The organism is Colwellia psychrerythraea (assembly GCF_000764185.1).
GTDB lineage: Bacteria > Pseudomonadota > Gammaproteobacteria > Enterobacterales > Alteromonadaceae > Colwellia > Colwellia psychrerythraea_B.
Window position 1 is genome coordinate 57,672 of sequence record NZ_JQEC01000071.1, and the last position, 57,671, is coordinate 115,342.

Genomic DNA, 57,671 nt, shown 5'->3' on the forward strand with positions numbered 1-57,671 from the left:
TTGCCAAAGCGTCTTTACCCGTGCCAGCTATACCTTGCAATATAATCGCATGAGCCAAGGTGTTTTGCTGATATTGTCGGCTTAATTGTACCTGCTTTTCGCGGCAAATCGGTAACATGTTAACTCTCTAATCCAAGTCTGTTTTCGTGATAAATTCGATCACAGCTTGTTCTATATCTTGATGCACTTGTAACATTGCTTGCGCAGCATCAACTGTCACAATAGATGTATCTTGTGCGGCTAACTCACGGTATTTATTATGAACACGAATAAAAAACTCCATCTGCTCTAATTCAATACGATCGAGATCACCTCGTGCTTTAGCACGAGATAGACCAATATGTGGGTCTATATCTAAATAGAGAGTGATATCAGGACGAAAGCCTTTTAAAGTAATATCAGCAATGGTATTCATAATCTTTTCATCAAAGCCTCGACCGCCGCCTTGATAGGCACGAGAACTTAAATCATGGCGATCACCAATTACCCACTTCCCTGCGGCTAATGCTGGCAATATTTTGTTGGCAAGCAATTGACTACGGCTAGCATACATAAGTAACAATTCTGTTTCTACCGTCAGTTTTTCTTGGTGATCAACCGACTTAACCATGTCACGTAAGGATTCAGCCAAAGGCGTGCCACCTGGCTCTCTGGTATTAACATAGTCAATACCTTGTTTATTTAGAGTATTTTCTATTACTGCGATAGCCGAGGATTTACCAGCACCTTCCATGCCTTCAATGACAATAAATTTTCCTGTAGACATATTCTTGCTTTTACCTTGGTCAGTTATATTTTAAATTGAATTAATTGTGTAATTTACCAAAACGAACAGTCTTGTTAATTTTGTTCTGTTCTTTTTTGTCTTTGTTTCTTTAAGTAATCCCTAACAGCGCGATTGTGCTCAGCTAAATTTTTACTAAATACATGCTTGCCGTAAGCATTACTAACGAAATAGAAATAATCACTTGTTGCTGGGTGTAAAGTAGCTTTAATCGCTGACAGACCTGACAATGCAATCGGTGTTGGTGGCAAACCATTTATTCTATAGGTGTTATAAGCGGTTTTTTCTCGTTTATGTGCGCGAGTAATGTCACCTTTATAACGATCCCCCAAACCATAAATGATCGTCGGATCTGTTTGTAAACGCATTTTCTTTCGCAATCGATTAACAAAAACCGATGATATTAACGGTTGCTCTGCCACATAACTGGTTTCTTTTTCTATTATCGAGGCCATAATCAAGGCTTGATAAGGCGTTTTATAGGGTAAGTTATCCGCTCTTTGTTGCCATAATTCATTTAATTGTGCCTGCATATTTGTGTAGGCGCGTTTTAATAATGTTAAATCTAAAGTATCTGCGGTGAAGGCATAAGTATCTGGAAATAACCAACCTTCTGGGTTTATTGAATCAATCCCCAGCTCTGTTGCTATTTCAGTAACCGTTTTATCTTGAACACTTTGTTTAATTTGCGGGTGTTCTGCCAGAATAACTAAGGCATCTTTAAAGCGAGTTCCTTCAATAAAAGTAACTGAAAACTGATACTCTTTACCCTCAACAAGCTGGACTAATAATTGCCCTAAATTTGTGCCTTTAGCGACTAGATAGGTACCCGCTTTAATATTAGCTTTTTGTGGAAATAATCGACCATAATTTCTCAGCCAAAAGCGCGTAGTTATCCACTGTTTTTGTTCTAATTGCTTAGCAAAAGAACTGATAGAGCTGCCTGAAGACACTTTTAAAAAGTTATCTTGGACAATGGCTAGCGGTGTAGTCAGAGCTTTATCAAATTGGTAAGCTAAAGTCGCCGCTACGCTAAGCAATGCTAACAAAATAAGAAGAATTAGTTTTTTGAGCACACCCTGTCCTTTTTAAAAATATATGTGATGGATACCTAGAGATAGATCGGTTAGATAAAGCCTTTCATTTGCTTTTGCATTCGCTGCACATCATCAATTGTTAGTATGCGATTATTGTACGTTTTTACGGGGATAATGCCCATCAAAGAATTACAGATAAACATTGCTTGTGCTTGTTTAAGCTCAGCTAACTTAGTGTTGCAGATATTAATTTGTGGGTATTTGGCTAAAATAGCCTGCCTAATAATACCATTGACTCCAGAAATTGATAAATCCGGGGTGTATAATTGTCCATCTAACCAGTAAAATAAATTAGCACTGATTGCCTCTATGACATTACCTTGGCAATTAGTTACTACTAGGTCATCTTCAATACGGTCATCAAGCTCAGCCTTTAATAACACTTGTTCGAGTCTATTGAGGTGCTTTAATCCCGCGAGCATTGGGCTAGTCGATAGCTGTTGTTTACTATCCCCTAAACTAATGCCATTTTGTGCTAGTTCTTCATAATGGCTGGGGAAATCTGACACTATGATAATGACATTAGTGGCATTTTCACTTAATCCTACTCTTGAGTAACCTCTGCCACCACTACCTGCAGTAATCATCACTTTTAAGACCGCAAGCGGATAAGTTGCAGCAACCGCTTGCAATTGTGTAGTTAAGTTTGCCATTGGTGGCGCTGTAAACTTTAATTGCTGACAACCTAACGTTAATCTTTCAATATGTTTATCGAGTAATATTACTTGGCCATTAACAACCTTTGCCGTGGTAAATAGTCCATCACCGTAAGCTAAACCGCGTTCGGTTACCGCTATTTCTGTTTGTTGTTGACCATTTATCGAGCAATATTTCATTGGTTGTCACTATATTAATAATTAATATGACATAAAAAAGCCTGAAGACTTCCTCAAAGTTGAGGCTAGTATTCAGGCTTACTTATTCTTTTTCAAGTAATTTATATTACTTTTATGTCGCTACATTATACTTTCTTAAATATTAAGGAGCCGTTAGTACCGCCAAAACCAAAGGAGTTACAAAGCACATACTCAAGTTCAACATCACGCGCTGCACCGGCAATATAATCTAAATCACAACCCACATCTGGGTTATCTAGGTTTATCGTCGGCGGGACTTGGTTATTCATTAATGCTTGAATACTAAAAATGGCTTCAACTGAACCTGCCGCACCTAATAAATGTCCGGTCATAGATTTAGTAGAGCCCATCATAACGTTCTTTGCTTCCGCGCCAAAGATAGTTTTAACAGCATTCGTTTCAGCTATATCGCCCGCAGGTGTAGAAGTACCATGAGCATTGATATAGCCAATTTTGCTGATATCAATTTTTGCATCATTAATAGCATTTTGCATAGCTCGCGCTGCTCCATCACCATTTTCAGGTGGTGATGTCATGTGATAAGCATCACCGCTCATACCAAAACCCACCAGCTCAGCATAAATTTTTGCGCCACGTGCTTTAGCATGTTCATATTCTTCGACAACAATAACACCCGCGCCATCACCAAGAACAAAACCATCTCGGTCTTTATCCCAAGGACGCGATGCAGCCTCTGGATCATCGTTACGACGCGATAAAGCGCGAGCTGCACCAAAACCGCCCATACCCAGGGTAGTAGATGCTTTCTCAGCACCACCTGCAACCATTGCATCGGCATCTCCATAAGCAATCATACGCGCTGCATGGCCAATATTATGAACACCACTAGTACATGCAGTGGTGATAGCAATATTTGGACCTTGCAGACCAAACATAATAGAGATGTGACCTGCAATCATATTAATGATGGTAGATGGTACAAAAAATGGCGATAATTTACGTGGATTACCATCAGCTTTTAACAACTTATTATGGTTTTGTTCAATTAATCCTAGACCGCCAATACCAGAGCCTACAGCAACACCAATACGAGGAGCATTTTGCTCCGTTACTTCCAGACCTGAATCTTTAAAAGCTTGCACACCAGCAGCAACACCATATTGAATAAAAAGATCCATTTTCTTGGCTTCTTTTCGTTCCATATAGTTTTGAGCATCGAAATCTTTTATTAAACCAGCAAACTTAGTTGGATAATCTGTGGCATCAAAATGGTCAATATTAGCTATACCACTTTTACCAAGTAGTAAATTTTGCCAAGTTTCTTCTGCGGTGTTGGCTAAAGGGCTAAGCATACCCATACCAGTAACTACTACACGTCTCATAACAGAGCGGCCTCCGAAAATTAATTTTATTACCCAAATTAAGGCTTAAATTACCCTTAAATTAAGTATTATCGTCATATTAAAGATAAAAAAAAAGCGGTCACTTACAATTAAGTATACCGCTTTTATTATTTTACTAAGCCCGATCAAATCGAACTTATTAACAATTACTGGTTAGCAGTAACGTAATCGATTGCTGCTTGAACTGTAGTGATCTTTTCAGCTTCTTCGTCAGGAATTTCAGTATCAAATTCTTCTTCTAACGCCATAACTAATTCTACAGTGTCTAATGAGTCAGCACCTAAATCATCAACGAATGATGAATCAATTTTTACTTCTGCTTCACTAACACCTAGTTGTTCAACTGTGATTTTTTTTACGCGTTCTTCGATATTACTCATTTTTTTTCCTTTACTGAAAGTGCATTTTTTCAAATTGTGTGTAGTGTATTCGTCAACAGCTCGCCATGCAAGCTTCTAATTCACTTTTTTATCTGGTCTAACCTGTTGAACTATTGAAAAATATTATTAAAAAACAATGTAGGCCATAATAAATGTGGCTTACACCATGTACATACCACCATTGACATGTATTGTTTCACCCGTCACATAAGCTGCTGCATCTGAGGCTAAAAACGCCACTGTGCTGGCTATTTCTTCAGGTTTACCTAAACGATTTGCAGGAACTTGAGCGAAAATACCCTCTTTTTGCTCATCAGTTAACGTTTGTGTCATATCAGTATCAATAAAGCCTGGTGAAACAGTATTTACTGTAATACCGCGAGAAGCAACTTCACGTGCCAACGCTTTTGTAAAGCCTAATAGGCCTGCTTTAGCAGCTGCATAGTTTACTTGCCCAGCATTACCCATAGTACCTACAACAGAGCCTATATTTATGATTCGACCAGTGCGTTTTTTCATCATAGGACGAATTGCCGCTTTACTGACTTTAAATACAGAAGTTAAGTTAGTATCAATAATATCCGACCATTCTTCGTCTTTCATTCGCATGAATAAATTATCACGAGTGATGCCAGCATTATTCACTAAAATATCAATGCTACCATGTGCTTCTTTAATAGCAGCAAACATTGCCTTGATTGATTCATCATTTGTTACATTTAATACTAAACCCATGCCACTGCCATTATCTGCAGTTAAATATTCAGCGATGTTATTTGCGCCATTTTCTGATGTCGCTGTGCCAATAACCGTTGCACCAAGTGCTTGTAATTGTACTGCTATAGCTTTACCTATACCGCGACTTGCGCCAGTAACTAAAGCGACTTTACCTTCTAATGAAAACATATGTATACCTACTATTTTTTGTTTTATAACGCTAACTGGCAGAACAAGTTAACGAGTTATGTGCATTAATAATATTTTGCTAATACCTGACACTTATTGCATCAATATTTAGCAACGATTTAAAATTAACTGTTTTGTTATTTAACTATTAATAAGATCTTTTACTTGTTGCAAAGTATCGTTACTGTTGAAGCTAACACTTTTTAGTGATTTGTTAATGCGTTTATTTAAGCCTTGTAATACTTTACCCGGACCTACTTCAACGACTTTATCGATACCTTCACTGGCAAGTTGACTGATAGTCTCGCTCCAACGTACAGGTGAATATAATTGCTTAACCAGCGCGGCTTTGATTGCTTCGCTTGTTATTTCTTTAGCAACATCAACATTATTTACCACATTTATGACCGGCACGTTAAAGGTAACTTTATCTAGCTCAACAGCTAACTTAGTAGCCGCATCATTCATTAAAGCACAATGTGATGGTACACTTACCGGTAAAGGTAAAACACGTTTAGCACCCGCTTCTTTACACAATATCCCAGCACGCTCAACTGCTTCTTTATGACCAGCGATGACTACTTGCCCTGGAGAATTAAAATTAACAGCTGATACAACTTGTGCTTCTTTTGCCATTTCACAGGCATTAATAATTTCATCATCAGCAAGACCAATAACCGCTGCCATTGCGCCAGTACCTGCTGGAACACAGGCTTGCATGAATTCACCACGTTTTTCAACAAGTACTACGGCTTCACTAAGAGAAAAAACACCCGCACAAACCAGTGCTGAATATTCACCTAAACTATGGCCAGCCATAACGTCAGGAGTTACATCCGACTCAGCTTGCCAAACGCGCCATAAAGCAACACTGGCGGTTAATAATGCTGGCTGGGTAAAATTGGTTTGATTAAGCTTTTCGGCTGGGCCTTGCGCAACCAATTGCCATAAATCATAACCTAATGCCTTAGAGGCTTCTTCAAAAGTCGCTTGTACTAAAGTATTTTCGGTAAAATCACTGAGCATGGCAACAGTTTGTGAGCCCTGTCCAGGAAAAACGAATGCTAATTTGTTTTGCATATTGATACTCTTATTTAAGTTCTTTTCAGTGAATCTGATTATTTGTTGTTTTATTTAAAATGAAAAGCGATGTAGTGGAATATATTTGTTCTTTTGATTAAGAATCGTTATCGAGCAGAAAAACCATGTTCTAAAGAGCTTTTTATTTTTTCAGGCACTTGCCTTTCCACTTCTTTGACTGCTTCCATAATAGCGGCAAAAAAAGCTCCTGTATTGGCATTACCATGGCTTTTAACCACTATACCGCGTAATCCTATCAAACTTGCGCCATTGTACTGGTCGGGGTTCATAGTTTTAAATAGTTTTTTAAAGCTAGGCTTTAACAGGGAGCCGAACAATTTAGCTAATAAGCTTGCACTAAAGGCTGTTTTTGATTTTTGATAAACTAAGCGGGCCACACCCTCACAAGTTTTTAAAGTGACATTGCCAACAAAACCGTCACAGACGATAACATCTGCTTTATTAGAAAAAATGTCATTACCTTCAATAAAGCCAACGTAATTGATATCTTTATTGTCAGTTAATTCCAATGCCGCCAACTTTATATGGTCGCTGCCCTTGATGGCTTCTTCACCCATATTGAGTAAGGCTATTCGTGGTTTACTAATGCCATCTACTTGCTCGGCCATTACCGAGCCCATTACACCAAATTGATATAATACATGGGAGTCACAAAAGACATTAGCGCCCAAATCAAGCATAAAGACATGTTTGTCTTTATCATGGGTAGGCAATGATGAAATAAGTGCTGGGCGCTCTACCCCTGGTAAGTTCTTTAAGACAAAATGTGCCATGGAAAATAGTGCACCAGTATTGCCAGCACTGACGCAAGCTTGTGCCTGCCCATCATGAACAAGATCAAGTGCTTTACGCATTGATGAGTCTTTTTTGGTACGCAAAGCTACAATAGGTTTATCTGTCATTAAGACAACTTGTGAAGTCGCAAAAAGGCTTAATTGTTTATGATTAGCAAATTTTTCTTTGGAGATTTTAAGACGAGCAAGAGTTTCTGTAATGATGATTTCATCACCACATAAAATGAGGTGCAATTTAGGCTGATGTTTTATTGCCATTATTGCTGAAGAAATAGTTATAAAGGGGCCTTGATCGCCCCCCATAACATCTAACGCTATGGTTAGATTAGTATTTAAGCTCAAGCTAGTTAGCCCAAACTATTTTACTATAACGAAGTAATCGCTTAAACAGCGATTACTTTAACGCCTTTGTAAAAGCCATCAGCAGTTACATGGTGACGACGATGCGTTTCACCTGATACTGGATCTACTGATAAGTTTTCTGGTGTAACTGCATCATGTGAACGGCGCATGCCACGTCTTGAACGAGACTTTTTGCTTTTTTGAACTGCCATGAGTTTCTCCTAAATCGGTTATTAGTTAAAGGGCTATATGCTTATTAACTACTTGAATTGTTTTAATATATCAAATGGATTTGGCTTCTCAAGCTCTTCTGGCAATTCACCCCAAACTGAATCAGCATCTGCTGGACAGTCTTGAATTTTATGCCGTGGAATTAATGGAATCATGAGCATGAACTCTTCCTCTATTAATTCGCGTAAGTTTACTTCACCATTTTCATCTAATTCTACTACGTCATAATATGACGGAATTTTTTCAGCGGCTTCCTCATTTTTGGCCGGACTAAAAGTAAACTCTACTTTTAGTAAATGGTCAAAATTTTCGTTACACCGCTGACAAGTTAATGCAACTAACGCCGAGCTCGTACCTGACATTACTGTCAAACCACGTTCATCAACATCAAACTTAACACTAACTTTGACTTCATCGCTTCGGCTTTCGCATTCAGCAAGTAATCGAGTCATATCTGACAATTTAAACACACCTTCACACACAAGTCTTCTTTGTGCACTACGGGATGGGCTAATTGTTATTGGAAGTTTAAGATTCTGCATAAGGCGCGCATATTATAGTCCCTATAAGCAAGTGTCAAAAGAAAATTGCACTATTTCGTTTAAAAGCTCAAGATAGCCCCAATAATAGCAATAATTACATAATAATTGTTTATTTAAAAAACGTTTGTTCGCTAAATAAGCAATGTCATTATCATTACAGACTCACCCATTTATCACCCTTTAAAAGGCTAAATATGAAACCCTTAGTACTCGGCTCTACTTCCCCTTATCGTAAATCCATTTTAGAAAAGCTGCAATTACCTTTTAACTGTGCAAAACCTAATATCGATGAAAGTGCGTTACCTGGAGAACTTCCGCAAAATTTAGTGCAACGCCTCGCTATTGAAAAAGCAAAAGCGGTTAAAGCAGAATATCCAAGTGCTCTCATTATTGGCTCTGATCAAGTTGCCGTATGTGAAGGAGAAATTTTAGGTAAACCTCATAATTTTGATAACGGCGTTAGCCAATTAACTAAATTCAGTGGTAAAAGTATTACCTTTTATACTGGCCTTTGTGTTTATGACAGTGAAAATGATAAAGCTGCCTCATTAGTTGAACCTTTCACTGTGCACTTTAATGCTTTAAGCCAAGAGGAAATAGCAAACTACCTTAATGCAGAGCAGCCATATAATTGTGCAGGTAGTTTCAAAAGTGAAGGATTAGGTATATGTTTATTTAGCAAACTTGAAGGAGATGATCCAAATACCTTAATAGGTTTACCTTTAATTAAGCTTGTTGGCTTATTAAAGCAACAGGGGATCGATGTATTAGCTGAGCAAAAAAACACACCATAGTGTATGTCCAGTGCTGAGAAGCGTTAGACAATAATAAGAAAAAGGCAGTATCGTTAATGGTACTGCCTTTTTTTCTATTTCAAGTGTTATTTCAAGTGCCATTGAAAACGATAAGGAGTTAGCTTTCTCACCGTTACAGCTAACGCACTTAATCCCTTATCAGTGATCTTTGAACATATAGCCTTTAAAATAGGCTATATCCTTAACTTCTTTGACCTTGTGATGGCGCCCTGCACCCAAAAAAGAAAAAGAACTATCCTACCTAACAACTATGAAATGTAGAAAACCCTATAAACTTTGGTGCTCAAGTGCGCTTGCTCTAGCTCACATCCTAAACTGGTAATAATAACTGTTGTAACTCACTGAGTGAATCAACAATAGCTTTAGGCTGATAGTTATTTAATATCGCTCTATCATGAACGCCTAATGTAATACCTATACTATCAACACCTGCAGCTTGAGCCATTTCCAAATCATGTTGACTATCGCCAATCATAACAGCTTGCTCAGCTCGCACATTTAGCTCAGCTAATAAGCTTAATAACATTTGAGGATCTGGTTTAGAAAGTGTTTCATCAGCGCAGCGTGATGCATGAAAGAAGTGTTCCGTATGCGTAGCACCAAAAACACGCTGTAAACCTTGTCGACCTTTACCGGTTGCAACAGCGAGTAACCTATCATCACCTTTAAGTGCCTTTAATAATTCTAGCGCATTATCAAATAAAGGTGTTGGTGTATTATCACCTTCTATATATTGATATTTATATTGGTCAAGCATCGCGTTTATTTCATCTTCTACGCAATGAGGAAATAAAATCCTAAGTGCTTTAGGTAAACTTAAGCCAATTATATCTTTTACTTGTATCACTGTCGGAATATCTAACTGACAAACGTGAGCTGCTGCTTGCATTGATGAGACTATTTTGCCGATAGAGTCCATCAAGGTACCATCCCAATCAAAAATAACTAATTTGTATTCAGGGATAAGCATTATTCCTTTACCAACTTAGAGAGTAATCGTTCTAAACTTGACTCAAGTGGCGCTTCAATTTTCAATCGTTGTTCAGTTTTAGGGTGAGTAAACTCAATACTAGCGGCATGTAAGAACAACCTTTTCAGACCTTTGCTTTTCATCTGTTCATCAAACTCTTCATGGCCATATTTTGCATCCATAGCAATGCAATGGCCACTCGTTTGACAATGAACACGTATTTGATGTGTTCTTCCTGTGACAGGGAAAGCTCTTACTAAGGTTGCGCCACGGTATCGTTCTAATACTCTAAAACGAGTTTCAGACTCTTTACCTTGTTGGTTATCAACAACGACAACACGTTCGCCTGACTTTAAATCATTTTTCTTTAATGCTTCAGTAACACGAGTCAATTTAGTTGGCCAATGCCCCTTAACTAATGCGTGATAAAATTTCTGTACATTTTTATCACGAAATTGTTCATGCAAATTTCGCAAGGCTGAACGTTTTTTAGCAACAAGTAAGCAGCCTGAAGTGTCTCGATCTAATCGATGAACTAATTCTAACATGCGCGCTTCTGGTCTTAATGCACGAAGTGCCTCTATTAGACCAAAACTTAAACCGCTACCGCCATGCACAGCCATACCCGAAGGTTTATTGATAACAATCAATCTATCATCTTCAAACAGTATTTGCTTTTCTAAATTAGCAACAATAGTTAACCCGGTAGAAACTGCATCTTTTTGTTCAGAAACTCTGATGGGAGCAATGCGTAATTCATCATTAATGGCTAACTTATAAACTGGTTTAATTCGTTTTTTATTAACCCTGATTTCACCTTTACGCATAAGGCGATAAAGATGGCTTTTAGGAACACCTTTAAGGGTTCTTAATAGAAAATTGTCGATTCGTTGCCCTGCATCTTCACTATCTATAGTGATATAGCGCACTTTAGGTCTTTCCACTTCTTCTGCACTGTTAATATGCGCAGTATTTTCAACAGGTTTTTTTTCATGCTGGGTATTTCTTACAACAGGTTTACTTGCTTGCTGCGTCTTTTGTGCAGCAGGCTTATTTGAATGCTTTATCTTCTTTACAACAGGTTTATTGGCATGCTGAGTCTTTTTTTCAACTGAGCGGTGTTGAGTCTTTGCTTTGTTTTTATGCACGTGATTGGCTTTTTGGCTATTAATTTCTTTCATAACGGCAGTTTAACACATTTTATTTAGCGAATAATGCAATTAACTTCCTTTATTATTAGCTAATAAACAAAGATAGTGGGATAATAAAAGGGTTATTAGTTGATATTTAACGCTAACACCGTATTAAACAGCCATATGAAAAAACTAACATTAGGCTAATCAACGTAACAATTTAACCCTAGAAGCTTTAAAGAGAGACGTAAGAGGCAAACTGCGGCCACATTAGTATGCGACATTTTATTTTGTTAACTGTACCTTTTTAGGCGTTAACATCATAAAAATAAGACATGCTGATAGTACGGCCTATTGCATTAATTGACACAGGTAGTTATCACTTTGATGGCTACTCGCTATAGATTGTCAAAAAAGCATAAACAGTTTTAACAATTTGATTTATGAAATGTTATTAGCCCAGCACCATAAAGCAATTTTATAAAATAATACCAAAGCGATATTAAGCTGGTATTTTGCACAGCACACACGCTGAGCACATAAAGAAATGAATTAGCATTGCCTAGCTTGATTAAGGCAGTGATATTGAGAAACAATCAGAATTTATAACAGCTTAACCTGGTTTTATGACAGGTTAACCGTGACAACCGTGAGGCTGACAAACTGCTGTTACCAGAAAAACAGATTGCTTTGTGTCCTAAGCAAATGGTGTGTTGTGACTAAAAATGAGTCCGACAAACTATGAAACGTATGTTAATTAACGCTACCCAATCAGAAGAATTGCGCGTAGCACTAGTAGATGGCCAAAAACTTTACGATTTAGATATTGAAAGCCCTGGTCACGAGCAAAAAAAATCTAATATTTATAAAGCAAAAATCACCCGTATCGAGCCTTCTTTAGAAGCAGCTTTTGTTGATTATGGCGCTGATCGCCATGGTTTCTTACCAATGAAAGAAATTGCGCGTGAATACTTCCCTAAAGGTTATACCTTCCAAGGCCGACCGAACATTAAAGAAGTTTTGCGTGAAGGCCAAGAAGTTATCGTTCAAATAGATAAAGAAGAACGTGGCCAAAAAGGTGCTGCACTGACTACATTTATCAGTCTCGCCGGTAGTTATCTCGTTTTAATGCCAAATAATCCTCGAGCAGGTGGTATATCACGACGTATCGAAGGTGATGAACGTACTGAACTAAAAACGTCTTTAAGTAAGTTAGAATTGCCAAAAGGCATGGGGTTAATAGTAAGAACCGCTGGCGTAGGTAAAGATTACGACGAACTTGAATGGGATTTAAATGTACTTTTACATCACTGGCAAGCAATTAGTGATGCAGCAAAAACCCGCCCAGCGCCCTTCTTAATCCACCAAGAAACAAATCTTATTTTACGTGCGATTCGTGACTATTTACGTCGTGATATTGGTGAAGTATTAATTGATCGCCCTAAAACTTTCGAAAGTGTTAAAAAACACATTGAAGTGGTACGCCCTGATTTCTTAAACAAAATAAAACTTTACACCAGTGATGTGCCTTTATTCACGCATTACCAAATTGAAACGCAAATCGAAACAGCATTTCAACGTGAAGTACGTCTACCTTCTGGCGGCTCAATTGTTATTGATCCTACCGAAGCTATGACCTCGATTGATATCAACTCTGCGCGTGCAACTAAAGGTAGTGACATTGAAGAAACTGCTTTTAATACTAACTTAGAAGCTGCAGAAGAAATTGCTCGTCAATTACGTTTACGTGATTTAGGTGGTTTGGTCGTTATTGATTTTATCGATATGACGCCAGTACGCCATCAACGTGAAGTTGAAAACAGAATGCGTGATTCAGTTCATCAAGATAGAGCTCGTATTCAACTAGGTAAAATCTCTCGCTTTGGCTTATTAGAAATGTCTCGCCAACGCTTACGTCCTTCTATTGGTGAAACAAGCCAGGGTGTATGTCCTCGCTGTAGCGGCACAGGTCATGTACGCGGCGTTGAGTCTTTAGCTTTATCAGTATTACGTTTAATGGAAGAAGAAGCCATTAAAGACAATACCTTGCACGTTCAAGCGCAAGTACCAGTACCTGTGGCCACCTACTTATTAAATGAGAAACGCCGTTCAGTTATGCATGTTGAAAAACATCATAACGTTAGAGTCTTAATCATTCCTAATCCTCATATGGATACGCCGCAATACGAAGTATTACGTGTGAAGAATGATGAAACTGTCGTTGAAGCGAGTTATGAACTCCCCGTAAAACAAGCTGAACTTGAAGAAGCTAAGATGCCTAAGTTTGATAAAGCGGCAACGAAGCGCGATGAACCATTGATTCAAGGCATGACATCTCCTACAAGGGCACCTAAATCTAAAAGTGCGCCGGTAAAAGCTGAAACTACTGTAACTAAACAAACTAAGCAAATTAAGCAAATTAAGCAAACTAAGCCTACCGGCTTATTTTCTTGGTTGAAGAGCCTTTTTGTGACGACAGAAGTCGTTGAAGAAGTAAAAGAGACAGACACAACTCAAAAACCTAGACGTTCACAGGGAAGACGCGACAGTCAACAAGGTAATCGTCGTAATAACCGAGGTGGTAACCGTAACCGTAATGAACGTACTGATCGCAATGGTGAGGGTTCAGCTAGCAAGCAAAATGAAACAAGAAATGCTCGCCCTAGCCGTGAAGTGGAACAAAACAAAACGAAGAGGCAGCCACGTAAAAATGACAATCAGGCTAACGAAAAAGTCGTAAGAGAAGAAAAGGTCGCTGAACGTCGTCAACGTAGAACTAATCGGAAGAACGTACGTATAAAACCTACAGATAAAGCTGTTGTAAGTGCCGAAGTTGTAACAGAAATTAAAGCTATTAATAATGAAAGCCTTAATAGTTCAGCTGTAACTAATGACACGAATAATGAAGATAGACCACGGAATAGACGTTCACCTAGACATTTAAGAGCAAATGGACAACGTCGTCGTCGCAATAATACTGAAGCTTCACCAGAAAATCAGCCATTAGCCGCTGAACAAGTAACGGCTAATGAATCAGTAGAAGCACGTTATCCAGCTACAGTTGAAGTTGAAGCTGTAACAGTTGAGACAGCAGAGCAACAGCAAGTTAATACCTCATCAAATGACGTAGTAACTGAACGTATAACTACTGAAGAAGTTGTTATTGAAAATGTAGCTGTTGAAGAAGTCCTTGTGCCAGAGGTAAAAGTAACAGCTGTTGAAGAAGTTCTTGTGCCAGAGATAAAAGTAGCAGCAGTTGAAGAAGTTCTTGTGCCAGAGGTAAAAGTAGCAGCAGTTGAAGAAGTTCTTGTGCCAGAGGTAAAAGTAACAGCAATTGAAGTATCTGTTGATGAGCAAGTAGAGACTACAACAGACATGCCTATCGTTGAAGAAGTGTCTATAGACGATAATGCTAAGCCTGTAACAGAAGTTCAACAAGAGCTACCTTTAGAGCAAAAAGAAGAACCGGCTCTTGTGCAAGAGCTAGTTGAAACAAAGGCACAAGTTGTTGACGATACTATCGAAGTTAAAACGGAATCAGAAGTAAAAAGTCCATCACCTGAAACTACTGAACCAAAAGCCGCGGAAGATATTATCGTTGAAATTTCTGATAGCAATACTAAAGCCCCAGTAGAAAAAACTAAGCCACAAGCTAAGAAAACAGTTCCAACAGCTAAGAAGTCGGCTCCTAAAGATAAAAAACTGGCTAGGCAAGTTAAGAAAGCCAACCGTCTTTCGGGCCGCGCAACAGCGCCTATGACAAAAACGCAAACCATCACTACTATTAATGAGATACCAACAAGCTCTATGGCAGATAGTGACAGGGTAGCCCATCAGTCATCAGGTAGAACTGCTATAACTGCTGATGTAGTAAATCGTAGTGGTGCGCTGGCAACTAAACCGTAACAATACGCGTACCGTACCACCTTAAAGCCAGTTATCATTATTATAACTGGCTTTTTTATGTCTTTTAATTAGCTTTTAACTGATATCATCATTATAAAAACCTTACAAGTACTAATAATGTACTCGTTCTTTAGTAGTTAATAATACCAACGTTGTTATTCAAAAATCACATAAATATTACGAAGTATGTACAAGGTTTCTAGTAAAGATTATACAAGACTATAACTTAGCATTAACAAAGGACTTGACTGTTAGCTTTGGCTAACGTTAAATGGTGTAAGCTAAAAGGCCAACTGTTAATAAATTTGATATGTCGTTACTGTTATTTATTAATAGTAAGGTGACAGATAAAAAAGAGAGTAATAATTATTATGAAAAAATGGTTTTTTTCTGACAATGGTGAAGTAACAGGGCCTTTAGGGCTAAAAGAGTCAAATAAATTAATTGCAAAAAATCCTGACTTATATGCATGGCATCCCTCTTATACCCATTGGGTACCGGTTAGTTGCATCGATGAATTTGAAATATCTATTACCCCGCCGCCGCCACCAATTGAAATACCAAGTGGCCTTATAGATGATTTAATTGGCGAAGAAAAAGAATTACTTACCACATTGGATCGTATCGACAAAACAATTAAGATCACTTCAGACTCTTTATATGAAATAGACACCGAGTTAGATAATTATGGCCAAACTGCTCATAACTTAACAGAAGAAGTTAGAGTGGTAGTCAAGACAATTGAAGAGCAATATGCTTCGCTACAAAAGAACCTAGCTAACGTAATTAAAACTGATTACTAATAACTTTTACTGTTTAAATATCAGCTAAGTTGTACATCGTATTAATTATAGAACCGAAGTTAACAGATAAGAGTACTTACAATGAAAAAATGGTTTTTTTCAAATAATGGTGAAGTAACTGCCCCATTAGATTTAGACGCAGCAAAAGATTATTTAGCCAGCAACCCTAATGTTTATGGTTGGCACCCATCATTTAATCAATGGAAGCCTGTCAATTGTATCAGTGAGTTTGTCGATGTACTGCCCCCAACAGTGCAGGCACCATTAATTCCAAAAGAAATTTCTGATAAATTTTTAGCTAAGAAGCAACGTTTAGAGACAAAATTAACCTCTATTGACGATAGTATTAACCATAGTCAGTCATCTCTTGTTAAGTTCGAACAGCAAATAGTTGATTATAAAGACCTAACTAAAAACTTAAATGAAGATGTTCAAGGTGCTATCGATAACATTGAGAGAAAATATAAAAGTTTAAGTCGTAAGTTATCTCAAGTTAAAGATGCTGTACATATTGCAGAAAAAGAAATGTCTGAAGTAGTTGACGATTTTGATCATAGAATGAGCTCAAATGACATTTTCATGCCTTCATGTAACCAAAGTACAGCAATGCCATACGACACTGAAAATAGAGCATCTGCAGAGAGTGCTCAAGGTAGTAAAGCAAAGCTAGCTCAAGCAAAGTTAGCAACACCCCATAGACGTATTGAGCCTGAAGAAACAAAAGTTGAAGATGCTCCCGCTGCCGTAAAAACAGAGAAAAAAGAAGTTGGAAAAGCTGAAAAGCCTGCTTCTCAATCACTTTTATATGATACACACGAAGCCAATCACTCACCTAAAGATAGCTTCAATGGCATGAAAAACATGATGAAATCTGTATTTAAAGGTGACTCTAAAGTAGAGAAAACAGAGAAAGTTCAGAAAGTAGAAAAAGCTCAGAAAGCAGATAAAGTTGAAGTTAAAAAATCTAAAGATGAGCCACTATCAATGGCTGAACGTTTAAAAATGGCACAAAACAATCAATAAGCCGGCTAATATTTGAAATAATTAGTTCGAAGCTAAGGTTTAAAAAAAGCCAGTCATTATTTATAATGACTGGCTTTTTTAATGCTTAAAATTGTAAATGATGACCAAGGCTTTACATTAACAGTTTATTTATCTCACATGTGTTAGCGCTTGCCGAGCTAATTTAGTAATTTCAGACCAATTTTTATTATCAACAATATGACTTGATACCAACCATGAGCCACCACAACAAACAACATTAGGTAAAGCTAAATAGTCTCGAACATTATTTAAATTAATACCGCCAGTTGGACAAAAGCGAATACCGGGGAAAGGCCCGCCAATAGATTTAATCGCATTAACACCACCAGAGGCTTCTGCTGGAAAAAATTTCAAATGATCATAACCATAATCCGCGCCATCCATAAGCTCTGAGATGGATGAGATTCCAGGAATTAAAGCGATATTACCTTCATTACCTGCTTGTAACAAATCTTTGGTTAAACCTGGACTGATAGCAAACTTAGCGCCGGCATCATATGACTGTTGTAACTGCTGACGATTGGTCACTGTACCTGAGCCAATAATTGCTTCAGGCAGTTCTTTGGCAATGATACTAATCACATCAAGTGCCGCAGGTGTACGTAAAGTTACTTCTAATACTTTTACATCAGCAGCTAATAGCGCTTCAGCAATAGGAATTGCTTCTTCAACCTTGTTAATTACCAGTACAGGAACAATAGGTCCCATGTTGAAAAGGTCCTTTGGCATGATTTTCCAATTTTTTGATACTGTCATAATTCCTCTTTATTTTCTTGGCGGTAGTTAACCAAAAGGCTAAATAAACGCTGAATTTTATATATTATTAATTTTGATAAGTAGTTAAATATTCGACTGCTTAAGCGTTTGCTGTTCTTCACTCTTATTGCTAGTGATTATGAGTCGAACAACGAACACGCACCCGTTTCAGCTGAACTCAAGTTACGGCGCATAAAGCCAAATAACTCACGCCCCATACCTTCATGGTGGCCATTAACTTGAAATATAGCAGCCTTGCGATTGGCTAATTCCTGCTCATCAACAAGCAATGTTAACTCACCAGTTTCACCATTGAGATTAATCATGTCACCTGCTTGAACCTTAGCAATCAAGCCTCCATCAAGTGCCTCAGGGCATAAATGAATGGCTGCAGGTACCTTACCTGATGCGCCAGACATACGTCCGTCAGTAAGCAGGGCAACTTTAAAACCTTTGTCTTGCAGCACACCTAACAATGGCGTTAATTTATGTAGTTCAGGCATACCACGCGCTTTAGGCCCTTGGAATCTTACTACGGCAACAAAATCTTTTTCGAGTTCACCTGCGTCAAATGCCGTCTGTAATTCATGTTGATCTTCAAAAACAACTGCAGGAGCGTTAATAGCAAAGCTGCCCTCTCTAAGTGATGAAGTTTTAATAACAGAAACACCTAAATTACCTTTCATCACGCGTAAACCACCATGAGAACTGAATGGCTTAGCAACGGTTGCAATAATTGCATCATCAAGTGACTTTTCAACGCAATCAACCCACTTAAGCTCTCCATTATCTAGCACAGGCTTCTTAGTGTATCGAGTTAAACCGCGACCACAGATGGTTTCTACATCCTCAAAGACCAATCCGCCTTCAATAAGTTCACGGAACAGTAACGCCATACCACCAGCTTCTTGGAATTGATTGATGTCAGCATGACCATTAGGATAAATGCGTGTTAATAAAGGAACGCTTTCAGAAAGGTCATTAAAATCTTGGAAGTTAATAATAATGCCCGCCGCTTTAGCAAAAGCAATAATATGCATGACTAAGTTCGTTGAGCCCCCCGTAGCTAATAAGGCAACAATTGCGTTAACAATTGAACGTTCATCGACCATTTTCCCAATCGGCATATAGTTACCCGATTGCTGGGTTAAACGCGTCGCCTGACGAGCAGCAGCCTTTGTTAATTCTTCACGAAGTTGTGTATTAGGTGCAATAAACGATGCACCGGGTAAATGTAAACCCATCACTTCAACAACTAGCTGGTTAGAGTTTGCTGTGCCGAAGAAAGTACAAGTACCGGCAGAATGATAGGATGCAGATTCAGCCTCAAGTAACGCTACCTCATCTACTTCACCCTTGGCATGCTGTTGACGCACACGGGCTTTTTCTTTGTTTGGCAGACCTGAAGGCATCGGCCCCGCAGGAACAAATACTGTAGGTAAATGACCAAATGTCATACTTGCGATCAGTAAACCCGGGACAATTTTGTCACAGATACCTAACATTAATGCACCATCAAACATATTGTGAGATAAACCTACAGCCGTTGACATGGCGATTACATCACGACTCATCAGACTAAGATCCATACCTGGTTGACCTTGCGTAACACCATCACACATGGCAGGAACACCTGCAGCAACTTGTGCCACGCCACCGGAATCTTTAACTGCAGCTTTGATAATATCTGGGTATGCTTGGTACGGTTGATGGGCACTAAGCATATCGTTGTAAGAGGTGACAATAGCGATATCTGAGTGTTGAATGCCGCGTAACGATGCTTTATCTTCTTTGCCACAGGCAGCGAAACCGTGAGCTAAGTTACCACATGATAATCCTGCACGATGTACTGTGTCTGATTTTGCCACATCAATTTTCGCTAAATATTCAGCACGCGTTTTAGCACTACGTTTTATAATTCTGTCGGTTATATCTACTATTTGCTGTTTCATTTACTCTCTCAACTTATATACTTTTACTTTTAATATAATTTTATTTAATACTTAAACTTATACCAATTTCATTGAATTATTGCTCAATCGAGTGCCTTGCCCTGATTTATTTTCCTATGCACAACAAGATCACGAACTTAATGTTATTGGTATTATTTTACAAGTGAGTTATGGAGCCCAAAAAATTTGAGTGTTTAAGCTAGGGTGTTGTAAAAATGCTCTGATCGGCATTTCAAGCAAATCATCACCATTTAACGCTTGTGTTAATACCGTCTTCTTTCCTTCTCCACATGAATGAAGGAAAATGTTTTTGCTGGTGATTAAGCTAGCAAAAGTAAAGCTGATACGTTGATGCGGCGCTGTTTTAGGTTGAACTTTCAGCAGTGCTGCATCGTTTGTCTCATTAAGAGCCACATTAATTTCGTCGCTACACGGGAATAGTGATGCAGTATGTCCGTCTTCTCCCATACCTAAAATCAACACATCAAGCGGCAATAAAGTTGCTTTAGCAGCAATATTTAAATCGTTGAGCGTCTCATCACTAAACTCTTCACCTTGTTTTAAATGGAAAAAATTCGCTGCTGCAGCATTATTTTGTAGTAAATTTTCATGTACTAAACGGGTATTGCTGTCTTGACTATCAATTGCCACCCAACGTTCATCTGCTAAAGTGATGGTCACTTTTGACCAGTCAATATCACTTTGTGATAACACCTTAAAAAATCCTTTCGGTGTAGAACCACCTGATACGGCGATACTTGCTTTACCTTTACGTTTAATTGCTTGTGCAAGTATTTCACTCACTGATTGTGCCAAAGAGACATCTAAATCATTACGTGTTGAGAATTCTGTTAACTGGTGCATTATTCAACCCACTGGCGATCATCACGCGCGATTAGAGAAATAGAAGATACTGGCCCCCAAGAACCTGCAGCATAAGGCTTAGGTGTTTCATTAGTGGTTTTCCAAGACTCAATGATGCTGTCAGCCCAAATCCAAGCGGCTTCCACCTCATCACGACTTACAAACAATGATTGATTACCATTTAACACTTCTAGCATTAAGCGCTCATAAGCATCAACTACACGTTCGTCGCCATAGGTATCAGAGAAACTTAAATCTAATTTGTTTTCCTGAATATTCATCTGTGAAGCAATACCAGGGATCTTATTCATCATTTGTAACTCAACCCCTTCATCCGGTTGCAAACGAATAGTTAATTTATTGGCGGGTAAATCACTGTAACTGTCTTTAAAAATATTATGAGGTTGTTGTTTAAAGTGCACCACTATTTCACTGTGTTTCTTAGGCATACGTTTACCGGTGCGAAGGTAGAATGGTACGCCTTTCCAGCGCCAGTTATCTATTTCGGCCTTTATCGCAACAAATGTTTCGGTATTACTGTTGGTATTAGCCCCTTCTTCATTTAAGTAACCAGGTACAGGTGCGCCCTCTAAAAAACCATCACTGTATTGTCCACGAACAACTTTATCTTTAATGTTGTCTCGATTAATTGCTTTTAAGGCTTTAACAACTTTAAGTTTCTCCGCGCGAACACTTTCTGCACTTAAGTCCGCAGGTGGCTCCATGGCCAATAGCGACAAGATTTGCAATAAGTGATTTTGCACCATATCGCGCAATTGCCCAGCTTCGTCATAAAAGCCCCAACGTCCTTCAATACCGACACTTTCCGCTACGGTAATTTGCACATGATCAATACTGTTACGATCCCAGTTATTAGTAAATAATGAATTGGCAAAGCGAAGTACTAATAGGTTTAATACGGTTTCTTTACCTAAATAGTGATCGATACGGTAGGTTTGATTTTCTTTAAAATAATCAGAAACTTGATTATTAATGGCAATGGAAGATTCTAGGGAGTGCCCAATGGGCTTTTCCATAACAACACGATCAGCATCGTTAATTAAACTGGCGTGAGCTAAGCCCTGGCAGATATCACCATAGATAGCAGGTGGTGTTGAAAAGTAATAAACTCGAGTATCATTACCGTTGGCAAGTGCATCACCTAAGTGATTAAATGAACTACTGTCTTTAAAGTCTAATTGTTGATAAACCAAACGATTAATGAAACGTGCTAGTACTTGTTCATCTATTTTTTCTTTAACAAAGTCATTTAAATTTTCGACAACAATATTTTTGAATTCTTCAAGACTATGATCTTGTCTTGCGGCACCTACTATACGACTATATTTATTGATTAAACCACAGACTTCCAATTGATAAAGTGCGGGTAATAGCTTACGTCGTGATAAGTCACCTAAGGCGCCAAAAATGACGATTTCACTCGCTGCTTGACCATTTAACTTACTCATAGCATTTCTCTTATATAAAATTTATTGCTTTAATTTTACTTAAACCTTCACTCAAGCCTAGGCGCTAGTGAACTTACCGTAAAACAATTAGTTGTAACTAAACTACATATACAGCTAATTTAGCGCTTGTTTAACTGACAGTAAAGAACTTTTTGTAATTTTACTACATAAATAACTATCTCAAAGAATAATTGGCTTATATACTAGATGAGAAAGGTAATAATAACGATATTACTGCTATTGAGGTAAGTACTGTGCAGTTTAAAGAGTAAATATCCTGCAAACTTTACCAGTTTTGACTTAATACCATCTTTTATTATGAAATAAAATTTCATTTTTTCTGTTCCTTAGGCAGAAAATAAATTACAGTATAGATAAAATAGCCTCTAAATTGATGCAGGCTATCATTGAAATATCGTTTAAAACTTACTTTGAAAGTGAGATTAACAAGCTTTATAAATGAAGATAAACAAGATCTAGGATCAATCCATAATGAACATATTAGAAAAGATCACTAACGAACTAGACATGCTCAGTAAATCTGAACGTAAAGTAGCAGAAGTCATTTTAGCGTCACCAAGCACCGTTATACACTCTAGTATTGCAGCACTTGCCAAACAAGCTAATATCAGTGAGCCTACCGTTAATCGGTTTTGTCGTCGTTTAGACACTAAAGGTTACCCTGACTTTAAATTACATCTAGCGCAAAGCTTAGCCAATGGTACGCCTTACGTTAACCGTCATGTCGATGAAAATGATAGCGCGGAAGAATATACCGACAAGATTTTTGAATCTACCATGGCCAGCCTTGAATTAGCCCGTAAAAGCTTAGACGCAAATGATGTCAATCGTTCGGTTGATCTATTAACCCAAGCTAACAAAATTTCATTTTTTGGTTTAGGTGCTTCGGCCATTGTTGCCCATGATGCGCAAAATAAGTTTTTCCGCTTTAATGTGCCTGTGGTTTATTTTGATGACATATTAATGCAACGTATGAGTGCTATAAATAGTCGCCAGGGTGATGTGGTTATTGTGATTTCGCACACTGGTCGGACAAAATCACTTGTTGAAGTGGCCAGTTTAGCAAAAGAAAACGACGCCACTGTTATTGGTATTACCACTAAAGGTACACCACTGGCTAAGGAATGTAGCATAGTGCTTACTGTTGATGTCTGTGAAGATACTGACCTTTATATGCCGATGTCATCACGTATCGCTCAACTCGCCCTAATTGATGTTTTAGCCACCGGCTTTACTTTACGTCGTGGTAGCAAATTTAGAGACAACTTGAAAAAAGTAAAAGATAGCTTAAGAAGTTCGCGCTTTGAAAGAAAAGATTAACAAGAAAAGACCAAATATATAGTCGCTGATATTTGAAACTATCTTTCAACCATCAGTACTACCATCGATAAACCTATTTAAACGTAATCAAAAACGTAAGAGGATTAACATGCCTAGAAGAACAAAAATTGTTGCTACCTTAGGTCCTGCAACTGACGATAGAGAAGTTTTAAAAAATGTATTAGCTGCCGGTGTAAACGTGGTTAGACTTAATTTTTCTCATGGTATTCCGCAAGATCACATTGATAGGGCAAACAATGTCAGAGAAATAGCAAAAGAACTTGGCATTTATGTTGGTATATTGGGTGATTTACAAGGGCCTAAAATCCGTGTTTCTACCTTTAAAAGTGGCCCGATTAAATTGGCCATTGGTGATAAATTTGAATTAAATGCCAACCTAGAAAAAGGTCAAGGCTGCCAAGAAAAAGTAGGTATTGATTATAAAAAATTAGTACAAGATGTTAATACCGGTGACATATTATTACTAGACGATGGTCGCGTACAATTAAAAGTGTTATCAACCTCTGAGTCTTCAGTGTTCACAATAGTCACTGTTGGCGGTCCATTATCAAATAATAAGGGCATTAACCGCCAAGGTGGTGGTTTAACAGCACCTGCGTTAACACTCAAAGATAAAGAAGATATTAAGCTTGCTGCCAAAATTGATGTCGACTTCTTAGCGGTATCATTTCCTCGTGATGCAGCAGATATGCGCGAAGCTCGTTTACTTGCCCAAGAAGCTGGCTGTGATGCTCGTTTAGTCTCAAAAATTGAACGTGCGGAAGCGGTAAATGATGACGCTATTCTTGATGGAATAATTTTAGCCTCCGATGTCGTTATGGTCGCTCGTGGTGACTTAGGTGTTGAAATTGGTGATGCTGCATTAGTCGGTAAACAAAAACATATTATTGCTCGCTCTCGCCAGCTTAACCGCGTAGTGATCACGGCAACGCAAATGATGGAAACTATGATTGAGCAGCCTATGCCAACGCGTGCTGAGGTAATGGATGTAGCAAACGCTGTATTAGATGGTACAGATGCGGTGATGTTATCGGCAGAGACTGCTGCAGGTAAATACCCTGTAGAAACCGTGACAGCTATGGCCAATGTTTGTCTAGGTGCTGAACAACATCGCTCAGTAAATTCGTCTAGTCACAGAATTGAACTGACTTTTAGTGAAGTATCGGAAACCATCGCCCTATCAGCTATGTATGCCGCCAACCACTTAAACGGCGTTAAAGCGATTATAGCACTGACAGAGTCCGGTCAGACCAGTAAAATAATGTCTCGCATTACCTCGGGCTTGCCTATTTTCTCTTTGTCTCGCCATAGTAAAACATTGAACAAAACAGCAATTTATCGTGGTGTTTATCCCATTGAATTCGATTCAACTGATGTGAACAATGACAATTTATCTAATGAGATATTAAAAGCGGTAAGTGGCAATATTGATTTAGTTATTGGTGATAAATTGATTTTAACTTACGGTGATATCATGGAAACTGTTGGTGCTTCAAACACCTTAAAAGTGTTAACAGTCACTAAAAAGCACCTTAACTAATAAGTAATAGTTATGACTCAAAAAGGCCCTATGTTATCGACATAGGGCCTTTTTATTTTCAATGTCTTTGTCGAAAATGCATCTGCATTTTTATTATTCCGAACTATTAACTATTAACAGCTTGTTTGACTTTATCTTTATAACTACGACTCACTTTCAATTCTTTGCCATTTTTCAATACTAAAAAATACTCACCATTAACTTGGCTACAAAATTTATCAATAACATTTTTATTAACTATGGTAGATCTATGATTACGAATGAACTGCTTTGGATCTAAACAGGCCTCGAGTTCTTTCATAGTTTTTCTAAGAATGTAAGTATTTTCTTTAATTATATTTTGCTTGTTTTCCAAGGTATGCACACACATATAATCACCAGCAGCGTCAATCCAAAGAATATCTTTTACTGGTACTCGGCTAACTTCGCCAGCATCCTTTATCGCCAATACATCAGAATAGCTTGATAAGGATAATTCTTGATTATTTTCTAACTCTGTTAAAATTTTCTGATAATCGTTGCCCGTAACATCGCTCACTAAGCGTACTAATTTAGACTTATGAGCGGTGTCAGCACTACTTTTAAAGTAATGTTGTATTTTATCAATTGTTTGTGCGAGCCTTTCTTCATCGGCGGGCTTTAATAAATAATCAAGTGCGTGTACTTCAAACGCCTTTAATGCGTATTGATCAAATGCGGTAACAAAGACAACCACCGGCATAGCTAAGCCCTGTTCAATAATACTCTCTAGTACTTGAAAGCCATTAAGGCCTGGCATTTGAATATCAAGAAACATTAAGTCAACTTGGTAAGCCCGTACTGCTTCAAGTGCTTCTCTGCCATTAGAGCATTGCTCAATAACGTCAATGTCATCATGTGCTTTTAAACGTATTGCCAAACCTTTACGAGCGAGCGGCTCATCATCAACGATAATGGTTGATAGCGACATAAAACTTCCTAATTAATGGGTCCACCTAAACTATCTCAGCGCTTCAGAAAAAACTAGATAATGCTTGCTTATTATAGTTAGCTTAACTGAAATGGCATTCGAATATTTACTTTAACACCAGTAGGTTGATTATGGGAAACAACTAATGAAAATCTTTCATGATATAAGGCTTGTAAACGTTCACGCGTATTGACTAAACCGACCCCGCTTTCACGGTGCAAATTTCCGTTTATGATATCAGCGCCCGGGCCATTATCAGCAACTTCAATTAATAAGTCGTCGGCAAAGCGATAAACTGAAATGGTAATACTACCACCCTGCTCCTGCACGGCTATTGCATGTTTTATCGCATTTTCAGCTAAGGGTTGTAAAATCATGCTAGGGACTAATGCTTGTTGACAGTCATCGTTTATTTGAAAATCCAGCTGTAACCTATCCTCAAAACGAACCTTTTCAATTGCTAAATACAACTGTAATGCTTGTATTTCAGTTTGCAGAGTCACCTTCTTCAGAGGGTCTTTATCTAAAGAATAACGTAAAAATTCGCTGAGTTTAGTTACCATAGAATTAGCGGTTTTGTTTTCTTCGACCAAAATCAAGGTTGAAATAGCATTAAGTGTATTAAACAAAAAGTGTGGATTGAGTTGATAACGCAACATCTTTAATTGAGCTTGATGTGCCACGGCATTCGCTTTAAGTACATTTTGCTTTGCAATCTGTAACATTTGATAGTATTTACTACCAAAATAAAGACCACTCCAACTTAAAATAATGTAAAAGGAGCCTAAGGTCGATTGGGTATACATATACCAAAATTTAGGTTCATAGCCGTGCTTATAGATTTCCCAATAGTTGATATTTTTAACTATTTGCCACAATACACCAGTAAAGTAGGAAGAAAGTATCACAACTAAGGCGATTTTGATGGGAGGAAAGTTCCATGCTTTACGATAGATATAACGTAGCGGTACAGTAAACAACCAACCGGCATAAGCGTTCAGAAAAATGATTACCACAAAAATATCACGCAAATCATGCTGCAATGAGCCGAGGTAATGCACAAAAGCAAAACCAAACCAACCCGCAGTATGCGCTAGCCAAAATAAGCGGTTTCTATTTTCTAGTAATTCTTTCCAATTCACAAAATTAACCATTTAAAGGGTACTAAGTCAAAGTATGCGCTAATAATTAGATGATTTCATTGCCTTTGACCTTAGTATTCCGACGACTTATCGCATACTCACCATGATATGTAGCGATATATTGTGAATTTTTAAACACAAAGCATAGGACCTAACGGCTGGCCACCTAATAGATGCATGTGAATATGGTAAACCTCTTGACCACCATCACTGTTGCAATTAATGATTAATCGGTAACCATTTTCATCAATACCTTCTTCTTTAGCTAACTTCTTAGCAACTGTAATCATACGCCCTAACGTTAATTCATCTTCATTGGTGACATCATTAATAGTGGCAATAAGTTTATTCGGCACGATTAAAATATGACTATCAACTCTTGGACTTATATCTCGAAAAGCTGTAACTAGTTCATCTTGGTACAGCAATGGTGTTGGGATTTCTTGTCGAATAATTTTAGAAAATATAGTTTCTTCACTCATAGTGATAGCTCTAAATACGTTATTAGTTAATGAGCCTTTAGTTTACCGTCAAAAAAATATAAATCACCCCTTTACTACAATTTATTGACCTTAATCAACATCCTAGTTATTACAACTGTGACATGCTTAGTAGATCGAAGATGTAAATGCATCAGTCAAAAAATAACATAGGCAAAACTATGGATATAGATTTTAGCGAAATAAACTATTTACAAGATCCAACGTGGCGAGATTTACATGCGGATTATGAACAATTCCTGCTATCTATGACTGGCCCAACCGTGATCGATGTTACAGGAGAAAACCAAGATAAGTGCCGTGTATTTACCACCTTACTCCATGGTAATGAACCTTCCGGTTTAATCGCTCTGCATCGCTATTTAACTGAAATAGTCCCACAAAAAAAACCAGCGACAAACTTACGTTTTATTATCTGCTCAATTGAAGCTGCGACTTCTCGCCCGCTCTTTAGTAAACGATTTATTGATGGTGGCATGGATATTAATCGGTGTTTTGGTAAAAATTGTTATTTTGAATACCTTGATGCGCAAAAAGGTTACTGCCAACGCGCTTCTTTAATCGAGCAAGCAATAAGTGAAGTAAAACCAGAAATGGTGATCGACCTTCACAATTCGTCAAGCTCAGGGCCAACTTTCGCAATAAGCTCTGTTGTGACCACAGAAACATTGTCATTAGCTTCTCTTTTTTGCCAAACGTTAATTTTATCTGACTTAAAAATAGGTTCTATAATGGAGCAAGACTTCAAATGCCCATTTATTACCATTGAATGTGGTGGCTGTCAGGATGAACAAGCTCATGAAATTGCTTTTTCTGGCATAAGCCAAGTAGCAAGCTGTGAGAGTATTGGCTATATCCACCAAGAAAAACCAGTAGAAGTTATTTATCGCCCGTTGAGGTTACAACTTAAACCCGATATTAAACTTTCATACGCCCAACATGACGAAGGATATAGCGGCGTTACCCTTAAAGATAATATTGAATGTTTTAATTTTGGTAGCGCTCTCCAAGATGAAATGCTGGGCTGGATTGATGGTAATGGCCTAAACAGCTTACAACTTATCGATAAAGTCGGCACTGATGTGTTGAATGAGTATTTTTATGCTCGTGAAAATCAGTTAGTTTGCCGACATAACTTACGTTTATTTAAAGCCACTACCAATAAAAATACAGCAATAAATGACTGTTTGTTTTATGTCGTTAAATTAGCTTCAACCAACAACGCTTAAAATATATCACTGAAAACAGATAAACATGTAAAAAAGCTAGTGCGAATGGTATCGACCTAGCTTTTAATCACTTAAGTTAATCAATCTAAGTGAAGTGTTTTTAAGTCATTGCTGCGTTAGTGAGCACGTGGTTAAACTCGATAAAGCCTTGCTCTAAGTCACTGATCAGATCATCAACATCCTCTAAACCTATATGCAATCGTATTAATGGAAACTCACAATCAAAGGTTGTTGCACTACGAATAGCATTTACATTAGTAATACCTAAAATTAAACTTTCAAACCCCCCCCATGAATAACCCATCTTAAAGTGATGCAAGCCATCTAGAAATGCAGTTAATGCCGCTTTATTACCGCAATTTAGCACAAAAGAAAACAAACCATTTGAGCCTTCAAAGTCACGTTGAAAAAATTCATGACCCGGACAGGACTCAAACGCTGGGTGCAGTATTTTAGCCACCTCTGGACGCTGCTGTAACCATTGCGCTACTTTCATAGCACTTTGTTGGTGCTGCTTTAATCTAACACCAAGTGTGCGAACACCGCGCAAAGCAAGGTATAAATCATCTGGAGATGTACATTGCCCCATCAAATAACTGTAATCACGAAGTTGTGGCCAATGCTTTTCAACAGCGGTTGCTGTTCCTAACATGACGTCAGAGTGACCTACGATATATTTGGTTGCCGCTTGTACGCTAACATCTACGCCATAATCAAATGGTTTAAAGTTAATACCTGCGCCCCAAGTATTATCAAGCATAACAATACAATCGTGTTTATGGGCAACAGCGCTGATGGCTGGCACATCTTGTACTTCCATGGTAATTGATCCAGGGGACTCTAAGAAAATAAGACTGGTATTATCTTGAATCAGCGCTTCAATATCAGCGCCAAGCATAGGGTCATAATAGGTAGTACTTACTCCCATTTTAGCTAATATTTTATCACAGTAATCTCGCGTTGGCTCATATGCACTATCTACCATTAAGATATGATCGCCTTGTTTAACAAAAGCTAAGATAGCATTGGTAATTGCTGCTGTACCTGATGGGTATAATGCACAACCTACTCCGCCTTCTAATTCAGTCATAGCGTCACTGAAAGCAAACGATGTATTAGTACCACGGCGACCATAAACCATGGTTTGCTTATGTCGGTTGGCAACGGCGTTATTCATTTCAGCTACAGTATTAAATACCACAGTCGAAGCGCGTGTTACTGGCGGATTTACCACACCATTAGTCCATTTAGCACTACGTCCGGCATTAATTATTTTAGTATCTTGTTTCATATATTTATCATCATTATAATTGGCGCTAAAAAGTGGAGCTATAAAATGAACCTAGAAATAAAGCTAAAAAATACGCCTTGTCATTTCAGCTATCTAGCCATCTAAAACTAAGTAAAGTATTTATAACCTGAATAAGGGAAACTGGCTAGACATTGTTAAGAAAAATTAGAAATAAGATATTTACTTATCATTTGTGATTACACATTTTTTAAAATAACTATTTCAATAAATGTTGCAATAAACATTAAAACAGTCCTAGTTGATCTCCTGAAATTGATTCAAAATCGCGGCCAATAAAGGGTAAAATATCATCGGCAATGGGCTTGAGCTGTTTTTCAACATAAAAATCATAATCAAGTTTACTCTCATTAAATTCTAGCGGTTGAACGCCATCTAGAGTAATAACATAGCGAATAGTGCTTCTATGTTTATATTTTGGCTTTTTCCCTTGCTCATCTAGCTTAATATTGGCTATCAATGCGGCTTTAATGTGAGGAGGAGTATTGACGTAATCATTTAACTTGCGTCTTATTTTTTTCTGATAAATCAGTTTATCATCATAGAGGCCTGCCTTTAAATCTGTTACTACACTTTGAATATATTCTTCGATAGGTTCATCGTTAAAAACTAATCTATATAACTCTTGTTGGAAATCCTTACTTAATTCAGTCCAGTCGCTTCTAACTGTTTCTAAGCCCTTAAAAATCATTATTTCATTAGAGATACCCGCATAACGTTTTTTTGTTCCAATGACTTTTTGATCTTTGAGATTATTAAGACCACGAATTTTTGGCATTAAAAATTTTGTGAAGTGTGTTTCAAATTCAATGTCTAATTGACTGGTGATTTTAAAGTCTTGCTGTAAAGTAGCCCGCCACTTTTTATTGATAAAACTTTGTAATGATAAACCTAACTGTTGTGCCTGCTGTTTTGATTTATCTGCACCTATAAAGACAAATATTGAGTCGGTATCACCATAGATAACTTGATGTCCCTGCTCCGATATCCAGTTACTCGTGGTTTTTAAAATCTCATGACTACGTTTAGTAATAGACCCCGATAACCTAGGATCAAAAAAACGGCAACCGGTAGAGCCAAGCACACCATAAAAACTATTCATAATAATTTTTATGGCTTGTGATAACGCGGCATTCTTTTGTAATTTAGCTTTATCACGTTCTAACCAAAGTGACTCAATAATGTCAGGTAAAAAATGTGCTGTTCTTGAAAAATAAGCACCGTCAAAGCCTTTAATCACATAATTACGATTATCTTTATCATCTTGCTCAGTATTATCCTTATTCGAACTTGGCTCATTTACAACGGCTAATCCTTCAATTAATCCCATAGGGTCAATTTTAAAGGTGCGGATAATACTTGGATACAAGGACTTAAAATCTAGTACTAATACATTCTCATAAAGCCCCGGAATAGAGTCCATCACATAACCACCTGGAGAGACCAAATCCGAGACACCATCCCCCATATTAGGAGCGATGTAACCACTGCGATGTAATTTCGGTAAATATAAATTGGTAAATGCCGCCACCGAACCACCTATTCTATCGATAGCTAAGCCAGTAAGCTGCGCCCTGAGTTGCGCAAAAGCCAATAACTGAGTTTTTTCAAAAATAAGCCAGACTAAGCGACAATCTTCTAAGTTATACGCGGCGAGTTCGGCTTTATTATGATAAAAATTATCGGTAATTTCTTGTACTCTATTTTCAACGTCGCTTACCTTTTTACCAATGCCAAGTAGGGTATGAGCAACATTATCAAGAGAAAAACTAGGAAAACTATATGTGGCTGTCTTTAACAAATCTATACCATCAAGCACAACACGCCCAGCAATTTCAATAAAATTTTGCTCAGTGTTATTGGCATTTTTACGCCAATATGGCTTACTGCCATCACGGCCAATAGCAAACTTGACACCATGTAAATCGCATCTTTTTTGTAATAAGTAAAAATCAAAATTTATAACATTCCAGCCGATAAAAATATCAGCATCGAATAAGGTCACTTCATCAATAAACTGCTGTAATAATTGTTTTTCATCGGCTAACCAGTGGATATAACTTTCGCAATTCAATTGTGCTTTACCGATCATCAGCACTCGTTTAAATTCCTCTTTAGTACCCGAAGCAGTGCTATTACAAGCATATAAACCAATGGAGTAAAGCTCACCATTCATAGAGCATTCAATGTCAATAGATAACATAGTCAACTGAATTTCATCTGCCGTTGTGGCACGCTTACACTTAGCTTGTTTGACTAATTGATAATCTTTGCGAGGTTTATCATTTTTAAAACTTTCATTACTAACAATATAATCACCGCCCACTCTACCTATACTGTCGCTAATAAAATCACCTGTATAGGTGATGTCTGCAGTAATATGGCGCTCCATTAAGAATCTATCGTCGGCACGAATATCATCTTCATAACATTTAATTTGTTGATATTTTAAGGCGTCTCTAGCACGGTAAAAACTGCGCATAGAAGTAAAGTATAGCGCTGCAACCTTTTGTTGAGCGAATGTCTTTAATGATAACTGCTTAGATTTTTCAAGCGGTATTTGTTGGTTTACCAATATCCGTTGTGCTGATTCTAGCTGATGATTTTCAATAAAAAAAACAGCTAATTCATTATTTATTTGCAGCTGTGCTACTCCACAATGACTTTTAAGCCATAGGGTTATTTGCAAGCCCTTTGCAGTGTCTTGCACTTGCCGAGTCAATAAAAAACCACAATTGATATCAGTTGCCTTAAAATTTGTCATTTTATAGTTAAATTTTTCGTGTAACTCAGTCAAACCTGTTAATATATACAGCAGTGTAACCGATCTTCTGTTTTTTGGAAACTAGTAACAATGTTATCTGATAAGTTAAAACAAGCTATTCGCCAAGCCTATAAAGCCATCGGCGAGAATTTAACGCACTTTAATCCCCGTAAGCAACAAACACTACTCATTGCCGAAATAGCCAAGACTTTAGCTGGTGAATACAATAAAGATAGAAAAATAATTACCATTGAAGCGGGTACTGGTACAGGAAAGTCACTCGCCTACTGCTTAGGCGCTATACCGCTGGCATTAGCTAAAGATAAAAAAGTGTGTATTTCAACCGCTACCGTTGCTTTACAAGAGCAACTTGTTGACAAGGACTTACCCTTTCTAAAAAAACATGCTGGAATAGACTTTCAGTTCACTTTAGTCAAAGGCAGGCAGCGTTACGTTTGTCGACAAAAATTGACTCAAGCAGTAACGACAAGCTCTGATAGCGAACCTACCCAAGTAGGCTTTACCTTTGCTGAAAAACCTGACGCTAAAGATGTTAGAACCTTGAATTCGATGCATAAAGCGTTACTTGATGGTTCTTGGTTAGGTGATATCGATTCATGGGAAACCCACTTGCCTCAGCATATTTGGCAACAAGTACAAAGTGATAAACATAGCTGTTTAAAAAATTTATCAGAGCATACTCATTGTCCCTTTCACAAAGCACGTGAAACTATGGACCAAGCACATGTGCTCGTGATAAATCATAGCTTGTTACTAGCAGATCTTGAATTAGGCGGCGGTAGGATACTATCCTCACCTGAAGATACCTTTTATATTATTGATGAAGCACATCACCTACCTAAAGTAACACGTGATTTCTCCAGCGCTGGTATTACCTTAAAAGGCTCAATAGAGTGGTTAACGAAACTGCGAGAAACCGGCGATAAAATGGCGAAGTTAATTAAATCGCAAAACGCTATTTCTCCTGCGATGAAGTTAGGTGATAATTGTCAAGAGCTACTGATAGAAATGCAAAAGGTGCTTAATTTCATAGAAGTAAATGCCAAGAGTTATTTTCTAGAAAATGATAAGCAAGCTCAAAATAGTAAATTCACTAAAAAGTCTCAACACGATGAACAAGTCTACCGCTTTGAAAATGGCCTTATCCCACAAACGTTAAAAAATTGGGCCGAAGATTTACAAAGCCTAAGCAAAAAATCATTATCGCATTTAAATAAACTTTATAACGGCCTGATAGAATCTGTAAAAGATGGCGATACACAGATGTATTTAGCAGAGCCTCTACTTGCCGAAGCCGGTTTTATGCTACAGCGATTAGAGAATTTACAAGCACTTTGGTACATGTATGCTAAAACTGATAGTGACAAAGGTGCACCAATGGCCCGATGGTTAGAGCATCTAACCAGTAAACGCCAAGATTACCTGCTCAGTGCATCACCTATTGAAGTTGGTTTTACCTTAGAGAATATGTTGTGGAGCCAGTGTGAAGGTGCAGTGTTATGTTCTGCCACCTTGCGGGCGTTAAATTCTTTCGACCACTTCCGTTTTCAAGTGGGTCTAAGAAATAATGACGGTAGTCAATATCAGCAGGTAGACTCCCCTTTTGATTATCAAAATAATGCTCAGTTAGTTATCGCAAATATGGATAATGAAGCCAGTGCTCCAGACTTTACTGATGAGGTAATTTCGAAATTACCAAAATACCTCGAGCAAGGCAATGCCAGTTTAGTGCTATTTTCTTCCTATTGGCAGATGAACAAAGTAGCACAAACCTTAAGGGATGAGCATAAACTTGAAATTATGGTGCAAGGCGAATTATCACGTCAGCAAATAATTGAGCAGCATAAAAAGCGTTGTGATGAGAAAAAAGGTAGTGTCATTTTTGGTACACAGAGTTTCTCTGAAGGGCTTGATTTACCGGGGGATTACCTGAACAATTTAATTATTACCAAATTGCCTTTTTCTGTACCAACCTCTCCGGTTGAACAAGCGCAAGCGGAATACGTTACTGCTAAAGGTGGTAATCCATTTATGACCTTGTCTGTACCTGATACCTCTAAAAAACTTGTGCAAGCATGTGGCAGGTTATTACGAAATGAGATGGATAAAGGAGTTATTACTTTGTTAGATAAACGTGTAGTGACTAAACGATATGGTAAACAGTTACTTGACTCACTGCCGCCCTTTAGTCGAGTATTCGAAAAATAAACCTAGTGAGTTGGCTCTGTAGATTTTTACTCTTCTCTATAAATCTATTTTTATAACAGACATAAAAAAGGCTTAAAATAAATTTTAAGCCTTAATTCAATCCAAAAAGAGGATATTACTTTTTAGCATCCTCTAAAGCTTTTTCAAAAGCCTTTGTTGTAGCTCTAACATCAGCTTGTTTAGTAAATTCAATATTTACACCTGCTTTAACTAATTCCTCGTAAAAATCCGCAACAGCACAACTTTCAACTTGCTGACAAACTATTTCGTATTTTAAAATTGCTGGTTCATAAGCTTGTAAAGCGGCTTTTTTAAGCCAAGCTAGCGACTCGTGTAAGTCCTTTTGAACAGCCATACCGTTAAGGTACATTTGAGCCAGGTTTACTTGACCTTTAGCAAAACCTAAATCAGCAGACTCTTCAAATTTGATTAATGCTGACTCCATTTTATCACCATCTGTAGCAAACTTTAAATATTCTAAACCACTGAAGTTTTCTTTTTTACCTGGAATAAATACTGAACTAGATTCAAAATGAGAATCCGGAACAACAACGTTCCCATCAAGCATATTACCCTCTGGGCGTCGAGCTAAAACGATAGCACCAGACTCAATCATGGTTTGGAGTTCTGAGATTTTATAGTTATGACGCTTTTCTTGGAAAAACTTTTCGTATCTAAGTTGCGCATAACGAATAGCTTCATTTAATTCATGCTCTTGAAAATAGAAATAGCTACTAAAATTAATCGTTACGACATCACCAGTGATATCTTTAACTTTAGCCATTCGAAATTTTTCTGCCGGGCGGAGGTTATCTTTAATAACTCGAAAATCTACATAGTAGAAATCGTTAAGTTGGGGTGCAGCGATAATAGCTTTAGTCTGTTCACTTAACTTCATATCTTTATAAAACATACCACCTGCCACAGCTGCTGCGGCAAAGATAACAAGAACAATTATCTTAGTTTTATGTACAATCAACCATGGATCGGGATCCTTGGTATCTACTGTGTAGTGGTAATAGGGTTCGTCTTGAACGTTGTCAGTGGTCGGAGATTCCACAATTGCTACTGCTTCTTCTGCTTCTTCAGTTTCCGCTTCTGATACAGCTTGTTGATCAACTTCTGCACTGGGCAAGTGTTCATCTTCCTCATATTGGCGAATTGCTGATTGTGGCATAACCGCTCCTTTTTTTATTTTTTTTATTAATATCATTTGAGCATAAAATAAACAAGCGTTAATTTTTGTTATTTTGCTTTAACATTTGTATTATCAACGCTAAAATCGCGCTAATAAGCCCCGTACTAATGACTTTCATTAACATCGCAAGCAATTGAGTTTATTAAAAATAATTTAAACAATTTATGATGCCAATTTTCGTTATCACGAGTATACCTTTTTATTTAAATTAAAACAATCGTTTGATTGTTAGCCTAAAAAAAGTTTTTTTTAAGTCAAAAAACGTACTTTTTTTAGGGAATGTAACTTTTAGTTAACTATATTTTTATATTGGCTTCACTAAACATATCACGATATGATTCCTATCACTTCCTGTTATCGGACCTGTTGTCAACAAATGAAAAAATCAACCAAAGTTACCTTATTATCCGCGCTAGTTTTCCCTGGTCTCGGTCATTTTTTATTAAAAAAATATATCATCGCCTTTGCATTTATTTTAAGTTTCTCTTACTTGTTGCTGGGTGTTATTTCAGAAGTGCTCGATAAAACACAACAAGTCATGGATAGTATCATCCGAGGTGACATTTCCATGGACGTTTCGGCGATACGCCAAGCATTAATTGAACAAGGTGTTTTAGAAAGCTCTGATCTTTCTATCAGCACTTTTTTGTTGTTGATCATTTGGGTAATCGCGGCTTTTGATGCTTATAGACTTGCCAAAAAAGACCCGCAGGACAACATTGACTAATGCTCATTACTCTCTCAAATAGCTGTTTATAAGTTTGTTACTTTATGTAGCGCTTTTTTATTTAGCTTTTGCTGGGTATAATTAGCGTGTTTTCCTTTTTGAGCAATATTAATGAATTACCTGCCACTAGAGAGTTTGAAAAATTCTTGGATCTTCAAGCATAAAAGTTTACCCATTGCAGAGCCTGATCTAGCAAAGATTAAACCTATGACTGTTGAACGAGCGAACACAGTTTGGGATACTTTTATTTCTCGGCAAGTCGACCACCCTGACTTTTTCAAAAAAGGCGATTGGCCATCTGACAACAATAACTGGTCAGAACAAGGAAAATGGGAAGACCTTTGGGATAGTAATGAAGAAGCGCTACCTGAGCTAATTTCTGAGCATTTGGATTGGGATCAAAATACCGTAGTCTATTACTGTAGCTCTAGAGATAATGTCATAGAAACTAATTGGTTAATGTTTAAACGCCATTGGAAAAACTTTTTATTCATGGATGACGGACCTATTTTACTGGGTAAGAAACGTCAACAAGTTGTACAATTTACTAGTAATGGCCATTTTAAAATTGGCCAAAAGCCAAATAGTAATTAATTCAACACCTTTAAATATCACCTTTATATTATAGCGGTCCTCCCTTGCATAAAAAAAATCGCCACAAACAGGGTTATAACTTCACAGATTTAGTTAAAGCTCTCCCTAAGTTATCTGCTTTTATTATAAAAAATAAATACAATAATCAAGATACTATAGACTTTTCGAATTCTGAAGCAGTTAAAACACTTAACTTTGCTTTACTAAAAAATGGCTACCAGATTAACTTTTGGGACATACCTAATAATTACTTATGCCCACCAATTCCCGGAAGAGTAGACTATATACACCACCTCAAAGATTTACTGACAACTACACCCAAAAACCTACTAGCGATGCAAAATCCGGTTAATGTACTCGATATAGGCACTGGTGCAAGTTGTATATATCCTATTTTAGGTCAAAGAGTATATGGTTGGCATTTTGTTGGCTCTGATGTTGACCCCGTTTCTATTAAAGTAGCAAAACACATAACAGCTGCTGATAAAGCCCTCAATAAAGCGATTACTTGTCGCTTGCAACCTAATAGCCATCATATTTTTAATGGTGTTATCACTGAAGACGAGTTCTATCATTTAACCCTATGCAACCCACCCTTTCATCGCTCTTTAGCTGAAGCAAGTCAAGGTTCTACTCGTAAATGGAAAAACTTGAATAAAGCTAAAGCTGGCTCGAAAGTACCAGAAAAGCAACTTAATTTTGGCGGTCAAAAAGCTGAACTCTGGTGCCCCGGTGGAGAATTAGCGTTTATTGACAAAATGATTAAGGAAAGTAAAACTTACCAAAAACAAGTACTTTGGTTTACTTGTTTAGTCTCGAAAAAAGAGCATATTGGCAAATTAAAACTTAGTCTCAAAAAATCATCAGCAAAAAATTTTAAAGTCATTAATATGGCTCAGGGACAAAAGGTCAGTCGCTTCATCGCTTGGACCTTCTATGATATGAGTTAAAGTTAACTAAAATTTACTCACGACTTTCCTTTGCACTGGCTAACTCACCTGCGACCATTTCCCCCAAGCAAAACAACTGCCATTGACCTGGCTTCATTTTATGCCAGGTCTCGTCACCCGTTAATGGTTTTGTCGCAATAACTGTGACAACGTCATTACTAGTGGTTTCTTTCTTAAAATCAACCGCCATTTCAGCGTCAATAAGGCTTGCTTGACCAAAAGGAGCTTTGCGAGTTAACCAATGTAGATTGTTAGAGCAATAGGCAAATAAGTATTCACCATCGGTAATAATAATATTTGCAACACCAAGCAAGTCTATTTTTTCGGCAAGTGAAGCAATAAAACTAAATAAAACCTTAGCACCAACTTGTTTAGCGCCAAACTCAAGATGCAATTGATCAAGTATCCAACAAAAGGCATGTTCACTATCCGTTGTACCAATAGGTAGATGAAATTGAACTGGTAGTTCCTTAGCAAAATCTTTTAACTGACCATTGTGGGCATAAGTCCAGTTTCTTCCCCACATTTGCCTGACAAATGGGTGGGTATTCTCCAAACAGACTTCACCTGAATTAGCCTGACGAATATGACAAACTACTGCCTCACTTTTCATTGGGTACTTGGTAACCAATTCAGCAATAGGAGATTGAGCGCTTGGCATGGGATCCTTAAAACTACGACAGCCCTTGCCTTCATAAAATGTCACTCCCCAACCATCGCTATGCGGCCCGGTATTACCCCCTCGTTGCATTAAACCACTAAAACTAAAGCAGATATCCGTTGGTACATTGGCACTCATTGCTAATAGTTCACACATAATACATTTAAACCCTAATTATCAAATAGATACACGTAAAATAGACATTCACTATCACAGCAGAGGCCGTAAAAGAGTCATTATAGAAAACAAAAAGCTAAACGAATTAAAAACCCGTTTAGCTTTCATTTATATTAAGCTGTAATTGGCTTTAAGTCACTAGATAACTTAATTGCACTGGCCTTTTGAGTAGTAAAAACAGCGGCTTGTTGTGTGGGTCCAACACTTAGGTGGGTATTAAAAAATAAAGTCTATAAATTCCATTTAGTATCCCTACTGCGATATGACCTGTTTTTTAATTTCTAAAATAGATATTGTTGCCAAAGTAATTATTATTGTAAATTCAACCAATAAAATGCTAGGTGTATACCATGTCCATAACCACCAAGCTTCTCTGTTTTCTAATACCATAATATCAATATGCATTGATAAATATGTAACCGTATTAATAGCCAATAAATACATGATTGCAGAAGTAGCTTTGTGAAATCTAACACGGGTAATTAAATGAACAGAAATAATTGCAATGATTGCTAATACATCAAACTGAAGCCATGTGAGATAAAAGTTATAGTCTGGCTGGGTATTATCAGACAACCAAAAATATTCAAAGGTGTTGTTTGCAACCACAAAACAGCCAAATAGAATAATACTAGTTATAAAAACTGACGGATTAACACGCCAGTTTTTATAACTTAAAATAAGGACACCGATAAAACCTAACATGACCCAAAGGTCTATTGTCTGTGCCGTTTCAGGGTTGTTTAGTAAATCGAAGTACATTCATCAAAGTCCTTATTTATGCTGAGTTCTCTTTCTTTGGTGGAACGTATACACCACCGCCACCATGATAAGTCTTAACCAGCTCATCATTTAGCGCTTTTGAAGCTTCAGCACTTATTGTCACTGAATCATTAGTTTTGGGAGGAACATAGACACCACCGCCACCGTGTTCAGGTGTTACGATTGAGTCTGCTTTCTTGGTCGTTGGAGTTTGTTCAGAACTTTGAAATTTATTGATATCAACACCGGATAATTCCATTATAATTTAATCCTTATGATTAAAAGTTAATAAAAGGTTAATAAAAAGCAGTTAATAATTTTCAGGTTTTAACAAAAACCTTCAATTATTAACTGTAAAAATAATCAGTACAATTAACCTGATTACACTCTAAAAAACAAGTACAACAGGTAAATTGTAACTCCTTGTTGCTGATAACAACATTACATGCCATTACGCGCTCTTGTAAGTAGAGTTAACATAGTGCTAACTTACTGTATATTATTGCGTTTGTTATTATTTTTTGTTTTTACACTTTCCATTAAAAATGCTTGTCCACATATTCAGTGCCGCTCGCTTCTCTTTTATATAGCTATATCTATCATAATGAATCGCTGATACGTCTGATTTATCATGTTGTTGCAAAATATCCCGCATTTCCTTACTTATACCAGCCTCAACGATTAATGTTTTACAAGTTCGCCTAAAATCACGCGGGGCAATGATAGGCATTTTATGTTTTTACACCAACGTTGTAGTGACATTCTTAAAGTAGATAAACTGGCATGTTCATTAACATCATCACGATGGGGCCATAAATACCCTGATCTATTTATCAATAAAGCTAATTAAGTTATCAGTGATTTTGCAAGTTGTGGAATAGGTAGCAGGTGATCACAACGTTTTCTATTTTTTATACGCTCTTTAGGTATCGTAAGAATTTCTTTACATCATCAGATGACGATAAGGCCGCATAAGGACCAACTCCCCTAACATCACTATCAGCCGTAACAACATAGGGCTTATCTTTAGGCTTAAGTGCCTTAATACTTTTATCTGTAAAGTACATAGTGTCAGTTAAGCCCAAAATAAGAGTGACTATGAGACAATATAAACAGAAAAAACTTGAAGCAAGCATATTTACTGGGGTATGTGAGATACAGAGGTGTTAATTGAGAGTTACTAAAGAATCATCACTAACAATTCACACATATTTTAACCTCATAAACAGGCAAGCACTTAAAAGTAAAATATGCTTGGCTAAATCAACAATTTACTCTATAAATAGAATATATCATTGACTAAAAATTATTTTAAATTCAAATACTTTTTCTCTCATTCAATACCACATCAAAAAACTTTAAAAGGGACTCCTTGTGGACATAATTATTTGGTTACTTGTTGCATTTACACTAACTTGGTTTATGAGCTATTCACGGGCATCATTATCAAGTTATACCTTGACTTTTGCAGCGTTAATGGCATTAGGATCATTTTTCAATACTATTGGTATTGTTTCTTGGTTACTTTTTGGTGTGATCGCATTGCCACTGAATATAGACAGTATTCGCCAACAATTTATTAGTATGCCGTTGTTGGCCCTATTTAAAAAAATAATGCCAAAAATGTCATCAACAGAACAAGAAGCTATCGACGCAGGAACCACCTGGTTCGATGCTGATTTATTTCGCGGCGACCCAGACTGGAAAAAGCTTCATAATTTCCCTAGGCCAAGATTAAGTACTGCAGAGCAAGAATTTTTAGATGGTCCTGTTGAGCAAGTATGTGCCATGACTAACGATTGGCACATTACCCATGAAATAGCCGATCTTCCACCAGAAATATGGCAATTTTTAAAAGAAAATAAATTTTTTGCCATGATCATTAAAAAACAATACGGTGGTTTAGAGTTCTCAGCTTTTGCCCAATCACGTGTATTACAAAAACTAACGGGGGTAAGTTCAGTACTTGCCAGTACTGTAGGCGTGCCTAACTCTTTAGGACCCGGTGAGTTGTTGCAAGAATACGGCACGAAAGAGCAGCAAGATTATTACTTGCCACGTTTGGCTATCGGTGAAGAAATCCCTTGTTTTGCTCTCACAAGTCCTGAAGCCGGCTCAGATGCTGGTGCTATACCAGACGTTGGTATTATTTGTCGTGGTGAATTTGAAGGAAAAGATGTTCTAGGTATGAAACTAACTTGGGATAAACGTTATATAACTTTAGCCCCTATTGCTACGGTCTTAGGCTTAGCATTTAAATTGAAAGACCCTGACCATTTGCTTTCAGATAAAGAAGACTTAGGCATTACCTGTGCGCTTATCCCAACAAACTTAGATGGTATTGCCATCGGCCGCAGGCATTTTCCACTTAATGTTCCCTTTCAAAATGGCCCAACGCAAGGTAATGATGTCTTTGTACCCTTAAGTTTTATTATTGGTGGCTCCGACATGGCCGGACAAGGTTGGCGTATGTTAGTTGAATGCCTTTCTGTAGGCCGAGCGATTACCCTACCTTCCAATAGCGCTGGTGGTATTAAAACAACAGCCTTAGCAACGGGTGCATATAGTCGTATAAGACGACAATTTAAAATGCCCATTGGTAAAATGGAAGGTATTGAAGAGCCTCTTGCCCGTATTGGCGCTAATGCCTATCTAATGGATGCAGTAACCATTATGTCAACAGGAGCAATTGATCTTGGGGAAAAACCTTCTGTAATTTCAGCCATAGCAAAATACCACCTTACCGAAAAAATGCGCTCTTCAATTACCGATGCCATGGACATTCATGGTGGTAAAGGCATTTGCATGGGTCCCAATAATTACTTAGCGCGAGGTTATCAAGGTGCGCCTATTGCTGTCACTGTTGAAGGGGCTAATATATTAACCCGCAGTATGATTATTTACGGACAAGGTGCTATCCGCTGTCACCCATACGTACTTGCCGAATTAGAAGCTGCCAACAATAGCAATAATGAGCAAGCGCTTAATGATTTTGACCACGCTCTTTTTGGTCATATTGGCTTTAGCATCAGCAACATTAGCCGTAGCCTATGGTGCTCAATCACTGGTTCACGTCTTTTAAATAGTCCATTTAATGACGAAACGCGTCGTTATTACCAATTACTCACTCGTTTTAGCGCCAACTTGGCTATGTTATCCGATATCGCCATGTTAACCCTCGGTGCAGACTTGAAACGTAAAGAGCGGATTTCAGCGAGACTTGGCGATGTGCTAAGCCAATTGTACTTAGCTAGCGCGACCTTAAAACGATATAATGATGAGGGCCGTAAAAGTGCCGATTTACCACTAGTTCAATGGGCCGTTGAAGATTGTCTTTATAACATGCAGCATGCCATTGACGAGCTTATCAACAACTTCCCAAATAAAGCGGTTGCAATACTATTACGCTCGGTCATCTTTCCATTAGGAACGTGGTTAAACAAACCAAGTGACGAGACTTCACACAAAGTAGCGCAATTATTACAAACACCTTCAGCCACCCGAACCCGTTTAGGGCAAGGGCAATATTTAACCCAAAACGAAACTAATATTTTTGGAAAGTTGGAGAAAGTTTTTGAAGATATTATCAATTGTGAACCAATTTTCGACAAAGTATGCCTAGCGGTTAATGAAAAATTACCTTTTTATCAATTAAATAAAGTTGCTGAACTTGGTTTATCCCAAAACATCATTTCAAAAGCTGAAGCTGAGTTGTTAAGCACTGCCGAGAGTGGCCGTCAATGGGTCATTGCTGTAGATGATTTTGATAGTAAAGAGTTAGCTGTATTTACTCCTGAATTAGATTCGTAAAGAAAAATATCCTTATTACCAAGTGTTTGGGTGGTAATAAGGATATATAAAGTGCTTTTTTAATACTATCACTAAGCTAAAATAATGTTAATATAAAGTAAATGCCATGCTAATTACATTAACAGAGTTATACATGCCCATAAAAGATATCGTTAATCCAGACCTTACGGAACAACATAATAGCATGCCGGTAAAGCGTCGCTCTAAAGGGGAGAAAACCCGTGAGAAAATTTTAATTGCAGCGATTGAGGTTTTAGCACTCAATGGTGTAAAAGGTACCACTCATCGGGCGATTGCCAGCCATGCGCAATTACAACTTTCATTAACTACTTACTACTTTAAAGACATTCAAGAGCTGATCCATCAAGCGTTTAAATTAAATTCAGCGCATATTTTATCTCGTGCTGACACCATTCTTGAAGTCGCATTTACACAAATCACTAAAATAGAGAAAAAAGAGCTAAGAAAAACAGCAGTTAAGGAAGTCTTGTGTCAACAATTAAGTGAAATAACTTCACTGCACTTAATTGAAAATATCAAACATTACGCTATATCACTTGCTGTGGAGCAATTGATGTTCACAGAAATTCAAGTAACGCCTGTATTACGTCTACTTGTTGAAGAGCATGAGTTAGCTCAATTAGTACCCTATGAACAACTTTGTCGCTTTTTTAACAAAGTAAATCCTGAACTTGATGCTAAAATAATGTACACGGTTTTCTCACAACTTCAATATGGCCAGCTAGCAAAGCAAGTGAACATAGATAACTTACTGATTGAGCAAACAACACGCAGAGTTATTGCTTGGATTATGTCATTAAAATAATGTCGCTAAGATAATGAGTTAAATCTAGTAAAAAAATGCACGGTAACTATTATTTCAAGTTACCGTGCATTTTTGTTTGTACTAAAAATTAAAAGCTAACGTTTTTCTTAAAGAAATGACATTAACTCTTGGTCAAGTTGCATTAAACTTTTTGGGTCTGCCATCATAGTTTTAGCTAAAGACTTAGTTCTAGGTAACATACGTTCAAAATAAAACTCAGCTGTTTTGATTTTAGCACGATAAAAGTCTCTATTTTCTACATCTCCGGCAAGTTTTTCATAGGCTGACTGTGCCATCTTCGCCCAAAAGTAACCCATGACGACATAACCCGAATACATTAAAAAGTCTACCGACGCCGAACCAACTACATCGCGATCAGACTTAGCTTTTAATGCAAGGCGAACCGAATATTGTTGCCAGTTGGCAATAGATTTACTTAAAGGCCAGATAAAGCGGTTCATTTGACGTTTGTGTGGGTTACTTGAAATCAAACTATGGTTTTTACAAAAACCAAGTACTTCTTTAGAGAAGTCATTTAACGACTTACCGCGAGTCATTAATATTTTACGGCCTAATAAATCAAGGGCTTGTATGCCCGTAGTACCTTCATAAAGCGTAGAGATTCGTGCATCTCGTACTATTTGCTCCATGCCCCACTCTTTTATATAACCGTGACCACCAAAGATTTGTAAGCCATGATTTGCACTTTCAGAGCCAAGCTCAGTTAAAAATGCTTTTAATATCGGCGTTATAAAACCTAAACGATCATCGGCTGCTTGACGCTCTTCTTCGGTTTTTGCCATTGAAATATCATCAACAATTTTAGCTGTATAATAAATCATGGCTCTGCCGCCTTCAGAAATTGCTTTCTGGGTCATCAGCATTTTACGCACATCCGGGTGAACAATAATTGGGTCAGCAATTTGTTCAGGATATTTTTTACCCGTTAAAGAACGCATTGATAAACGTTCCTTGGCATAAATCAAAGAGTTTTGAAAGGCAAGTTCAGCTGAGCAAATCCCTTGTAACGCAGTGCCAATTCTTGCCGTATTCATAAAGGTGAACATACATTCTAAACCTTTATTTTCTGGGCCAATTAAAGTACCAATGGAATTGTCAAAATTCAGAACCGCTGTCGCAGAAGCTTTTATACCCATTTTGTCTTCTATTGAACCACAGGTAACCTTGTTAGCTTCCCCTAAAGTTCCGTTTTGCTCAGTTTTTATTTTTGGTACTATAAATAGTGAAATACCACGAGTGCCTTTTGGCGCATCAGGTAACCTTGCAAGTACAATATGGATAATGTTATCCGTTAAGTCATGTTCACCTGCAGAAATAAATATTTTTGTACCGGTAATATTGTATGTACCATCGCCGTTTGGCTCTGCTTTAGTTTTAACTTGCCCTAAATCAGTACCACATTGAGGCTCTGTTAAACACATAGTACCTGTCCAAGTACCCTGAATTAACCGTGTTAAATACAATTCTTTTTGCTTGTCATTACCATGAGTAGTAATAGTGTTCATAGCGCCATGGCTTAAACCTGGATACATTGCCCAAGACCAGTTAGCTGTGCCTGTCATTTCTGATTGCACCATGCCTAGTGAAGGAGGAAGACCTTGTCCGCCATGCTCTGATGAATGCGACAACGAAGACCACCCACCATCTATGTACTGTTGATATGCTTCTTTGAAGCCTTTAGGCGTGGTAACTTTACCATTATCGAACTTACAACCTTCTTTATCACCGCTTTGGTATAAAGGCAGTAATTCATTTTCACAAAACTTGGCACACTCTTGCAGAATAGCATCCACTAAATCAGGACTAGCTTCTTCAAATTCTTCATATTTCTTATAATGATCATAATATTTAAAAACATCTTCAATCAAAAACTTAATATCTGCTATTGGTGCTTTATAACTTAGCATTACCCTACTCCGACTACTTTAGTGATCTATTTATATCTAGATTAAAGCACTGGTCGTACCACTAATTCAAGTTGTTTTTTCAATTTTTTATAAAGACAGTAAAAACAAAGCAATAATAAATAAAATAAACACGTTAATTAACAAATTGTTATCGATTATTGATAGAGATAAATATTTCAATCATTTAGCTAGCTTATAGCAACAGGATTAAATAAGTGACACTTAGCAAAAAATAAAAGGCTCAAAGGCAAGGAATTGATTGAAAAGAATAGTTACTCAAGAGTATATACTCATGCTTTCTCTAATAAGTTAGGTCCTTGTATCATTATTGTCAAAATAAAATATTGAGTAAACTAAGACATCTGGTTTGCTCTAAGCTCGATAATGCAGCTGTAAGTTGCTCAGTTAACTAGTTTGTATCATATCGGTAAGTGCTGTTTATTGATGGTTAATGCTCTAGATAAAATGAGAAACCTAAGGAAAGGTTTAATAAGTTATTAGCTAAGATTTGTAGATCTTATTCTTATAAATCGAACAAAATATGATGGATAATAATATAAACGCAGTCAATTAATAAAAAATTTATGCTGATAAATTAGAAGTACAGATTTAATATTTATAAATTAAGAGGTTTTTTATATTTAGATTGTATTAAATACAGAAGGGGTATATCTCATTCTACTTTGACATGGCGTTAAAGTAATCTATAAAACTAACTATGCTGTTAGCCTTATTATTTCTTTCTTTATACTTAACAAAATTGGCGGAGTGGACGGGACTCGAACCCGCGACCCCCGGCGTGACAGGCCGGTATTCTAACCAACTGAACTACCACTCCGCATATTTTGTTTACTTTGAGTTTTTAACGAAGCTCTCTTCGCATCAACTATGATGATTCAAACAAAATTGGCGGAGTGGACGGGACTCGAACCCGCGACCCCCGGCGTGACAGGCCGGTATTCTAACCAACTGAACTACCACTCCGCATATCTTGCTTACTTTGAGTTTTCACTTGGGGAAGTGATCGGGACTCTACCCGTGAAATTTTAACGAAGTTCAGTTCGCATCAACTATGATGATTCTAAATCAAAATTGGCGGAGTGGACGGGACTCGAACCCGCGACCCCCGGCGTGACAGGCCGGTATTCTAACCAACTGAACTACCACTCCGCTGTATTTCGCTTTGAAACTTTAACGAATTTCACTTCGCATCAACTATGATGATTTTAAACAAAATTGGCGGAGTGGACGGGACTCGAACCCGCGACCCCCGGCGTGACAGGCCGGTATTCTAACCAACTGAACTACCACTCCGCTGTATTTCGCTTTGAAATTTTAACGAATTTCACTTCGCATCAACTATGATGATTTTAACAAAATTGGCGGAGTGGACGGGACTCGAACCCGCGACCCCCGGCGTGACAGGCCGGTATTCTAACCAACTGAACTACCACTCCGCTACCTTTTGCTATAAGTAAAATAATTAATCTAAATTAATCATAGTAACTTATGTCTTGCTTCAACAACATGTCGTTGAATGCGGCGAGATAATACGGTTATGACGCGGCGCAGTCAACCACTTTTTTAATAAAATTTACTGCGTGCGCATTTGGCGAGCAATCTGATGAAAATCAAAGCATATTTCACCACTTTTCATAGAATACAAACTAAATAGCTTTAAAATCATTTAGTTTTCACTTTCTTCCTTCGCAAAGAAAAATACAAAACAAGTGCAATTATTATAATGACACTGTTGCCGGCTATTATCATTAACATTGTTTCTTGCTCTTTTTCTTCTAGGGCCTGTTGCTGAGCTAATAAAGCCTGTTCTTTTTCTTCCTGTGCTTTCATAAGTAAATCATCAGCCGATTCAATTATCACAATGGTGCCGTCCTCAGCCACTGTGTTCATCACGTAATTGGACGCTTCAACATTAAAGGTGAATTCTGGTACGACTAAACGAAACTCCCTACCAGTAATAGTTTTACCAAAAGCACTAACATTAATACGGTAAATACCTGGCTCGGTATTAGTAATGTTGGTAGTCCTTGTTTCACCCACGCTCTCCATAATTGAAAAAGGTTCAAGTTGTCGGTCAGGGAAAGTAAATTTACCTTGAAAGACAAGACTATTTGGATCAACATAACTCGGATCAATAGTTAGGATAACTTGATGGGGTTTATCTGAGTCTTCTGATTTGACAACACTCATTTCTACCGGTGTCTTTTTTAATAATATAGGGGTTTGTCTAAGCTCACGCGTAGCCATTGGTAGTTTCACTAAGTAGACAGGCTGCCATTCACCAGGAGCAAAGTCTAAAATAAACTCACCAGTGAAGGTATTGTCATTAGCATATTCATCTAACGCACGGCCATCATCTCGAAAAGACGTGACTTTTATAGCATCAGCACCGAAGTTATCATAGAGTGAGTTATTAGTGCTGTAAAAGTTAACATCTAATTTTACAACTTTTTTAAAGTGTGGGCTTTCTATCGCCTCATCACCATTAAATAGCCGCCCTTCAACTTTAAGGGTCTCACCTGAAAATGCAAGTTCCGGTAAAGGTTCTACAGCAATCTTTACATCGGAGACCACCAGTATTTGACTATTAGGTAAGATATCTCCTACCGCTTGCCAAGGACCTGGCATAGGCTTCTTTATCTTAATCATGTCAAAGGTACTGTCATCAAACCATTGCACTTTATCATGGTCAAATTTATTAACCCTTATTTTACTGCCATCAGGCCTAATAAGGATAATGGGTTTACTGCCACTTTTACGATAAAAAATTAATGTTATTTCATCTAAGTTTGCATCAAGACGGAATCGATTATCAAAATAGGGTACTTGATTCGTTAGATTGTCTTGTTGATAATATTCAACTTTAGTTTTATTTAGTTTATTTCCGATTTTTTCTATATCATTATTTTCAGCGGCCTCTGCATTAAATGATGCGAAACAAATGCTCATAGCCAAAAAAAATATCAGTACGGTATATTTCTGAACGTTAAAATAAAGCTGCTTATTTATTTCCAAAGTGGCTCTCCTCCTTTTTTAGCAATAACGGCAACGCGCTCCGCGTGCGCATCTAATTCATCGGCCGAGGCGGTAATAACCTTTAATTTATTCCGTGTTGATGACAATCGCCTAATGGCATTCGCATCAGCATTGCTGCCATCACCGACAGAAAAGTCTAATGTAGACTGCAGACGTGTCATTTCTACATAAACGAATGCCAATAGTTGCGCATCAATCAATGCCCCGTGATAAGTACGGTCGATTAATTTATCTACTCGATAAAACCGTGCTAAGTAATCTAGGGTTTTAGGTGAGCCAAGTTTCTCTTTTGACACCTTCAACGTATCTGTAATAGTACAGATATCTTCAGTCATCGGAACTTTATCTTGGCTACGGTTCATTGAGTTAAACAGTGAAAACTCATGGTCCATAAAGCCAACATCAAACTTTGAGTTATGAATAACTAACTCAGCGCCTCGAATAAATTCAATAAACTCATGAACTACTTGCGAAAATATAGGTTTATCATTAAGAAATTCATTCGTTAAGCCATGAATATTTATAACCTCTTGCTCCATCTCGAACACTTGCCCGCGTTGATCAAGAGGTTTTATATACGCGTGATAAGTTCGCCCTGTTAATTGACGGTTGATCATTTCAACGCAGCCAATTTCAACTATTCTGTGCCCTTCTCTTGGATTGATACCTGTGGTTTCAGTATCGAGAATGATTAATCGTTGGTCTTCTTTAATCTCTTGGTTATCGGGTAGATTATTCACTAACAAGCCTTATTTTATTGACGACACAATTGCGCGTATTTGATAACTATTTTTCTGGTAACGTTTGAGGAAACTCACTTAAATTAATTTGCAAACGTTTACTGGTAAAGCATAAAATTATTAACGCAAAAACAATAGCCCCTTGGCAAACAAGCCAAGGTATCGATGATAGTTGCCAATAAAAAAAGCCAATGAGGTTGATGATAAAATCAAAAATTAACGCGCCCACTAAAAGTGTTCGGCAATAAGGCCAAAGCTGTTGTATCCATTTTGGCGCATCAGGCCTTCGTAAGCTAATAATTAGCACTACAAACAAACCAATAACACCCGATATTAAACTTAAAAAAAACAAGTTTGTCTCAGGATAAATCCATTGCATGGTGCCGACCCTATCTTTCATGTTCGTGACCGACATTAGCCAAACTAAATAGCCACGCAAAACAAACAGTAAAACAATATAAAATCGTTTTGATAACTTTAGGCAATCAAACTTATCAAAATCTTCGATGGAGTATTCTTGATACGTTTTAGGTGCTTGACTAGTGCTCATTTTTTAACTGGCGCTCATGATTTAAAAGGTTCTGAGCTGTTGTAATAGCTTTTACTGCTTTTGAATTAAACTCTCGTGTATATAAAGTATAAACGACCCATAAACTCATCAATACTAATAACAATGGATGAAAAAACCAACACATTGCCGCTATTGCAAAATAATATGACCTTAAACCATAGTTATAAGAATGCGCGGCCTGATCTTGCACTATCGCCATTTGCTTAGCATATGCCTTTAGGTTTTCATTGGTACCTGAAAGATCAATGGGTGCAGCGCCTATCATTACATTTAAAAACCCATACTGACGCATAGACCAAGTGAATTGAAAAAAGGAAATAACAAAAATAAAGGCTAATAAGCTGAGTTTAAGTTGTATAGCTAGGTGGTTAACATCGGTAGCAAATGGCAATGAGGCAATAACCACCTCTAATGTTGCTACTTTAGCGAATAAGGTAAAAATACCGGCAAGAATTAGCAAGGTACTCGAAGCAAAAAAAGCAATGTTACGCTCTAAATTAGCCAATAACGACGCTTCTGAAACTCTTATTTCGCGTGTTATTACCTCATACATCCAATGAATTCTGTGTTGATGTAAGGACCGAGCGATACAATCAGTTGTTTTAGCTTTTTTCCTTGCAAAGACGGTATACCCATACCAAGCGACAATGAAAATAGATAAAGCTAACATATCAACTAGGGCGAAGGGCAAAGTCAATTCCTTAATAGGTAGCGGGAAGATGAATAATTTGATTATACGCCAACAATTTTTATAGACCAACAACTTCATTTGTTTAGCGAAAGCACTTTCACTTTCGATTAGATATTTAATGCCTCAATGAATGTAAAAATGTATTAATAAAGTAAGCGCTTGAGTTCCATAGTTAATTGAATGACACTAAGATTAATATAACCTACCAGTTTGGGCATTTCAGCCGCCTGGAAAATATATAGAGATTTTTATGAATAACACTATAAATATTAAACGACTCACGTTGATTTTGGCACTATCAACACAACTGATAGCTTGTAATAGCTCCACCACTCTTCCTACCCCTGAAACATTATCCGGTAGTTGGCTTGTTCAATCGATTAAAAATAAACCGGTTATAAGTCAAAGTTCTGCTCGGTTAACATTTGATCAGAAAAATAAGTTAAGTGGCTCAGCATCTTGTAATAATATTTCGACCAGTTACAGCTTACAAAATAACTCGATAAGTATTGGTCCTATCGCTACCACTCGTAAAATGTGTTTGCCTGCATTAATGCAGCAAGAGTCTTTATTATTACAAGCACTGGGTAAGGTAAAACGCTTTCAATTGAATAATGACCAGCTGTCAATGTACGATCACCAAGGTAGTTTGCAAATTAAAGCGACAAAAACAAAACCATAACTCACATTTTGTAATATCAAAAAATGAGCTTTTTATATTTTTTTGATATATAGCAATATAAGTTATAACAAAATATCACTTCATTTTTTACCGCAACTAGCTACTCTTAGGCTGTTAAAGTAACTCATTCACAGGATCCAATATGTCTAAAATTTTCGAAGACAACACCACAACCATAGGTAATACGCCTCTGGTTAAACTAAACCGCGTGATTAATGCTGAAAATGGCGCAAATGTTTACGCCAAAATTGAAGCGAGAAACCCAAGTTTCAGCGTTAAATGTCGTATTGGCGCGAGTATGGTTTGGGATGCTGAAGAAAAAGGTTTATTAAGCCCAGGAAAAGAAATTGTCGAGCCTACCAGTGGTAATACCGGTATTGCCTTAGCATTTGTTGCTGCCGCACGCGGTTACGCCATAACTTTAACGATGCCAAGCACTATGAGCTTAGAGCGCCGTAAACTACTAACGGCTTTAGGTGCAAAAGTTGAATTAACTGACGGTGCCAAGGGCATGGGTGGCGCAATTGCTAAAGCCCAAGAGCTGAAAGATTCGGATCCAGATAAATATGTTTTATTAGGCCAGTTTGATAATCCCGCTAACCCGAAAATTCATGAAGAAACTACAGGGCCTGAAATCTGGAATGATACAGATGGTAATATAGACATTTTTGTTGCTGGTGTTGGCACTGGTGGTACGCTCACAGGTACTAGTCGCTATATAAAACTTACCAAAGGAAAAGCTATCACTACGGTAGCTGTAGAGCCGACTGACTCACCAGTAATTACTCAAGCACTTGCTGGTGAACCATTAACGCCAGGTCCTCACAAAATTCAAGGTATAGGTGCCGGCTTTATTCCAGGTAACTTAGATCTTGAAATGGTTGATGCCGTTGAACTTGTTTCAAATGATGATGCCTTTGCAATGACGCACCGTTTAATGAAAGAAGAAGGTATCCTTGCTGGTATTTCTTCTGGCGCAGCAGTTATTGCCGCCAAGCGTCTGGCAGAGCTTCCTGAGAACAAAGGTAAAAATATTGTTGTTATATTGCCAAGTTCAGCTGAGCGTTATTTATCTAGTGCATTATTTAGTGAGAGCTTTAGCGATAAAGAACTTGTTCAATAAAATATTACGAATTTAACTTCAGTTTTGATTAAAGGCACTTCGGTGCCTTTTTTGTTGATAAATCCCCCCCTAAAAAAGCGCTTAGATATTTCGCTTCGCTTTAGCAAACTAATTACGTTACTATTGCATTAACGTCTCATTTTTTGACTAAACTTCAATGCATTATTTAAAAATCGTTCTATTTTCATTGCTATCTTGTTCAGTTCTTTTGCTAGCAGCTTGCGGTGAAGATGACCCTAAAAAAATCACCACCGTTGATAACCCAGAAACAGTTGCTGTGGCTTTTTTTGATGCGCTTTATAATGAAAAAAATGTTGAGAAGGCGGCCTCTGTTTGTAACCCTAAACTAGCGCGTTTAATTCTTCATTACCGCTCTTCAGAAGCGGTTGCTCGTCACTTATTTAATATGTCGTACGACAAAGTTGAGATAAAACCCGATGGTGCTGGTGTGAAAATACGTGAACAATTTAAAGGTAGCGCTAATATAACTATCTACTTTGATGGTTATTATCAAGAGAACCGGATTAAAGAAGTTAAACGCCTAGCAATTATCCAACGTGATGGTAAGTGGTATATTGATAAAATACTAAAAGACCCATTTTAAAATTTCCCGTCAATGACCCCGAAGGTAAAACAATGATAAAAACAGGAACCTACCAGCATTTTAAAGGTAATTACTACCAAGTACTTTATATTGCAAGGCATAGTGAAACTGAAGAATATTTGGTTGTGTATCACCCTAAAGATAATGCAGAAGATATTTGGTTGCGCCCGCTAGCCATGTTTGATGAAACTATCGAACGAGAGGGGAAAACATTAAAGCGTTTCAGTTTTATTAAACCATAACGCCCTAACAGCGATAAAAAATAATTTAGAGCGATTGGTGACTACCCTATAGAGAAAAAGTTATGCTGTTGCCATGGCACTTGTTTATGCTGTATGTCGGTCACTTGTGCTTGCTCTGGCCCATGGGCAAGCCATACTAACATTTTGTTAATATTGTCTTGCTCACCACAAAGCAAGACTTCTACATCACCATCGGCTAAATTTCGAGCATAACCACTTAAGCTATATTCAATGGCTTGTTGTTGAGATGAAGCTCGAAAATACACCCCTTGTACCCTACCTGAAATATGCGCAATATAGCTAACATTCATAGATGTTTCTCTTGTTAAATCACTATTATTACCAGTAAAGTTTGCACCTTAGGCAGTCATTGTCTAAAATCGGCACAAATTTCTCTTTCAACGAATAAAGCCTCGTTTAATGCTTGGTATTTATTCATTAAAAATAAGTATAGACCTATGTCAGCAAGAATTTCTTTAAATGTTGGTCGTGAAAAATCTTTATTGCGTAAACACCCGTGGATTTTCTCGAAAGCTATAAATAAAATCAAAGGAAAACCAATGCTTGGGGATACTGTTGATGTATTCGATAGTAAAGGTAACTGGTTAGCCAAAGGAGCTTATTCACCTGAGTCTCAAATTAGAATTAGGGTGTGGAGCTTTGATGAAAACCAAGAAATTGATCATAATTTTTTCCTTAATAAGTTACAGAACGCACAAGTAAGGCGTGATTGGTTTATCGAACAAGGAAAATTAACAGGCTATCGATTAATTGCTGGTGAGTCTGATGGTTTACCCGGCGTTACTATTGATAAGTATGATAACTTTCTAGTTTGTCAATTACTTAGCGCTGGTGCAGACTTTCATCGTTACACGCTAGTGAGTTGTTTAAAGCAGCTTTACCCTGATTGTCATATTTATGAGCGCTCTGATGTTGATGTCCGCAAAAAAGAGGGCTTAGAGCCCGTAACCGGTTGGTTAACTGAGCCACAGGATTCTACCGAGTGTGTTATTGAAGAACACGGTATCAAAATTCATGTTGATGTCGCTACTGGCCACAAAACAGGTTTTTATCTCGATCAACGCGACTCTCGATTAACTGCAGGTAAATTTGCCAAAGATAAAACTATTCTAAATTGTTTTTCTTATACCAGTACTTTTGCACTACATTGCGCAGCAAATAATGCCAAAGAAGTGATTAATGTCGATGTATCGCAAGCAGCACTTGATATGGGGCAACGTAACCTTGAATTAAATGGTTTAACTGATGCTAATGTATCTTTTGTCAAAGAAGATGTTTTTAAACTATTAAGACGGTACCGTGAAGAAAAGCGCCGTTTTGATATGATTATCCTTGATCCGCCTAAATTTGTTGAATCAAAAGCACAACTAACCGGCGCTTGTCGTGGTTATAAAGACATCAACATGCTTGCCATGCAGTTATTGAACCCTGGTGGTCTTTTATTAACCTTTTCTTGCTCAGGCTTGATGGAAGCAAGCTTATTTCAAAAAGTGGTAGCCGATGCGGCTCTAGATGCTAAAAGAAAAGTCTATTTTGTTGAACGTTTACAACAGGCAGCAGATCATCCTATATCTTCAAATTATCCTGAAGGTTATTATTTAAAAGGTTTAGTTTGCCAAGTTGAATAATTGCTTTATTTTCAATAAAAAAAAGATGTAATTTGATGCGCCATGGATGGCCATTTAAATGACAAATATTTCGTTGCCTCGGACACATAAGATAGACAATTAATTTCACATTTATTTTAGTATTTCTATTCAAAAATCTTACCTTGCCTCTCTATCGAACAAATAAATTACTTTTTTTTAATTTATTTCACCTTAAAAAACATCATTAACCAATATGCACTTAACACTAGCTTTACATTTAATTAACATAAAACAATCAATTAGTTAAAATTAAATCAAACATAAAAACAACCTTACCTGCTTTAATTTCACCCGTTATTTGTTCGTATTTTGATCTAAATAACGATTGTATACGATATAAAGTATATGGTAGGTTTTATTTGCTATACGGATGTGGCTGATTTTCATAAAGGAATTCATGCTCTAAGGAAGAATATAAAAATACTAAAAATATAAAGGAAGATAGATATGAAGCTTAATAAGATCTTTATTGCTAGCTGTACTTTGCTAACAATAGCCTCAGCACAGGCTGCACATATTCCGCAAGCCCCACAACAAGCACCTCAACAATCAAAGGTGCAAGCTGTTGACCTACACAATGGCCATGCAAATAAAAACACGCAAGATATTAAGGCACCAACTCCTCGAAGAGAAATACAGGAAACCACTAAATCGTTAGCAAGTTTGAATTCAAAGTCAGTCCAACCCATGTCGTTACAAGTCTCAGCATCCGCTAGTTGTAATGTTAATGCCTTTGCTACTTCAAACTCTTCAACCTTGATTAATGAAATTAAAACTCAAGGTCCTAATTGTGTTAACGAATTGTTTAATGCTTCAACTAGCATTCAAAGTAGCGCATATAGTTCAGACAACATGTATGCTGTTGCTAATCATGTAAAAAACTTATCTCAATCTTATGCCGGTGGCGGTGATGTTAATATTGAAGCGATGTTTTTATATTTACGCGCTGGCTATTATGTAGAGTTTTACAATAATAGCGTCAGCTTTATTTCTTGGGTAAAACCCTCAGTTAAAGGCGCCATTGATGCCTTTGTTAACAATGCCAATTTTTATCAAGATAACGATGGCCATGGTAAAACCTTATCTGAAGTTATCATCACTATGGATAGCTCTGAACAACAAGACATATATTTACCCGTTGTTAAAGAGTGGTTAAACCGCTGGAATCAAAGCTACGCTAATAAATGGAATATGCGCAGTGCCGTTAATGGTATTTTCACTATTTTATTTCGCGGACAATACAATACTAACTTTAAAAACTTAGTAAACACCGATACCACGTTAATAAGTCGCTTAAATAATTTTACTCAGCAAAACTGGATGATTAACAGTGAGTCTGAATATCTTATTGCTAATGCGGCTCGTGAGTTAGGTCGAATGAAAATGTATGGCACTGCCATTCAGTCTACGGTTGATTCAGGCCTAAATAGCATTTTCTCCAATTATGTTATGTTTGGTAATGGCGACGCTGTCTGGTTAGGCGCTGCTGATACGGCCACTTACTACGGTAAATGTAATGACTAC

53 protein-coding genes and 5 tRNA genes (2 of these 58 cut by a window edge) are annotated in these 57,671 nt (G+C 37.5%); 19 read left to right on the forward strand and 39 right to left on the reverse strand.

Annotation, left to right across the window (positions count from 1 at the left end; genetic code table 11):
- The 11 genes from GAB14E_RS02115 to yceD form a co-directional block, all read right to left on the reverse strand.
- Positions 1–118, reverse strand: the 5' portion of a protein-coding gene (locus tag GAB14E_RS02115; protein WP_033084277.1) for a DNA polymerase III subunit delta'. 884 nt of this gene lie to the left of the window's left edge; 118 of the gene's 1,002 nt are visible here — the first part of the coding sequence; it begins with the start codon at positions 116–118; its stop codon lies off the left edge, out of view.
- Positions 119–127: 9 nt separating this feature from the next.
- A complete protein-coding gene (gene tmk / locus GAB14E_RS02110) occupies positions 128–766 on the reverse strand; it encodes a dTMP kinase (protein ID WP_033084278.1) in 639 nt (212 codons plus the stop codon).
- A gap of 74 nt (positions 767–840) precedes the next feature.
- Positions 841–1,860: an endolytic transglycosylase MltG gene (gene mltG / locus GAB14E_RS02105; protein ID WP_033084279.1), complete on the reverse strand. Its 1,020-nt coding sequence runs from the start codon at positions 1,858–1,860 to the stop codon at positions 841–843.
- Positions 1,861–1,910: 50 nt separating this feature from the next.
- Positions 1,911–2,717: an aminodeoxychorismate lyase gene (pabC, locus tag GAB14E_RS02100; RefSeq protein WP_033084280.1), complete on the reverse strand. Its 807-nt coding sequence runs from the start codon at positions 2,715–2,717 to the stop codon at positions 1,911–1,913.
- A 125-nt stretch (positions 2,718–2,842) separates the two neighbouring features.
- A complete protein-coding gene (fabF, locus tag GAB14E_RS02095; RefSeq protein WP_033084281.1) occupies positions 2,843–4,081 on the reverse strand; it encodes a beta-ketoacyl-ACP synthase II in 1,239 nt (412 codons plus the stop codon).
- A gap of 167 nt (positions 4,082–4,248) precedes the next feature.
- Positions 4,249–4,482: an acyl carrier protein gene (gene acpP, locus GAB14E_RS02090; protein ID WP_011043112.1), complete on the reverse strand. Its 234-nt coding sequence runs from the start codon at positions 4,480–4,482 to the stop codon at positions 4,249–4,251.
- A 159-nt stretch (positions 4,483–4,641) separates the two neighbouring features.
- A complete protein-coding gene (fabG, locus tag GAB14E_RS02085; protein WP_033084282.1) occupies positions 4,642–5,388 on the reverse strand; it encodes a 3-oxoacyl-ACP reductase FabG in 747 nt (248 codons plus the stop codon).
- A gap of 141 nt (positions 5,389–5,529) precedes the next feature.
- Positions 5,530–6,468, reverse strand: coding sequence for an ACP S-malonyltransferase (gene fabD, locus GAB14E_RS02080; RefSeq protein WP_033084283.1), 939 nt, complete (start codon positions 6,466–6,468; stop codon positions 5,530–5,532).
- A 107-nt stretch (positions 6,469–6,575) separates the two neighbouring features.
- Positions 6,576–7,625, reverse strand: a complete 1,050-nt coding sequence (gene plsX / locus GAB14E_RS02075; protein ID WP_033084284.1) for a phosphate acyltransferase PlsX — start codon at positions 7,623–7,625, stop codon at positions 6,576–6,578.
- 41 nt (positions 7,626–7,666) lie between these two features.
- Positions 7,667–7,837 carry a 50S ribosomal protein L32 gene (gene rpmF / locus GAB14E_RS02070; RefSeq protein WP_033084285.1) on the reverse strand — a complete coding sequence of 57 codons (171 nt, stop codon included), beginning with the start codon at positions 7,835–7,837 and terminating at the stop codon, positions 7,667–7,669.
- A 48-nt stretch (positions 7,838–7,885) separates the two neighbouring features.
- Complete coding sequence (gene yceD, locus GAB14E_RS02065; RefSeq protein WP_033084286.1) at positions 7,886–8,398, reverse strand: 23S rRNA accumulation protein YceD; 513 nt, start codon at positions 8,396–8,398, stop codon at positions 7,886–7,888.
- Between the two features lie 194 nt (positions 8,399–8,592).
- Between yceD and GAB14E_RS02060 the strand changes: the two genes are divergently transcribed.
- Positions 8,593–9,192: a Maf family protein gene (locus tag GAB14E_RS02060; protein ID WP_033084287.1), complete on the forward strand. Its 600-nt coding sequence runs from the start codon at positions 8,593–8,595 to the stop codon at positions 9,190–9,192.
- A gap of 331 nt (positions 9,193–9,523) precedes the next feature.
- On the opposite strand, the gene GAB14E_RS02055 is transcribed toward GAB14E_RS02060, so the two are convergent.
- A complete protein-coding gene (locus tag GAB14E_RS02055) occupies positions 9,524–10,183 on the reverse strand; it encodes an HAD-IA family hydrolase (RefSeq protein WP_033084288.1) in 660 nt (219 codons plus the stop codon).
- Positions 10,183–11,364 (reverse strand): 23S rRNA pseudouridine(955/2504/2580) synthase RluC, encoded by a 1,182-nt coding sequence (gene rluC / locus GAB14E_RS0123520; protein ID WP_231562120.1) that lies wholly within the window; start codon positions 11,362–11,364, stop codon positions 10,183–10,185. The genes GAB14E_RS02055 and rluC overlap by 1 nt, the downstream gene beginning before the upstream one ends.
- A gap of 693 nt (positions 11,365–12,057) precedes the next feature.
- Between rluC and rne the strand changes: the two genes are divergently transcribed.
- From rne to GAB14E_RS02040, 3 genes are all read left to right on the forward strand, one after another.
- A complete protein-coding gene (gene rne, locus GAB14E_RS02050; protein ID WP_033084289.1) occupies positions 12,058–15,222 on the forward strand; it encodes a ribonuclease E in 3,165 nt (1,054 codons plus the stop codon).
- Positions 15,223–15,593: 371 nt separating this feature from the next.
- Positions 15,594–16,025 carry a DUF4339 domain-containing protein gene (locus GAB14E_RS02045; RefSeq protein WP_033084290.1) on the forward strand — a complete coding sequence of 144 codons (432 nt, stop codon included), beginning with the start codon at positions 15,594–15,596 and terminating at the stop codon, positions 16,023–16,025.
- An 81-nt stretch (positions 16,026–16,106) separates the two neighbouring features.
- Entirely contained in the window at positions 16,107–17,048 is a 942-nt protein-coding gene (locus tag GAB14E_RS02040) for a DUF4339 domain-containing protein (protein WP_033084291.1), read from the forward strand.
- Positions 17,049–17,177: 129 nt separating this feature from the next.
- Here the strand turns inward: GAB14E_RS02040 and GAB14E_RS02035 are convergent, their stop codons facing one another.
- The 4 genes from GAB14E_RS02035 to zwf all read right to left on the reverse strand — a co-directional run bounded on the left by GAB14E_RS02035 (position 17,178) and on the right by zwf (position 22,110).
- A complete protein-coding gene (locus GAB14E_RS02035) occupies positions 17,178–17,825 on the reverse strand; it encodes a bifunctional 4-hydroxy-2-oxoglutarate aldolase/2-dehydro-3-deoxy-phosphogluconate aldolase (protein ID WP_033084292.1) in 648 nt (215 codons plus the stop codon).
- A gap of 137 nt (positions 17,826–17,962) precedes the next feature.
- A complete protein-coding gene (gene edd / locus GAB14E_RS02030; RefSeq protein WP_033084293.1) occupies positions 17,963–19,777 on the reverse strand; it encodes a phosphogluconate dehydratase in 1,815 nt (604 codons plus the stop codon).
- Positions 19,778–19,945: 168 nt separating this feature from the next.
- Positions 19,946–20,641 (reverse strand): 6-phosphogluconolactonase, encoded by a 696-nt coding sequence (gene pgl, locus GAB14E_RS02025; protein WP_033084294.1) that lies wholly within the window; start codon positions 20,639–20,641, stop codon positions 19,946–19,948.
- On the reverse strand, positions 20,641–22,110 hold the full coding sequence (gene zwf / locus GAB14E_RS02020; RefSeq protein WP_033084295.1) for a glucose-6-phosphate dehydrogenase: 1,470 nt from the start codon (positions 22,108–22,110) through the stop codon (positions 20,641–20,643). Before zwf ends, pgl begins: the two co-directional genes overlap by 1 nt.
- 492 nt (positions 22,111–22,602) lie before the next feature.
- Between zwf and GAB14E_RS02015 the strand changes: the two genes are divergently transcribed.
- Positions 22,603–23,451, forward strand: coding sequence for a MurR/RpiR family transcriptional regulator (locus GAB14E_RS02015; RefSeq protein ID WP_033084296.1), 849 nt, complete (start codon positions 22,603–22,605; stop codon positions 23,449–23,451).
- A gap of 109 nt (positions 23,452–23,560) precedes the next feature.
- Positions 23,561–25,012 carry a pyruvate kinase gene (gene pyk, locus GAB14E_RS02010; RefSeq protein WP_033084297.1) on the forward strand — a complete coding sequence of 484 codons (1,452 nt, stop codon included), beginning with the start codon at positions 23,561–23,563 and terminating at the stop codon, positions 25,010–25,012.
- Between the two features lie 106 nt (positions 25,013–25,118).
- Here the strand turns inward: pyk and GAB14E_RS02005 are convergent, their stop codons facing one another.
- The 3 genes from GAB14E_RS02005 to GAB14E_RS01995 all read right to left on the reverse strand — a co-directional run bounded on the left by GAB14E_RS02005 (position 25,119) and on the right by GAB14E_RS01995 (position 27,585).
- The gene (locus tag GAB14E_RS02005) at positions 25,119–25,961 is read right to left on the reverse strand and encodes a LytR/AlgR family response regulator transcription factor (RefSeq protein WP_033084298.1); all 843 of its coding nucleotides are present in this window, start codon (positions 25,959–25,961) and stop codon (positions 25,119–25,121) included.
- A 77-nt stretch (positions 25,962–26,038) separates the two neighbouring features.
- Entirely contained in the window at positions 26,039–27,115 is a 1,077-nt protein-coding gene (locus tag GAB14E_RS02000) for a sensor histidine kinase (RefSeq protein WP_081967914.1), read from the reverse strand.
- Positions 27,116–27,234: 119 nt separating this feature from the next.
- Positions 27,235–27,585 (reverse strand): HIT domain-containing protein, encoded by a 351-nt coding sequence (locus GAB14E_RS01995; RefSeq protein ID WP_033084299.1) that lies wholly within the window; start codon positions 27,583–27,585, stop codon positions 27,235–27,237.
- A gap of 179 nt (positions 27,586–27,764) precedes the next feature.
- Here GAB14E_RS01995 and GAB14E_RS01990 point away from each other — a divergent pair, with 179 nt between their 5' ends.
- The gene (locus tag GAB14E_RS01990; protein ID WP_033084300.1) at positions 27,765–28,832 is read left to right on the forward strand and encodes a M14 family metallopeptidase; all 1,068 of its coding nucleotides are present in this window, start codon (positions 27,765–27,767) and stop codon (positions 28,830–28,832) included.
- Between the two features lie 100 nt (positions 28,833–28,932).
- Here GAB14E_RS01990 and GAB14E_RS01985 read toward each other — a convergent pair whose 3' ends face one another.
- Both GAB14E_RS01985 and GAB14E_RS01980 read right to left on the reverse strand, forming a co-directional pair.
- A complete protein-coding gene (locus tag GAB14E_RS01985; RefSeq protein WP_033084301.1) occupies positions 28,933–30,123 on the reverse strand; it encodes a cystathionine beta-lyase in 1,191 nt (396 codons plus the stop codon).
- A gap of 244 nt (positions 30,124–30,367) precedes the next feature.
- On the reverse strand, positions 30,368–32,905 hold the full coding sequence (locus GAB14E_RS01980) for a DNA polymerase II (protein ID WP_033084302.1): 2,538 nt from the start codon (positions 32,903–32,905) through the stop codon (positions 30,368–30,370).
- 90 nt (positions 32,906–32,995) lie between these two features.
- Here GAB14E_RS01980 and dinG point away from each other — a divergent pair, with 90 nt between their 5' ends.
- Positions 32,996–35,134: an ATP-dependent DNA helicase DinG gene (gene dinG, locus GAB14E_RS01975; RefSeq protein ID WP_033084303.1), complete on the forward strand. Its 2,139-nt coding sequence runs from the start codon at positions 32,996–32,998 to the stop codon at positions 35,132–35,134.
- Between the two features lie 115 nt (positions 35,135–35,249).
- Here dinG and GAB14E_RS01970 read toward each other — a convergent pair whose 3' ends face one another.
- Positions 35,250–36,311 carry a tetratricopeptide repeat protein gene (locus tag GAB14E_RS01970; RefSeq protein ID WP_033084304.1) on the reverse strand — a complete coding sequence of 354 codons (1,062 nt, stop codon included), beginning with the start codon at positions 36,309–36,311 and terminating at the stop codon, positions 35,250–35,252.
- A gap of 397 nt (positions 36,312–36,708) precedes the next feature.
- Here GAB14E_RS01970 and GAB14E_RS01965 point away from each other — a divergent pair, with 397 nt between their 5' ends.
- From GAB14E_RS01965 to rlmF, 3 genes are all read left to right on the forward strand, one after another.
- On the forward strand, positions 36,709–37,059 hold the full coding sequence (locus tag GAB14E_RS01965; protein ID WP_033084305.1) for a hypothetical protein: 351 nt from the start codon (positions 36,709–36,711) through the stop codon (positions 37,057–37,059).
- 111 nt (positions 37,060–37,170) lie between these two features.
- Positions 37,171–37,653 (forward strand): DUF2947 domain-containing protein, encoded by a 483-nt coding sequence (locus tag GAB14E_RS01960; protein ID WP_033084306.1) that lies wholly within the window; start codon positions 37,171–37,173, stop codon positions 37,651–37,653.
- A gap of 44 nt (positions 37,654–37,697) precedes the next feature.
- Positions 37,698–38,603: a 23S rRNA (adenine(1618)-N(6))-methyltransferase RlmF gene (gene rlmF / locus GAB14E_RS01955; protein WP_052094090.1), complete on the forward strand. Its 906-nt coding sequence runs from the start codon at positions 37,698–37,700 to the stop codon at positions 38,601–38,603.
- Positions 38,604–38,616: 13 nt separating this feature from the next.
- On the opposite strand, the gene GAB14E_RS01950 is transcribed toward rlmF, so the two are convergent.
- From GAB14E_RS01950 to GAB14E_RS24965, 5 genes are all read right to left on the reverse strand, one after another.
- Complete coding sequence (locus tag GAB14E_RS01950) at positions 38,617–39,420, reverse strand: class II glutamine amidotransferase (RefSeq protein WP_033084308.1); 804 nt, start codon at positions 39,418–39,420, stop codon at positions 38,617–38,619.
- 273 nt (positions 39,421–39,693) lie between these two features.
- Positions 39,694–40,203: a hypothetical protein gene (locus GAB14E_RS01945; protein WP_033084309.1), complete on the reverse strand. Its 510-nt coding sequence runs from the start codon at positions 40,201–40,203 to the stop codon at positions 39,694–39,696.
- Positions 40,204–40,219: 16 nt separating this feature from the next.
- The gene (locus GAB14E_RS01940; RefSeq protein WP_033084310.1) at positions 40,220–40,462 is read right to left on the reverse strand and encodes a hypothetical protein; all 243 of its coding nucleotides are present in this window, start codon (positions 40,460–40,462) and stop codon (positions 40,220–40,222) included.
- Between the two features lie 255 nt (positions 40,463–40,717).
- Positions 40,718–40,933: a site-specific integrase gene (locus GAB14E_RS0123525; RefSeq protein WP_033084311.1), complete on the reverse strand. Its 216-nt coding sequence runs from the start codon at positions 40,931–40,933 to the stop codon at positions 40,718–40,720.
- Positions 40,934–41,114: 181 nt separating this feature from the next.
- The gene (locus tag GAB14E_RS24965; RefSeq protein ID WP_156115798.1) at positions 41,115–41,270 is read right to left on the reverse strand and encodes a hypothetical protein; all 156 of its coding nucleotides are present in this window, start codon (positions 41,268–41,270) and stop codon (positions 41,115–41,117) included.
- A gap of 307 nt (positions 41,271–41,577) precedes the next feature.
- Between GAB14E_RS24965 and fadE the strand changes: the two genes are divergently transcribed.
- Both fadE and GAB14E_RS01930 read left to right on the forward strand, forming a co-directional pair.
- Positions 41,578–44,013 (forward strand): acyl-CoA dehydrogenase FadE, encoded by a 2,436-nt coding sequence (gene fadE, locus GAB14E_RS01935; protein ID WP_033084312.1) that lies wholly within the window; start codon positions 41,578–41,580, stop codon positions 44,011–44,013.
- A 106-nt stretch (positions 44,014–44,119) separates the two neighbouring features.
- Positions 44,120–44,839: a TetR/AcrR family transcriptional regulator gene (locus GAB14E_RS01930; RefSeq protein WP_033084313.1), complete on the forward strand. Its 720-nt coding sequence runs from the start codon at positions 44,120–44,122 to the stop codon at positions 44,837–44,839.
- A 107-nt stretch (positions 44,840–44,946) separates the two neighbouring features.
- Here the strand turns inward: GAB14E_RS01930 and GAB14E_RS01925 are convergent, their stop codons facing one another.
- The 10 genes from GAB14E_RS01925 to GAB14E_RS01880 form a co-directional block, all read right to left on the reverse strand.
- Positions 44,947–46,767: an acyl-CoA dehydrogenase C-terminal domain-containing protein gene (locus GAB14E_RS01925; RefSeq protein WP_033084314.1), complete on the reverse strand. Its 1,821-nt coding sequence runs from the start codon at positions 46,765–46,767 to the stop codon at positions 44,947–44,949.
- 761 nt (positions 46,768–47,528) lie between these two features.
- Positions 47,529–47,605 (reverse strand) — tRNA-Asp (locus tag GAB14E_RS01920).
- Positions 47,606–47,674: 69 nt separating this feature from the next.
- Positions 47,675–47,751: transfer RNA gene (locus GAB14E_RS01915), tRNA-Asp, on the reverse strand.
- A 109-nt stretch (positions 47,752–47,860) separates the two neighbouring features.
- A tRNA-Asp gene (locus tag GAB14E_RS01910) sits at positions 47,861–47,937 on the reverse strand.
- Positions 47,938–48,004: 67 nt separating this feature from the next.
- Positions 48,005–48,081 (reverse strand) — tRNA-Asp (locus GAB14E_RS01905).
- 66 nt (positions 48,082–48,147) lie between these two features.
- Positions 48,148–48,224 (reverse strand) — tRNA-Asp (locus tag GAB14E_RS01900).
- A 226-nt stretch (positions 48,225–48,450) separates the two neighbouring features.
- Complete coding sequence (locus tag GAB14E_RS01895) at positions 48,451–49,803, reverse strand: TIGR03503 family protein (protein ID WP_033084315.1); 1,353 nt, start codon at positions 49,801–49,803, stop codon at positions 48,451–48,453.
- Positions 49,794–50,564: a DNA polymerase III subunit epsilon gene (gene dnaQ / locus GAB14E_RS01890; RefSeq protein WP_081967915.1), complete on the reverse strand. Its 771-nt coding sequence runs from the start codon at positions 50,562–50,564 to the stop codon at positions 49,794–49,796. Before dnaQ ends, GAB14E_RS01895 begins: the two co-directional genes overlap by 10 nt.
- A gap of 46 nt (positions 50,565–50,610) precedes the next feature.
- Entirely contained in the window at positions 50,611–51,114 is a 504-nt protein-coding gene (locus GAB14E_RS01885) for a DUF2919 family protein (protein WP_033084316.1), read from the reverse strand.
- The gene (locus tag GAB14E_RS01880; RefSeq protein WP_033084317.1) at positions 51,104–51,826 is read right to left on the reverse strand and encodes a DUF599 domain-containing protein; all 723 of its coding nucleotides are present in this window, start codon (positions 51,824–51,826) and stop codon (positions 51,104–51,106) included. Before GAB14E_RS01880 ends, GAB14E_RS01885 begins: the two co-directional genes overlap by 11 nt.
- A 250-nt stretch (positions 51,827–52,076) precedes the next feature.
- Here GAB14E_RS01880 and GAB14E_RS01875 point away from each other — a divergent pair, with 250 nt between their 5' ends.
- From GAB14E_RS01875 to GAB14E_RS01860, 4 genes are all read left to right on the forward strand, one after another.
- On the forward strand, positions 52,077–52,508 hold the full coding sequence (locus tag GAB14E_RS01875) for an META domain-containing protein (protein ID WP_033084318.1): 432 nt from the start codon (positions 52,077–52,079) through the stop codon (positions 52,506–52,508).
- A gap of 142 nt (positions 52,509–52,650) precedes the next feature.
- Entirely contained in the window at positions 52,651–53,631 is a 981-nt protein-coding gene (cysK, locus tag GAB14E_RS01870) for a cysteine synthase A (protein WP_033084319.1), read from the forward strand.
- A gap of 208 nt (positions 53,632–53,839) precedes the next feature.
- A complete protein-coding gene (locus tag GAB14E_RS01865; RefSeq protein WP_231562121.1) occupies positions 53,840–54,235 on the forward strand; it encodes a hypothetical protein in 396 nt (131 codons plus the stop codon).
- A 32-nt stretch (positions 54,236–54,267) separates the two neighbouring features.
- Complete coding sequence (locus tag GAB14E_RS01860; RefSeq protein WP_033084321.1) at positions 54,268–54,477, forward strand: DUF1653 domain-containing protein; 210 nt, start codon at positions 54,268–54,270, stop codon at positions 54,475–54,477.
- A 41-nt stretch (positions 54,478–54,518) separates the two neighbouring features.
- Here the strand turns inward: GAB14E_RS01860 and GAB14E_RS01855 are convergent, their stop codons facing one another.
- Complete coding sequence (locus tag GAB14E_RS01855) at positions 54,519–54,788, reverse strand: acylphosphatase (RefSeq protein ID WP_033084322.1); 270 nt, start codon at positions 54,786–54,788, stop codon at positions 54,519–54,521.
- 147 nt (positions 54,789–54,935) lie between these two features.
- Between GAB14E_RS01855 and GAB14E_RS01850 the strand changes: the two genes are divergently transcribed.
- Both GAB14E_RS01850 and GAB14E_RS01845 read left to right on the forward strand, forming a co-directional pair.
- Positions 54,936–56,126: a class I SAM-dependent methyltransferase gene (locus GAB14E_RS01850; protein ID WP_033084323.1), complete on the forward strand. Its 1,191-nt coding sequence runs from the start codon at positions 54,936–54,938 to the stop codon at positions 56,124–56,126.
- A gap of 468 nt (positions 56,127–56,594) precedes the next feature.
- A protein-coding gene (locus GAB14E_RS01845) for a collagenase (protein WP_033084324.1) crosses the window boundary here: on the forward strand, positions 56,595–57,671 show its 5' end (the start). It continues 2,022 nt past the right edge of the window; the window shows 1,077 of its 3,099 coding nt (coding positions 1–1,077); the start codon lies at positions 56,595–56,597; the stop codon falls past the right edge of the window.

Excerpts from the sequence above, each read along its gene's own strand:
- tmk (WP_033084278.1), bottom strand. The coding sequence starts at position 766 with ATGTCTACAGGAAAATTTATTGTCATTGAAGGCATGGAAGGTGCTGGT.
- pabC (WP_033084280.1), bottom strand. The coding sequence starts at position 2,717 with ATGAAATATTGCTCGATAAATGGTCAACAACAAACAGAAATAGCGGTA.
- fabF (WP_033084281.1), bottom strand. The coding sequence starts at position 4,081 with ATGAGACGTGTAGTAGTTACTGGTATGGGTATGCTTAGCCCTTTAGCC.
- acpP (WP_011043112.1), bottom strand. The coding sequence starts at position 4,482 with ATGAGTAATATCGAAGAACGCGTAAAAAAAATCACAGTTGAACAACTA.
- fabG (WP_033084282.1), bottom strand. The coding sequence starts at position 5,388 with ATGTTTTCATTAGAAGGTAAAGTCGCTTTAGTTACTGGCGCAAGTCGC.
- fabD (WP_033084283.1), bottom strand. The coding sequence starts at position 6,468 with ATGCAAAACAAATTAGCATTCGTTTTTCCTGGACAGGGCTCACAAACT.
- rpmF (WP_033084285.1), bottom strand. The coding sequence starts at position 7,837 with ATGGCAGTTCAAAAAAGCAAAAAGTCTCGTTCAAGACGTGGCATGCGC.
- yceD (WP_033084286.1), bottom strand. The coding sequence starts at position 8,398 with ATGCAGAATCTTAAACTTCCAATAACAATTAGCCCATCCCGTAGTGCA.
- GAB14E_RS02060 (WP_033084287.1), top strand. The coding sequence starts at position 8,593 with ATGAAACCCTTAGTACTCGGCTCTACTTCCCCTTATCGTAAATCCATT.
- GAB14E_RS02055 (WP_033084288.1), bottom strand. The coding sequence starts at position 10,183 with ATGCTTATCCCTGAATACAAATTAGTTATTTTTGATTGGGATGGTACC.
- rluC (WP_231562120.1), bottom strand. The coding sequence starts at position 11,364 with ATGAAAGAAATTAATAGCCAAAAAGCCAATCACGTGCATAAAAACAAA.
- rne (WP_033084289.1), top strand. The coding sequence starts at position 12,058 with ATGAAACGTATGTTAATTAACGCTACCCAATCAGAAGAATTGCGCGTA.
- GAB14E_RS02045 (WP_033084290.1), top strand. The coding sequence starts at position 15,594 with ATGAAAAAATGGTTTTTTTCTGACAATGGTGAAGTAACAGGGCCTTTA.
- GAB14E_RS02040 (WP_033084291.1), top strand. The coding sequence starts at position 16,107 with ATGAAAAAATGGTTTTTTTCAAATAATGGTGAAGTAACTGCCCCATTA.
- GAB14E_RS02035 (WP_033084292.1), bottom strand. The coding sequence starts at position 17,825 with ATGACAGTATCAAAAAATTGGAAAATCATGCCAAAGGACCTTTTCAAC.
- edd (WP_033084293.1), bottom strand. The coding sequence starts at position 19,777 with ATGAAACAGCAAATAGTAGATATAACCGACAGAATTATAAAACGTAGT.
- pgl (WP_033084294.1), bottom strand. The coding sequence starts at position 20,641 with ATGCACCAGTTAACAGAATTCTCAACACGTAATGATTTAGATGTCTCT.
- zwf (WP_033084295.1), bottom strand. The coding sequence starts at position 22,110 with ATGAGTAAGTTAAATGGTCAAGCAGCGAGTGAAATCGTCATTTTTGGC.
- GAB14E_RS02015 (WP_033084296.1), top strand. The coding sequence starts at position 22,603 with ATGAACATATTAGAAAAGATCACTAACGAACTAGACATGCTCAGTAAA.
- pyk (WP_033084297.1), top strand. The coding sequence starts at position 23,561 with ATGCCTAGAAGAACAAAAATTGTTGCTACCTTAGGTCCTGCAACTGAC.
- GAB14E_RS02005 (WP_033084298.1), bottom strand. The coding sequence starts at position 25,961 with ATGTCGCTATCAACCATTATCGTTGATGATGAGCCGCTCGCTCGTAAA.
- GAB14E_RS02000 (WP_081967914.1), bottom strand. The coding sequence starts at position 27,115 with ATGGTTAATTTTGTGAATTGGAAAGAATTACTAGAAAATAGAAACCGC.
- GAB14E_RS01995 (WP_033084299.1), bottom strand. The coding sequence starts at position 27,585 with ATGAGTGAAGAAACTATATTTTCTAAAATTATTCGACAAGAAATCCCA.
- GAB14E_RS01990 (WP_033084300.1), top strand. The coding sequence starts at position 27,765 with ATGGATATAGATTTTAGCGAAATAAACTATTTACAAGATCCAACGTGG.
- GAB14E_RS01985 (WP_033084301.1), bottom strand. The coding sequence starts at position 30,123 with ATGAAACAAGATACTAAAATAATTAATGCCGGACGTAGTGCTAAATGG.
- GAB14E_RS01980 (WP_033084302.1), bottom strand. The coding sequence starts at position 32,905 with ATGACAAATTTTAAGGCAACTGATATCAATTGTGGTTTTTTATTGACT.
- dinG (WP_033084303.1), top strand. The coding sequence starts at position 32,996 with ATGTTATCTGATAAGTTAAAACAAGCTATTCGCCAAGCCTATAAAGCC.
- GAB14E_RS01970 (WP_033084304.1), bottom strand. The coding sequence starts at position 36,311 with ATGCCACAATCAGCAATTCGCCAATATGAGGAAGATGAACACTTGCCC.
- GAB14E_RS01965 (WP_033084305.1), top strand. The coding sequence starts at position 36,709 with ATGAAAAAATCAACCAAAGTTACCTTATTATCCGCGCTAGTTTTCCCT.
- GAB14E_RS01960 (WP_033084306.1), top strand. The coding sequence starts at position 37,171 with ATGAATTACCTGCCACTAGAGAGTTTGAAAAATTCTTGGATCTTCAAG.
- GAB14E_RS01950 (WP_033084308.1), bottom strand. The coding sequence starts at position 39,420 with ATGTGTGAACTATTAGCAATGAGTGCCAATGTACCAACGGATATCTGC.
- GAB14E_RS01945 (WP_033084309.1), bottom strand. The coding sequence starts at position 40,203 with ATGTACTTCGATTTACTAAACAACCCTGAAACGGCACAGACAATAGAC.
- GAB14E_RS01940 (WP_033084310.1), bottom strand. The coding sequence starts at position 40,462 with ATGGAATTATCCGGTGTTGATATCAATAAATTTCAAAGTTCTGAACAA.
- GAB14E_RS0123525 (WP_033084311.1), bottom strand. The coding sequence starts at position 40,933 with ATGCCTATCATTGCCCCGCGTGATTTTAGGCGAACTTGTAAAACATTA.
- GAB14E_RS24965 (WP_156115798.1), bottom strand. The coding sequence starts at position 41,270 with ATGTACTTTACAGATAAAAGTATTAAGGCACTTAAGCCTAAAGATAAG.
- GAB14E_RS01930 (WP_033084313.1), top strand. The coding sequence starts at position 44,120 with ATGCTAATTACATTAACAGAGTTATACATGCCCATAAAAGATATCGTT.
- GAB14E_RS01925 (WP_033084314.1), bottom strand. The coding sequence starts at position 46,767 with ATGCTAAGTTATAAAGCACCAATAGCAGATATTAAGTTTTTGATTGAA.
- GAB14E_RS01885 (WP_033084316.1), bottom strand. The coding sequence starts at position 51,114 with ATGAGCACTAGTCAAGCACCTAAAACGTATCAAGAATACTCCATCGAA.
- GAB14E_RS01875 (WP_033084318.1), top strand. The coding sequence starts at position 52,077 with ATGAATAACACTATAAATATTAAACGACTCACGTTGATTTTGGCACTA.
- cysK (WP_033084319.1), top strand. The coding sequence starts at position 52,651 with ATGTCTAAAATTTTCGAAGACAACACCACAACCATAGGTAATACGCCT.
- GAB14E_RS01860 (WP_033084321.1), top strand. The coding sequence starts at position 54,268 with ATGATAAAAACAGGAACCTACCAGCATTTTAAAGGTAATTACTACCAA.
- GAB14E_RS01855 (WP_033084322.1), bottom strand. The coding sequence starts at position 54,788 with ATGAATGTTAGCTATATTGCGCATATTTCAGGTAGGGTACAAGGGGTG.
- GAB14E_RS01850 (WP_033084323.1), top strand. The coding sequence starts at position 54,936 with ATGTCAGCAAGAATTTCTTTAAATGTTGGTCGTGAAAAATCTTTATTG.